57 protein-coding genes and 2 pseudogenes (1 of these 59 running past the window's edge) are annotated in these 54,581 nt (G+C 72.8%); 26 read left to right on the forward strand and 33 right to left on the reverse strand.

Annotated elements, in window-relative coordinates:
• Positions 1-726 (reverse strand): maltotransferase domain-containing protein (locus ACZ7DL_RS18210; RefSeq protein WP_470775171.1); only part of this gene is annotated, 726 nt, incomplete at its 3' end.
• A 110-nt stretch (positions 727-836) separates the two neighbouring features.
• Positions 837-1,136, reverse strand: a complete 300-nt coding sequence (locus tag ACZ7DL_RS18215; protein ID WP_030641557.1) for a DUF5133 domain-containing protein — start codon at positions 1,134-1,136, stop codon at positions 837-839.
• Between the two features lie 303 nt (positions 1,137-1,439).
• Between ACZ7DL_RS18215 and ACZ7DL_RS18220 the strand changes: the two genes are divergently transcribed.
• Complete coding sequence (locus ACZ7DL_RS18220) at positions 1,440-1,952, forward strand: pep a2 (RefSeq protein WP_470775172.1); 513 nt, start codon at positions 1,440-1,442, stop codon at positions 1,950-1,952.
• Positions 1,949-4,147: a glycogen debranching protein GlgX gene (gene glgX / locus ACZ7DL_RS18225; protein ID WP_470775173.1), complete on the forward strand. Its 2,199-nt coding sequence runs from the start codon at positions 1,949-1,951 to the stop codon at positions 4,145-4,147. The genes ACZ7DL_RS18220 and glgX overlap by 4 nt, the downstream gene beginning before the upstream one ends.
• A gap of 12 nt (positions 4,148-4,159) precedes the next feature.
• Here the strand turns inward: glgX and ACZ7DL_RS18230 are convergent, their stop codons facing one another.
• A complete protein-coding gene (locus ACZ7DL_RS18230; protein ID WP_470775174.1) occupies positions 4,160-4,969 on the reverse strand; it encodes a VOC family protein in 810 nt (269 codons plus the stop codon).
• A gap of 128 nt (positions 4,970-5,097) precedes the next feature.
• Here ACZ7DL_RS18230 and ACZ7DL_RS18235 point away from each other — a divergent pair, with 128 nt between their 5' ends.
• Positions 5,098-5,418 (forward strand): ANTAR domain-containing protein, encoded by a 321-nt coding sequence (locus ACZ7DL_RS18235; protein ID WP_470775175.1) that lies wholly within the window; start codon positions 5,098-5,100, stop codon positions 5,416-5,418.
• Between the two features lie 2 nt (positions 5,419-5,420).
• On the opposite strand, the gene ACZ7DL_RS18240 is transcribed toward ACZ7DL_RS18235, so the two are convergent.
• Positions 5,421-6,212: an RNA polymerase sigma factor SigF gene (locus tag ACZ7DL_RS18240; RefSeq protein WP_470775176.1), complete on the reverse strand. Its 792-nt coding sequence runs from the start codon at positions 6,210-6,212 to the stop codon at positions 5,421-5,423.
• Positions 6,213-6,433: 221 nt separating this feature from the next.
• On the opposite strand from ACZ7DL_RS18240, the gene ACZ7DL_RS18245 reads away from it, so the two are divergent.
• From ACZ7DL_RS18245 to ACZ7DL_RS18255, 3 genes are all read left to right on the forward strand, one after another.
• Positions 6,434-6,772 carry a hypothetical protein gene (locus ACZ7DL_RS18245; protein ID WP_470775177.1) on the forward strand — a complete coding sequence of 113 codons (339 nt, stop codon included), beginning with the start codon at positions 6,434-6,436 and terminating at the stop codon, positions 6,770-6,772.
• A gap of 81 nt (positions 6,773-6,853) precedes the next feature.
• Complete coding sequence (locus tag ACZ7DL_RS18250; protein ID WP_470775178.1) at positions 6,854-7,015, forward strand: hypothetical protein; 162 nt, start codon at positions 6,854-6,856, stop codon at positions 7,013-7,015.
• Positions 7,016-7,102: 87 nt separating this feature from the next.
• Positions 7,103-7,627: a hypothetical protein gene (locus ACZ7DL_RS18255; protein WP_470775179.1), complete on the forward strand. Its 525-nt coding sequence runs from the start codon at positions 7,103-7,105 to the stop codon at positions 7,625-7,627.
• Positions 7,628-7,680: 53 nt separating this feature from the next.
• Here the strand turns inward: ACZ7DL_RS18255 and hemC are convergent, their stop codons facing one another.
• The 6 genes from hemC to ACZ7DL_RS18285 form a co-directional block, all read right to left on the reverse strand.
• Entirely contained in the window at positions 7,681-8,616 is a 936-nt protein-coding gene (hemC, locus tag ACZ7DL_RS18260) for a hydroxymethylbilane synthase (RefSeq protein ID WP_470775180.1), read from the reverse strand.
• A gap of 135 nt (positions 8,617-8,751) precedes the next feature.
• Positions 8,752-9,528, reverse strand: a complete 777-nt coding sequence (locus ACZ7DL_RS18265) for an NPP1 family protein (protein ID WP_470775181.1) — start codon at positions 9,526-9,528, stop codon at positions 8,752-8,754.
• Between the two features lie 183 nt (positions 9,529-9,711).
• On the reverse strand, positions 9,712-10,692 hold the full coding sequence (locus ACZ7DL_RS18270; protein WP_470775389.1) for an ATP-dependent DNA ligase: 981 nt from the start codon (positions 10,690-10,692) through the stop codon (positions 9,712-9,714).
• 83 nt (positions 10,693-10,775) lie between these two features.
• Complete coding sequence (locus ACZ7DL_RS18275; RefSeq protein WP_470775182.1) at positions 10,776-10,988, reverse strand: hypothetical protein; 213 nt, start codon at positions 10,986-10,988, stop codon at positions 10,776-10,778.
• 233 nt (positions 10,989-11,221) lie between these two features.
• Entirely contained in the window at positions 11,222-12,736 is a 1,515-nt protein-coding gene (gene glpK, locus ACZ7DL_RS18280) for a glycerol kinase GlpK (RefSeq protein ID WP_470775183.1), read from the reverse strand.
• Between the two features lie 44 nt (positions 12,737-12,780).
• The gene (locus ACZ7DL_RS18285; RefSeq protein ID WP_470775184.1) at positions 12,781-13,536 is read right to left on the reverse strand and encodes an IclR family transcriptional regulator; all 756 of its coding nucleotides are present in this window, start codon (positions 13,534-13,536) and stop codon (positions 12,781-12,783) included.
• A gap of 185 nt (positions 13,537-13,721) precedes the next feature.
• On the opposite strand from ACZ7DL_RS18285, the gene ACZ7DL_RS18290 reads away from it, so the two are divergent.
• Positions 13,722-14,141, forward strand: coding sequence for an ATP-binding protein (locus ACZ7DL_RS18290; RefSeq protein ID WP_470775185.1), 420 nt, complete (start codon positions 13,722-13,724; stop codon positions 14,139-14,141).
• 4 nt (positions 14,142-14,145) lie between these two features.
• Here ACZ7DL_RS18290 and ACZ7DL_RS18295 read toward each other — a convergent pair whose 3' ends face one another.
• Together ACZ7DL_RS18295 and ACZ7DL_RS18300 are read right to left on the reverse strand one after the other, a co-directional pair.
• Positions 14,146-15,369: a PP2C family protein-serine/threonine phosphatase gene (locus ACZ7DL_RS18295; RefSeq protein ID WP_470775186.1), complete on the reverse strand. Its 1,224-nt coding sequence runs from the start codon at positions 15,367-15,369 to the stop codon at positions 14,146-14,148.
• A 97-nt stretch (positions 15,370-15,466) separates the two neighbouring features.
• Entirely contained in the window at positions 15,467-16,225 is a 759-nt protein-coding gene (locus tag ACZ7DL_RS18300; RefSeq protein WP_470775187.1) for an IclR family transcriptional regulator, read from the reverse strand.
• 64 nt (positions 16,226-16,289) lie between these two features.
• Here ACZ7DL_RS18300 and ACZ7DL_RS18305 point away from each other — a divergent pair.
• The 5 genes and pseudogenes from ACZ7DL_RS18305 to ACZ7DL_RS18325 all read left to right on the forward strand — a co-directional run.
• A pseudogene (locus tag ACZ7DL_RS18305) lies at positions 16,290-16,696 on the forward strand (GntR family transcriptional regulator); the annotation flags it as partial.
• A gap of 65 nt (positions 16,697-16,761) precedes the next feature.
• Positions 16,762-16,968 carry a hypothetical protein gene (locus ACZ7DL_RS18310; protein WP_470775188.1) on the forward strand — a complete coding sequence of 69 codons (207 nt, stop codon included), beginning with the start codon at positions 16,762-16,764 and terminating at the stop codon, positions 16,966-16,968.
• A gap of 31 nt (positions 16,969-16,999) precedes the next feature.
• Positions 17,000-17,380: a DoxX family protein gene (locus ACZ7DL_RS18315; RefSeq protein WP_470775189.1), complete on the forward strand. Its 381-nt coding sequence runs from the start codon at positions 17,000-17,002 to the stop codon at positions 17,378-17,380.
• Between the two features lie 46 nt (positions 17,381-17,426).
• Complete coding sequence (locus ACZ7DL_RS18320; RefSeq protein ID WP_470775190.1) at positions 17,427-17,894, forward strand: peroxiredoxin; 468 nt, start codon at positions 17,427-17,429, stop codon at positions 17,892-17,894.
• A gap of 56 nt (positions 17,895-17,950) precedes the next feature.
• Positions 17,951-20,281 carry a SpoIIE family protein phosphatase gene (locus tag ACZ7DL_RS18325; protein ID WP_470775191.1) on the forward strand — a complete coding sequence of 777 codons (2,331 nt, stop codon included), beginning with the start codon at positions 17,951-17,953 and terminating at the stop codon, positions 20,279-20,281.
• Between the two features lie 219 nt (positions 20,282-20,500).
• Here ACZ7DL_RS18325 and ACZ7DL_RS18330 read toward each other — a convergent pair whose 3' ends face one another.
• From ACZ7DL_RS18330 to ACZ7DL_RS18340, 3 genes are all read right to left on the reverse strand, one after another.
• Positions 20,501-21,109, reverse strand: coding sequence for a DNA polymerase ligase N-terminal domain-containing protein (locus ACZ7DL_RS18330; RefSeq protein WP_470775192.1), 609 nt, complete (start codon positions 21,107-21,109; stop codon positions 20,501-20,503).
• A 57-nt stretch (positions 21,110-21,166) separates the two neighbouring features.
• Positions 21,167-22,204, reverse strand: coding sequence for an LLM class flavin-dependent oxidoreductase (locus ACZ7DL_RS18335; protein WP_470775193.1), 1,038 nt, complete (start codon positions 22,202-22,204; stop codon positions 21,167-21,169).
• Between the two features lie 67 nt (positions 22,205-22,271).
• On the reverse strand, positions 22,272-23,789 hold the full coding sequence (locus ACZ7DL_RS18340; protein WP_470775194.1) for a metallophosphoesterase family protein: 1,518 nt from the start codon (positions 23,787-23,789) through the stop codon (positions 22,272-22,274).
• 118 nt (positions 23,790-23,907) lie between these two features.
• Between ACZ7DL_RS18340 and ACZ7DL_RS18345 the strand changes: the two are divergent.
• A pseudogene (locus ACZ7DL_RS18345) lies at positions 23,908-24,012 on the forward strand (DUF1905 domain-containing protein); the annotation flags it as partial.
• Between the two features lie 99 nt (positions 24,013-24,111).
• Here ACZ7DL_RS18345 and ACZ7DL_RS18350 read toward each other — a convergent pair.
• The gene (locus tag ACZ7DL_RS18350) at positions 24,112-24,909 is read right to left on the reverse strand and encodes an SAM-dependent methyltransferase (protein ID WP_470775195.1); all 798 of its coding nucleotides are present in this window, start codon (positions 24,907-24,909) and stop codon (positions 24,112-24,114) included.
• A 276-nt stretch (positions 24,910-25,185) separates the two neighbouring features.
• Here ACZ7DL_RS18350 and ACZ7DL_RS18355 point away from each other — a divergent pair, with 276 nt between their 5' ends.
• Complete coding sequence (locus ACZ7DL_RS18355) at positions 25,186-27,585, forward strand: M4 family metallopeptidase (RefSeq protein ID WP_470775196.1); 2,400 nt, start codon at positions 25,186-25,188, stop codon at positions 27,583-27,585.
• A 56-nt stretch (positions 27,586-27,641) separates the two neighbouring features.
• On the opposite strand, the gene ACZ7DL_RS18360 is transcribed toward ACZ7DL_RS18355, so the two are convergent.
• The 5 genes from ACZ7DL_RS18360 to ACZ7DL_RS18380 all read right to left on the reverse strand — a co-directional run bounded on the left by ACZ7DL_RS18360 (position 27,642) and on the right by ACZ7DL_RS18380 (position 33,401).
• Positions 27,642-28,826, reverse strand: a complete 1,185-nt coding sequence (locus ACZ7DL_RS18360) for a glycoside hydrolase family 64 protein (RefSeq protein WP_470775390.1) — start codon at positions 28,824-28,826, stop codon at positions 27,642-27,644.
• Positions 28,827-28,987: 161 nt separating this feature from the next.
• Positions 28,988-29,743 (reverse strand): dienelactone hydrolase family protein, encoded by a 756-nt coding sequence (locus ACZ7DL_RS18365; protein WP_470775197.1) that lies wholly within the window; start codon positions 29,741-29,743, stop codon positions 28,988-28,990.
• A gap of 116 nt (positions 29,744-29,859) precedes the next feature.
• The gene (locus ACZ7DL_RS18370) at positions 29,860-30,480 is read right to left on the reverse strand and encodes an L-threonylcarbamoyladenylate synthase (protein WP_470775198.1); all 621 of its coding nucleotides are present in this window, start codon (positions 30,478-30,480) and stop codon (positions 29,860-29,862) included.
• A 334-nt stretch (positions 30,481-30,814) separates the two neighbouring features.
• Positions 30,815-32,047: a cytochrome P450 family protein gene (locus ACZ7DL_RS18375; RefSeq protein WP_470775199.1), complete on the reverse strand. Its 1,233-nt coding sequence runs from the start codon at positions 32,045-32,047 to the stop codon at positions 30,815-30,817.
• Between the two features lie 112 nt (positions 32,048-32,159).
• Positions 32,160-33,401, reverse strand: coding sequence for a serine hydrolase domain-containing protein (locus tag ACZ7DL_RS18380; RefSeq protein ID WP_470775200.1), 1,242 nt, complete (start codon positions 33,399-33,401; stop codon positions 32,160-32,162).
• Positions 33,402-33,664: 263 nt separating this feature from the next.
• On the opposite strand from ACZ7DL_RS18380, the gene ACZ7DL_RS18385 reads away from it, so the two are divergent.
• Positions 33,665-33,895 carry a hypothetical protein gene (locus tag ACZ7DL_RS18385; protein WP_470775201.1) on the forward strand — a complete coding sequence of 77 codons (231 nt, stop codon included), beginning with the start codon at positions 33,665-33,667 and terminating at the stop codon, positions 33,893-33,895.
• Positions 33,896-33,943: 48 nt separating this feature from the next.
• Here the strand turns inward: ACZ7DL_RS18385 and ACZ7DL_RS18390 are convergent, their stop codons facing one another.
• Positions 33,944-34,414, reverse strand: a complete 471-nt coding sequence (locus ACZ7DL_RS18390) for a hypothetical protein (RefSeq protein ID WP_470775202.1) — start codon at positions 34,412-34,414, stop codon at positions 33,944-33,946.
• 656 nt (positions 34,415-35,070) lie between these two features.
• Between ACZ7DL_RS18390 and ACZ7DL_RS18395 the strand changes: the two genes are divergently transcribed.
• Positions 35,071-35,403 carry a hypothetical protein gene (locus ACZ7DL_RS18395; RefSeq protein ID WP_470775203.1) on the forward strand — a complete coding sequence of 111 codons (333 nt, stop codon included), beginning with the start codon at positions 35,071-35,073 and terminating at the stop codon, positions 35,401-35,403.
• A 17-nt stretch (positions 35,404-35,420) separates the two neighbouring features.
• Positions 35,421-35,861 (forward strand): Lrp/AsnC family transcriptional regulator, encoded by a 441-nt coding sequence (locus ACZ7DL_RS18400; protein WP_470775204.1) that lies wholly within the window; start codon positions 35,421-35,423, stop codon positions 35,859-35,861.
• Between the two features lie 88 nt (positions 35,862-35,949).
• Here ACZ7DL_RS18400 and ACZ7DL_RS18405 read toward each other — a convergent pair whose 3' ends face one another.
• Positions 35,950-37,056, reverse strand: coding sequence for a PP2C family protein-serine/threonine phosphatase (locus ACZ7DL_RS18405; RefSeq protein WP_470775205.1), 1,107 nt, complete (start codon positions 37,054-37,056; stop codon positions 35,950-35,952).
• A gap of 232 nt (positions 37,057-37,288) precedes the next feature.
• On the opposite strand from ACZ7DL_RS18405, the gene ACZ7DL_RS18410 reads away from it, so the two are divergent.
• Both ACZ7DL_RS18410 and ACZ7DL_RS18415 read left to right on the forward strand, forming a co-directional pair.
• A complete protein-coding gene (locus tag ACZ7DL_RS18410; RefSeq protein ID WP_470775206.1) occupies positions 37,289-38,197 on the forward strand; it encodes a GNAT family N-acetyltransferase in 909 nt (302 codons plus the stop codon).
• Positions 38,198-38,461: 264 nt separating this feature from the next.
• Positions 38,462-39,103, forward strand: a complete 642-nt coding sequence (locus ACZ7DL_RS18415) for a cysteine hydrolase family protein (RefSeq protein ID WP_470775207.1) — start codon at positions 38,462-38,464, stop codon at positions 39,101-39,103.
• 85 nt (positions 39,104-39,188) lie between these two features.
• Here the strand turns inward: ACZ7DL_RS18415 and ACZ7DL_RS18420 are convergent, their stop codons facing one another.
• The 4 genes from ACZ7DL_RS18420 to ACZ7DL_RS18435 all read right to left on the reverse strand — a co-directional run bounded on the left by ACZ7DL_RS18420 (position 39,189) and on the right by ACZ7DL_RS18435 (position 42,288).
• Positions 39,189-40,076 carry a Gfo/Idh/MocA family protein gene (locus tag ACZ7DL_RS18420; protein ID WP_470775208.1) on the reverse strand — a complete coding sequence of 296 codons (888 nt, stop codon included), beginning with the start codon at positions 40,074-40,076 and terminating at the stop codon, positions 39,189-39,191.
• Positions 40,077-40,111: 35 nt separating this feature from the next.
• Positions 40,112-41,095, reverse strand: coding sequence for an ATP-grasp ribosomal peptide maturase (tgmB, locus tag ACZ7DL_RS18425; RefSeq protein ID WP_470775209.1), 984 nt, complete (start codon positions 41,093-41,095; stop codon positions 40,112-40,114).
• 19 nt (positions 41,096-41,114) lie between these two features.
• On the reverse strand, positions 41,115-41,306 hold the full coding sequence (tgmA, locus tag ACZ7DL_RS18430) for a putative ATP-grasp-modified RiPP (protein WP_020938095.1): 192 nt from the start codon (positions 41,304-41,306) through the stop codon (positions 41,115-41,117).
• A 145-nt stretch (positions 41,307-41,451) separates the two neighbouring features.
• Positions 41,452-42,288, reverse strand: a complete 837-nt coding sequence (locus ACZ7DL_RS18435; protein ID WP_470775391.1) for a fructosamine kinase family protein — start codon at positions 42,286-42,288, stop codon at positions 41,452-41,454.
• A 218-nt stretch (positions 42,289-42,506) separates the two neighbouring features.
• On the opposite strand from ACZ7DL_RS18435, the gene ACZ7DL_RS18440 reads away from it, so the two are divergent.
• Together ACZ7DL_RS18440 and ACZ7DL_RS18445 are read left to right on the forward strand one after the other, a co-directional pair.
• Complete coding sequence (locus ACZ7DL_RS18440) at positions 42,507-43,217, forward strand: cyclodityrosine synthase (protein ID WP_470775210.1); 711 nt, start codon at positions 42,507-42,509, stop codon at positions 43,215-43,217.
• Positions 43,214-44,425 carry a cytochrome P450 gene (locus ACZ7DL_RS18445; RefSeq protein ID WP_470775211.1) on the forward strand — a complete coding sequence of 404 codons (1,212 nt, stop codon included), beginning with the start codon at positions 43,214-43,216 and terminating at the stop codon, positions 44,423-44,425. The genes ACZ7DL_RS18440 and ACZ7DL_RS18445 overlap by 4 nt, the downstream gene beginning before the upstream one ends.
• Positions 44,426-44,497: 72 nt before the next feature.
• On the opposite strand, the gene ACZ7DL_RS18450 is transcribed toward ACZ7DL_RS18445, so the two are convergent.
• Both ACZ7DL_RS18450 and ACZ7DL_RS18455 read right to left on the reverse strand, forming a co-directional pair.
• Positions 44,498-45,379 (reverse strand): SCO6745 family protein, encoded by an 882-nt coding sequence (locus tag ACZ7DL_RS18450; protein WP_470775212.1) that lies wholly within the window; start codon positions 45,377-45,379, stop codon positions 44,498-44,500.
• 82 nt (positions 45,380-45,461) lie between these two features.
• Positions 45,462-46,460 (reverse strand): Vgb family protein, encoded by a 999-nt coding sequence (locus ACZ7DL_RS18455; protein ID WP_470775213.1) that lies wholly within the window; start codon positions 46,458-46,460, stop codon positions 45,462-45,464.
• 301 nt (positions 46,461-46,761) lie between these two features.
• Here ACZ7DL_RS18455 and ACZ7DL_RS18460 point away from each other — a divergent pair, with 301 nt between their 5' ends.
• Entirely contained in the window at positions 46,762-47,286 is a 525-nt protein-coding gene (locus ACZ7DL_RS18460; RefSeq protein WP_470775214.1) for a hypothetical protein, read from the forward strand.
• A gap of 154 nt (positions 47,287-47,440) precedes the next feature.
• A complete protein-coding gene (locus ACZ7DL_RS18465; RefSeq protein ID WP_470775215.1) occupies positions 47,441-48,109 on the forward strand; it encodes a class F sortase in 669 nt (222 codons plus the stop codon).
• Here ACZ7DL_RS18465 and ACZ7DL_RS18470 read toward each other — a convergent pair.
• The 4 genes from ACZ7DL_RS18470 to ACZ7DL_RS18485 form a co-directional block, all read right to left on the reverse strand.
• Positions 48,070-49,287, reverse strand: a complete 1,218-nt coding sequence (locus ACZ7DL_RS18470; RefSeq protein ID WP_470775216.1) for a GDSL-type esterase/lipase family protein — start codon at positions 49,285-49,287, stop codon at positions 48,070-48,072. The two genes, ACZ7DL_RS18465 and ACZ7DL_RS18470, sit on opposite strands and share 40 nt — an antisense overlap.
• Positions 49,288-49,305: 18 nt before the next feature.
• Positions 49,306-49,881 carry a TetR/AcrR family transcriptional regulator gene (locus ACZ7DL_RS18475; RefSeq protein WP_470775217.1) on the reverse strand — a complete coding sequence of 192 codons (576 nt, stop codon included), beginning with the start codon at positions 49,879-49,881 and terminating at the stop codon, positions 49,306-49,308.
• A gap of 47 nt (positions 49,882-49,928) precedes the next feature.
• Positions 49,929-50,195, reverse strand: coding sequence for a hypothetical protein (locus ACZ7DL_RS18480; RefSeq protein ID WP_470775218.1), 267 nt, complete (start codon positions 50,193-50,195; stop codon positions 49,929-49,931).
• A gap of 298 nt (positions 50,196-50,493) precedes the next feature.
• The gene (locus ACZ7DL_RS18485) at positions 50,494-50,889 is read right to left on the reverse strand and encodes a winged helix-turn-helix transcriptional regulator (RefSeq protein WP_470775219.1); all 396 of its coding nucleotides are present in this window, start codon (positions 50,887-50,889) and stop codon (positions 50,494-50,496) included.
• 66 nt (positions 50,890-50,955) lie between these two features.
• Between ACZ7DL_RS18485 and ACZ7DL_RS18490 the strand changes: the two genes are divergently transcribed.
• The 3 genes from ACZ7DL_RS18490 to ACZ7DL_RS18500 form a co-directional block, all read left to right on the forward strand.
• Positions 50,956-51,843 carry an NAD(P)-dependent oxidoreductase gene (locus tag ACZ7DL_RS18490; RefSeq protein WP_470775220.1) on the forward strand — a complete coding sequence of 296 codons (888 nt, stop codon included), beginning with the start codon at positions 50,956-50,958 and terminating at the stop codon, positions 51,841-51,843.
• A gap of 245 nt (positions 51,844-52,088) precedes the next feature.
• Positions 52,089-53,042, forward strand: a complete 954-nt coding sequence (locus ACZ7DL_RS18495) for a LysR family transcriptional regulator (protein ID WP_470775221.1) — start codon at positions 52,089-52,091, stop codon at positions 53,040-53,042.
• A 148-nt stretch (positions 53,043-53,190) separates the two neighbouring features.
• Positions 53,191-54,581, forward strand: partial view of a collagenase gene (locus ACZ7DL_RS18500; protein WP_470775222.1) — the 5' portion only. The gene runs 559 nt beyond the window's last position; only the first 1,391 of its 1,950 coding nucleotides appear in the window; it begins with the start codon at positions 53,191-53,193; the stop codon falls past the right edge of the window.

Genomic DNA, 54,581 nt, shown 5'->3' on the forward strand with positions numbered 1-54,581 from the left:
CGGCAGGTAGACCACGTCGAAGCCCATCTCCGCGATCGGCTTCAGCCGGCGGGCGGCCGTGCGGAACGTGCCGTGCGGCTGCCCGGCGGTGCCCTGCGAGCGCGGGAAGAACTCGTACCAGGAGCCGTACAGGGCGCGTTCGCGCTCCACCAGCAACGGCATCGGGTCGGAAGCCGTCACCAGCTCCCGCAGCGGATACCGGGCCAGCAGCGCCTCCACCTCCGGAGCCAGGGCCGCCTTCAGCCGGTCGTGCACCGACAGAGAGTCGTCGCCGAGGGCGCGCGCGGCGGCCAGGACCAGGGTGCGCTCGGGGCCCTTGGGCACCCCGGCGGCGGCGCGCTCGTACAGCTCGGCGCCCTCCTCCAGGACCAGGCCGGTGTCGATCCCGGCCGGCACCTTCACGGACGCGATGTGCCGCCAGGTCGCCAGCGGGTGACTCCACGCCTCCACCCGGAACGTCCAACGGCCCGTCGTGTCCGGGGTGATGTCCGCGCCCCAGCGGTCGGTGCCCGGGGCGAGTTCCCGCATCGGCGTCCACGGGCCGCGACGGCCCTTCGGATCGCGCAGGACCACATTCGCACCCACAGCGTCGTGCCCTTCGCGGAACACGGTGGCCGTGACCTGGAAGGTCTCCCCGGCCACCGCTTTCGCCGGGCGCCTGCCGCATTCCACGGCCGGCCGGACGTCGCGTACCGGTACACGGCCGATGGCCGGGGTCCTGCGCATGTATCTCACCTCCGCCGTGCGCGAAGCCGGGCACCCGGCCCGGCTTCGCGATCCGATAGTCGGGGCCGGCGCGTGCCGGTCCCGAGAGGAACGCCTTGTACGGTGCCAGCTCAGGGGCTTGGCGCCGTGGAACGCCGCTCCGGTGGCGGCGCTCTTCTGGCCGCCCGGCGTGGCTGCGGCCGTCCGTCCTGCTCGCGCAGGTAGGTGACCAGGTTCGTGCGCAGATAGCGCTCGGCGGCGTCCGCGGCCTCGCGGGCGCAGCGTTTGCCCATCAGGACGCACAGCGTGTACCCCGAGTCCTCGAAGGTGGCCCGGACCGTGCGGTCGTGGGGCGAGGCGAGCATGACGCGCTCCCACGCCCGGTAACGCCGCAACTGCCGGGCCACTTCGGCCTTGGCGGGTAGCAGCATGGCCCTCTTCACCTTCCACGCTCTCGACTGGGCGCGTTCCCGACGGTCGGGTGGTGGCCGCGCAGGGGTGGGCGCGGCACCGTTACGGCGATCGAGGCTTTCACTTATGGTGCACGCACCACGACGCAGCGTCTTGTTGGAGCTTCAACGAACGCCGGTGTGGCGTGCTCGTGTTGCACGAATGGCGTAGTGCCCGCACCGTGGAGGTGACTCAGAAGCGATCAACGCTCACGCTTTGTGTCCGGGATCCCTCCCGGACGGGGCGAGGGAAGCGAGAGCTTCGCCGGTGAGGAGCAAGCGACGATGAAGACCGCAGTGCCCTGCTACTACCACCTCGACGTGGAAGTCAGCCCGGAACGGGTGGGACAGGTCAGCCGCATCCTGGCCGCCCATCTCCGCTACTGGGACCTCGAGAACCTCGTGGACCCCGTCTGCCGCGGCGCCGAACTGCTGCTGCGGGCGATCGACGCGCATGCGACGAACAAGCACACCTCGATCGAGATGTGGTGGAACGGCCAGCACCTCATCACCGCCTTCGGTGACGACGACCCGGACCTGCGCCCGGACCAGGACCTGCGGTCCTGCCTGGCGGACATCGCCGCCATGAGCGACGGCTGGGGCTGCTGCGCCTCGGACACCGGCAGCAAGATCATCTGGTTCTCGCAGCGCGCCCGCGCCGGCCAGCGCGTCCCGCTGGTGCCCACCGCCCCCGCGCCCACCCTGCGGGAGGGCCTCACGGTGCCGCGCGAGGAGCGCATGGCCGTGCTGGCCGGGCCGGCGCCCGCCGGTGACGACACCCTGGAGGGCAGCCGGTGACCGCCCGCAGGACCCGGAAAGGGGTGCCCGTCTGGAGCGGGCACCCTTACCCGTTGGGTGCCGCGTTCGACGGCCAGGGCACCAACTTCGCCTTGTTCAGCGAGGTCGCCGAGCGCGTCGAGCTGATCCTGGTGGACGAGGCCGGCACCGAGACCCCCGTCCCGCTGCACGAGGTCGACGGATTCGTGTGGCACGCCTACCTGCCCGGCGTCGGCCCCGGCCAGCGCTACGGCTACCGCGTGCACGGCCCCTGGCAGCCGGCGCTCGGCCACCGCTGCAACCGGGCGAAGCTGCTGCTCGACCCGTACGCGCGCGCCGTGGACGGTCAGATCGACAACCACGCCTCCCTGTACGAGCGCGCCCCGGACGGGCCGGCTCCGGCGGACAGCGCCGGGCACTCGATGCTGGGCGTGGTCACCGACCCGTTCTTCGACTGGGGCGACGACCGCCCGCCCAGGACGCCGTACGCGGACTCGGTGATCTACGAGGCCCATGTCCGCGGCCTCACCCGTGCCCACCCCGACGTCCCGGAACGGCTGCGCGGCACCTACGCCGGCCTCGCGCACCCCGCCGTGCTCGAACACCTGACCTCGCTCGGCGTCACCGCGGTGGAGCTGATGCCGGTGCACCAGTTCGTGCACGACGGCGTGCTCCAGGACCGCGGTCTGTCCAACTACTGGGGCTACAACACCATCGGCTTCTTCGCCCCGCACAACGCCTACGCCGCCTTCGGCACCCGCGGTGAGCAGGTCAACGAGTTCAAGGCCATGGTGAAGGCGCTGCACGCGGCCGGCCTGGAAGTCATCCTCGACGTGGTCTACAACCACACCGCCGAGGGCAACGAGAGGGGCCCCACGCTGTCCTTCCGGGGCATCGACAACGCCTCCTACTACCGCTTGGTCGACGGTGACTGGGCGCACTACTACGACACCACCGGCACCGGCAACAGCCTGCTGATGCGGCACCCTTACGTACTCCAGCTGATCATGGACTCGCTGCGGTACTGGGTCACCGAGATGCACGTCGACGGGTTCCGGTTCGACCTCGCGGCCACGCTGGCCCGGCAGTTCCACGAGGTGGACCGGCTGTCGGCGTTCTTCGACCTGATCCAGCAGGACCCGGTGATCAGCAGGGTCAAGCTGATCGCCGAGCCCTGGGACGTGGGGGAGGGCGGCTACCAGGTGGGCAACTTCCCGCCGCTGTGGTCGGAGTGGAACGGCAAGTACCGTGACGCCGTACGGGACTTCTGGCGCGCCGAGCCCGGCTCGCTCGGCGAGTTCGCCTCCCGGCTCACCGGCTCCTCCGACATCTACCAGCACAGCCGGCGCCGGCCGCGCGCGAGCGTCAACTTCGTCACCGCGCACGACGGTTTCACGCTGCGCGACCTGGTGTCGTACAACGACAAGCACAACGAGGCCAACGGCGAGGACAACCGGGACGGCGAGAGCCACAACCGGTCCTGGAACTGCGGGGCGGAGGGCGACACCGACGACCCCGCCGTCCTCGAACTCCGCGCCCGCCAGCAGCGCAACCTGCTCGCCACGCTGCTCCTCTCGCAGGGCATCCCGATGCTCTGTCACGGCGACGAACTCGGCCGCACCCAGCGCGGCAACAACAACGCCTACTGCCAGGACAACGAGATCTCCTGGGTGGGCTGGGACCTGACCGGGGAGCAGCGCGCTCTCGCCGACTTCACCCGCCGTCTGATCGCCCTGCGCGCCGGGCACCCGGTGCTGCGCCGGCGCCGCTTCTTCCGCGGCGAGACCGTGACCCACGCCGAGCAGCCGCTGCCCGACCTGATGTGGCTGCGGCCCGACGCCCGTGAGATGACCGGCCGGGACTGGCAGCGCGGCGACGCGCACTCGGTCGGCGTGTTCCTCAACGGCGACGCCATCGCCGAGCGTGACCCCTACGGCCGCCGCATGGTCGACGACTCCTTCCTGCTGCTCGTCAACGGCTACTGGGAGCCGGTCGACTTCCGCCTGCCCGACGCCTCCTTCGGCGAGCGCTGGACGACCCTGATCGACACCGCCGACCCCGACGGCCTCCCCGACGAACGCGAACGCAAGGCCGCCACGCGGCTCCGCGTGGAGGCGCGGAGCCTGGTGCTGCTGTCACGTCCGTCGCGGGACGCATCCCGGGGGCGCGAGAAGCGGCGCGTCCAGCCCCGACCCAGCCGCGGGCGCAGACAATGAGTGCCGCCCCCGTCAGCGGCTGCCGCGCGCCGTCACCGTGAACTGCGCACCGTCCGGATCGCGCAGGATCGCCTCGGTCTCCTCCTCGCGCAGCACGCTGCCGCCGTGCTTCTCCGCCGTGCGGGCGCAGCCCGCCACGTCACTCACCGCGAAGTGCACCTGCCAGTGCGGACGCACCGAGGGGTCCGGAGCCGCCTCCACCGCCCCCGAGTCGATGCGCGCCACCACGTCACCCCGGCTGCGCAGCACCACCTCGCCGCCCTCGTACTGGACCTCGCAGCAGCCCGGCAGCCCCGTCGCCCAGTCCAGGATCTCGCCGTAGAAGATCGCGGAGTCGAAGGCGTCCCGGGTGTGCAGCCGTATGAACGTCGGGGCCGCCTGCCGCCACGCCTCCCAGTTGGTGACGAGCTCACCCTGCCAGATCCCGAACGTGGCCCCGTCCCGGTCGGCGAGCAGCGCCGCCCGGCCCGGCGGGAACGACAGCGGCCCGACCGCCGCCGTACCGCCGCGCTCCCGGGCCCGGGCCACGGCCACGTCCGCGTCCGGCACGGCGAAGTACGGTGTCCAGGCCACCGCCATCTGCCACATGGAGGCGACGGCGGCGATCCCCGCCACCGGCACCCCGTTCGCCAGGGCGATCCGGAAGTGCTCGCCGAGTTTGGCGCCGCGCCAGCGCCAGCCCAGGACGGCCGCGTAGAAGTCCTGGGTGGTCTGGAGATCGCGGCTCGTCAGACTCACCCAGCACGGCGCCCCGAAGACGGAGTGGGTGGACATGACGTCTTTCCTGCGCGGTCCGTCGCCGGCGGGGGTGTCGTGATTCATGGCAGTCGCGTCCTGCTCTCGGGGCCGGGTGGCCACCGGTCTGGCACCAGTGTCCGACCGGACGGGGGTGGATTGCCTGTCGAGTACCCCGGTTGGCAGCGGGGCAGGCCCCTGCGCAGCATGGAGCCATGGCAGAGAGCGAGCCGGACCAGGACCGTGTGGCGGCACTCCAGGCGGAGGTCGAGCAGCTGAAGGAAGCCGTGACCTCGCACGCGGTCGTGGACCAGGCGATCGGGATGGTCGTGGCGCTCGGCCGGGTCTCCCCGGACCAGGGCTATCAGGTGCTGCGAGAGGTCTCCCAGCACACCAACATCAAATTGCGCAACATCGCGGAGCTGATCCTCATCTGGGGGCGCCGCGGTGACATCCCGCCCGAGATCCGCGCCGAGCTGGAGGACGCCCTGGACCGGTACGGCCCCACGCAGCTGCCCGGGGCCGAGGAGACGTAGGGTCAGCGGACCTCCGCGAGGAGTTCCTCGCGCAGCCGGTCGAAGCAGCCGCTGAGCAGCCGTGAGACGTGCATCTGCGAGATGCCCAGCTGCTGGGCGATCCGGCTCTGCGTCATACCGCCGAAGAACCGCAGGTAGAGGATGGTGCGTTCGCGCTCGGGCAGGGCTGCGAGGCATGGCTTGACCGCGGCGCGGTCCACCACGAGGTCGTAGCCCGGGTCCGGTACGCCCAGGGAGTCCCCGAGGGCGTAGCCGTCCGTGCCGGCCACCTCCGCGTCCAGGGACAGCGCCGAGAAGCATTCCAGCGCCTCCATGCCGGTGCGGACCTCGTCCTCGCTGAGCCGCGTGTACGCGGCGATCTCGGCCACGGTGGGCGGCCGGCCGGACGTCGTCTGCGCCAGCTCCTTCGCGGCGGCGCGGACCCGGTTGCGCAGGTCCTGCACCCGGCGCGGTACGTGCAGAGTCCACATGTGATCCCGGAAATGGCGCTTGATCTCGCCGGTGATGGTGGGGACCGCGTACGCCTCGAAGGCGCGGCCACGGGAGGGGTCGTAGTGGTCGACGGCCTTGACCAGGCCCAGCGCGGCCACCTGGTAGAGGTCCTCCAGGGCCTCCCCCCGGCCGCGGAACCGCACAGCGATCCGCTCCGCCATGGGAAGCCAGAGCCGGACCAGCTCGTCCCTGAGCGCCTGGCGCTCGGGACCGTCGGGCAGCTGCGCGAGCCGCTCGAAGGACTCGCCCGTATCCGGGGCGTCGTCGTGAGGATGGGACCTGATGCTGCCCGTGACACGCATGGCGCGCACCTCTCTCAGCAGGTGCTGATGGGACAGACACCGTGGGAGGTGCGCTCGGATCATGGAAGGACACCGGGGCGCCCGGCCCAGCCGGCTCCCACGGACGTGCCTCCTGTCCGAAGCACTGTGGTTCGCTTTCCCGCTGGGGGAGATCTCGAAACAAATAAGTACATAGCGTCTCTAAAGGGGCAACGCTTCTGCAACAGACATAGTCGTTCGGAGTGGGACGCGAGACCTTCCCGGAGGAGCCGGCCGACGCGCTCGTGCGCATCCAGCGGCTGATCCGGCGCCGGCTGCGCGGCCGGCTCACCGGCCCCCGGCTGCGCGGCGCCGAGATCGAACTGCTGCGGCTGGTCGAGTCCCCGCCCGGCATCGGCGTCTCGGACGCGGCCGGAGAGCTGCACGTGGCGAGCAACTCCGTGCCGACCTTGGTCAAGCCGACCGGGAGGCACTGCGCGCGGCCCCGCCCGCCCGGCGCAGGCCGGCGGTGGCGCTGCAGGAGGAGGCCGAGGAACCTTGAGCGGGGTCCGGGTCGCCCTGTGGTCGCCGATCTCCGGTAGAGCTCCTGTTCAAGTCGACGCTCTGCGGGGCCCGCTGATCGCTACGCCCGCGCGTCTCGCCGCCGGCTTCCCGTGCCGGCGGTGGCCGCCGCGCTCGGCGTCATCGCCGCCTCGGCACTGCTCGGCCGCCGGCTCGGTGATCTTGCTGCGGACGTGATGTGCGGCACGCGCGCGTACCCGGCCGGAACGTGCCGTGCGCGAGTTCTTCCTGGGCAGCGCTTGATCACCGATCAAAGCGGGTGAATCCCCTGGCCACAGCGCATTCTGCTCATTTGACAGTGCGCTCAGCGCACAGATAGACAGCAGCTCTCGAAGGTCGAGAGGGGCACTGTGTACGAGCCGAACGTGGTCGGTGACTGGCAGGAGTACGAAGAGCATGCCGGTCTGCGGGTCCGCGTCCACCGCCTGGAGGCGGCCGAGCCGCCGCGCGGACGGGACGACGCCGCCGCCGGCCTGACGTACTTCAGTGTCCGGGTGACCGTGGAGAACCGTGGCGCACGGCACCTCGGCATCCATCTGGAGGACGGTCAGATCGACGTCCGGGTCGGTCCCGACGGCGAGGGGGCCTTCATCGACTGGCGCAACTCCCAGTTCATCGAGGGCTTCGACGTCTATCCGCTGCGCCGGGCCACCGCCGTCCTCTACGCCGCCGCCCCCGAGGCCGCGCTCACGCACGTGGATGTCCAGGTGCAGCTGCGGGTGGACGACGAGTGGGCCGACCGCCGGCTGTGGGCGGGCGGAATCGGCGCCCTGGAACCGACCGCGGCGGCCACCTCCGCGGGCACCGGGCAGGGCAGCCTGGCCCACCAGGTCAGCGCCTTCCTGAGGGACCAGACGGAGCCGGGCACGGCCTGAGCCGGGCGGGGCCGGCCGGCCTCACGCGGGCGGCCCCGGGCGCCGTACGCGGCTCAGTGCGGAATGCCGTCGATGATCTCCCGCGCGCCCTGCCGGAGCAGCGCGACCGCGACCGAGGTGCCGAGGGTGGCCGGATCGAGCCGGCCCGCCCACTCGTGGGCGTTCAGCCGCGTCTTGCCGTCCGGCGTGAAGACGCAGGCCCGCAGGGAGAGTTCCCCGCTGCGGTCCACGCGCGCGTACCCGGCGATGGGGCTGTTGCAGTGCCCCTGGAGGACGTGCAGGAACATCCGTTCCGCCGTCGCCTCGCGGTGGGTGGCCGGGTCGCCGAGCCCGCTGACCGCGTCGATCAGAGCGGTGTCGTCCTCCCGGCACTGGAGGGCGAGGATGCCCGCACCGATCGGCGGCATCATCGTCTCCGGGGACAGCACCTCGCTGATCACGTCCGTGCGGCCGATGCGCTCCAGGCCGGACACCGCAAGCAGCAGTGCGTCCGCCTCTTCGGCGGCCAGCTTCTCCAGCCGCCGGTTGGCGTTGCCGCGGAACGGCACACACTCCAGATGCGGGTGGGTGGCGGCCAGCTGGGCGACCCGGCGCACCGATGAGGTGCCGATCCGGGTGCCGGCCGGCAGCTCGTCGAGGGTGAGCCCGCCCGGGTGCACCAGCGCGTCCCGGATGTCGTCCCGCTCGAGGAACGCGGCGAACACCGTCCCGGCGGGCAGCGGCCGGTCGGCAGGCACGTCCTTGACGCAGTGCACGGCGAGGTCCGCCTCCCCGGCGAGCAGGGCCGCGTCCACCTCCTTGGTGAACGCCCCCTTCCCCTCGACCTGGGAAAGATCGCCCATCCACCTGTCACCGGTCGTCTTCACCGGGACGACTTCCGTCCGCACACCCGGGTGCAGTACGGCCAGTTCGGCGCGGACCCGCTCGACCTGGGCCAGGGCCATGGGCGAGTCGCGGGAGACGATACGGATCAGTTCCGGCACAGACATGAGGACACGATAGACCCTCGGATCACCCGCCCGTCACGGGATGACGTGCTCGACCCGGTGTGGCCGGGCAGGCCGGTGAGCGACGGAGCGCCGCCGGCCGAGTGATCCCGGCCGGCGGGCCCGAGTACGGGCGGCTCAGGCATTGGGGTCGAACGCGATCCCGGACGGTTTCGCCGAAGCGAGGTGGGAGGCGAAACTGCCGTCCTTCAGGCCGAAGTGGGCGCTGCCGAAGTCGTAGGCGCTCAACTTCTCGCGTACGCCCGCAGGATAGCCGTTCCAGCCGACGAGGGCCGGGTACTGCCAGGTGTGCTTGTGGTTCTCCGGCGGCTCGTCGTTGGCGTTGGCGAACCGGAAGCAGTGCGTGCTGATGCCGTCCTTGTGGTACACGACCTTGGCGTGCGTGCCCTCGAAGCGGACCTCGGAGGCAGGGCGCACGGTGAACGAGCCGTGGTTGGACGTCGACACGTACCGGACCTGCCCGTCCTGCACCCACACCACCACGTGCTCCCAGTCGTGGCGGTGCCCGCCGATGCTGCTGCCGGGCAGCGCCTGGTCCTTCTCGAAGTAGAGGCCGTAGAGGTAGGCGCACCAGCCGTTGTTGCACGTGGAGCGGGAGTAGCTGTTGGTGTTGTCGAGGTCGGAGGCGTCGTGGCAGCTGCCGTTCAGGGACCCCGTCGGCTTCAGGCCCCCGTTGACCGTGCCGTCGGGGCCGATGGCGGGCGTCGGGTAGCAGCCGTCCGTGTCGTAGTCGAAGGCCGGCTGGTACGTCAGGTCGGCGGCGTCGGCGTTCTTCGGCAGCGCCGGGGGAGGGGCGGCGAAGGCCGCGGCGGGGAAGGCGACGACCAGGGCGGCGGCACCGGCCAGCACGGCGGACCATCTGCCGCGCCGGACACGCAGGGCGGACGAGGACACGGATGTTCCTCCAACGGTGGTGGGGAGCAGGGCAGTTCAGCATCCCGGGTGCACACCGCGCTGCCAAGGGGTCACACGCGTCGCAGGACAGAACACGGCCCAACCCCCGTCGACCCACCAGCAGATGGGTACGTCATCGGCCAACTTCACCGCATGACGGCCCCGTCGGGATGGATCCCGTGCCTACCCGAGGCCCTCAGGCAGGTCCGCCGCCGCGTCCTTTGGGGCGAGGTCCGGGCGCAGGCGCAGCCAGGACGGCTGGCGCAGCATGCCGTTGCGGGTCCGGGTGCTGTAACTGACCTCGCCCACCAGCCGGGGCGCCACCCAGCGGGCCTCGGCGATCCGCGGCGCCGGATCGAAGGGGCACCGGTCGCTCGCCGCGTCCCGGAGCAGTTCCGCCAGCCGGGTGCGTTCCGCCTCGCTCCAGCCGGTGCCCACCCCGCCGACATATCTGAGCCGCCCGTCCGCATCACGCTGGCCGACCAGGACCGCGCCGGGCAGGCCGGTCAGTCGGCCCTTGCCGGGCAGCCAGCCGCCGACGATCACGTCCTCCGCCCGCATGTTCCGGATCTTGATCCAGGCACGCGAGCGCACCCCGGGCTCGTACACCGAGTCCAGCCGCTTGCACACCAGGCCCTCCAGTCCGTGCTCCCGGGTGGCGCGCAGCGCCTCGGCGCCGTGCCCGGTCACGGCGGCCGGCGTCGACCAGTACGGCCCGGCCAGACCCAGCTCCGCCAGCCGCGCCCGCCGCCGTACATAGGTCAGCCGCACCAGCGGCTCCGCCAGGTACGGCACGTCGAACAGCACCAGGTGCACCGGCACCTGGGCGGCCCGGCGCGCCGCCCGCGCAGGGGCGTGCGCGAGCCCCATCCGGCTCTGGAGCAGCTGGAAGTCGGCCCGGCCCTGCGCGTCCAGGGCCAGTACCTCGCCGTCCAGCACGGCGGGCGTGGCGCCCAGGGCCGTGCCCAGCGGCCGGAGTTCGGGGTAGGCGCCGGTGATGTCCTCGCCCGAGCGGGCGCGCAGCAGCACACTGCCGTCCCCGGGCAGATAGACCATCACCCGCTGGCCGTCCTGCTTGGTCTCGTACGCCCACCGCGCGTCCTGGGCGGCCGGCGGCAGGGTGCCCGGGGTGGCGAGCATCGGCGGGATGAGCGGCAGGGTCACGGCGGTCACGGCAGAAGATCTCGACCGAGGACCGCGCCCTCACGCGCCTTTGCCCGCCGGTTCCCCTGAACGGGTCCGCCGGCTCAGGCGACCTGTTCGGCCGGCGGCTCGGGGCTCGCCGCCGCCGGGACCGGGCCGGCGGGGCGGTGACGGGGGAGGAAGGAGGCGAAGGTGAGGGCCGCCGCGCCCGCGCCGAGCGCCATGACGGCCTTGAAGCCGTTCTCGGAGGGCAGCGCGTGGCCGCCGAGGCTGGTCGTCACCTGCACCAGGAACACGCCCGCGACCGCGCTGGCCACCGATGTACCGATGGACCGCATGGCCACCGCGGGGCTCGCCCACGCGATCGTCGGCCGGTGGCTGGCACCGGTCCGCCCCGACCGCTGACGCCTGCCCGCCGGGCTCCGGTCAGCCCCGGCCTCTTACGCCCCGCCGGGCTCGCCGACCGTCTCCGGTTCGTCTGACCGTCTGGTCGTCCGGTCTCTGGTCGTCCGGTGGCCCGTGGTCCGGTGACCGGTGGCATTGTGGCGGGTCAGGAAGAGCGCGGCGGCCGGACCCAGCCCAGGGACCGTTCCACGGCCCGCAGCCAGTTGTCGTACTCCCACTCCCGGCGCTCGGGGTCCATGTCGGGCAGCCACTGAGCGGCCCGGTGCCAGTTGCGGCGCAGCACCTCCAGGTCGGACCAGTAGCCGGCGGCGAGACCGGCCGCGTAGGCGGCGCCCAGCGAGACCGTCTCGGCGACCATGGGCCGCACCACGGGCACGTCCAGCACGTCGGCCACGAACTGCATGAGCAGGTTGTCCGCGGTCATGCCCCCGTCCACCTTGAGCTGCTGGAGCGAGACCGAGGAGTCGGCGTTCATGGCGTCCACGACCTCCCGGGTCTGCCATCCCGTGGCCTCCAGGACGGCACGCGCCAGGTGGCCCTTGGTGATGTACGAGGTGAGGCCGACGATGACCCCGCGGGCGTCGCTGCGCCAGCGGGGGGCGAACAGGCCCGAGAAGGCGGGGACGATGTAGCAGCCGCCGTTGTCCTCGACCGTCCGCGCGAGGGTTTCGATCTCCGGGGCGCTGCTGATCAGGCCCAGGCGGTCACGGAACCACTGGACGAGCGCGCCGGTGATGGCGATCGACCCTTCCAGGGCGTAGACGGGCCGCTGGTCACCGATCTTGTAGGCGACCGTCGTGAGCAGCCCGTGCCGGGAGCACACGAGGTCGCTGCCGGTGTTGAGCAGCAGGAAGCTGCCCGTTCCGTAGGTGCACTTGGCCTCGCCGGGGGAGAAGCAGGTCTGGCCGAAGAGGGCGGCCTGCTGGTCGCCGAGGGCCGCCGTGATGGCGACACCCGGCAGCAGCGAGTGGGCCTCGCCGTACGTCTCGGCGGACGACCTGATCTCGGGGAGCATCGAGCGGGGCACCCCGAAGAAGTCCAGCAGTTCGTCGTCCCAGGCGAGGGTGCGGATGTTCATGAGCATCGTGCGGCTTGCGTTGGTGGCGTCGGTGATGTGCAGGCCGTTGTCGGCGCCTCCGGTGAGATTCCAGATCAGCCAGCTCTCCATCGTGCCGAACAGCACCTCGCCGTTCCTGGCGCGCTGCTCGACACCCTTGACGTGGTCGAACAGCCACCGGATCCGCAGCGCCGAGAAGTAGGTCGACGGCGGCAGAGCGCACCGTTCCAGGAAGAACGCCTCTCCGGGGTGCCGGCAGAGCTCCTCGACGAGCGGCGCGGTGCGGGTGTCCTGCCAGACGATCGCCCGGCCCAGCGGGGTGCCGGTCCGCCGGTCCCACAACACCGTCGTCTCGCGCTGGTTGGCCAGGCCGATGGCGGCGACCTGCTCCTTGGCGACCCCCGCGTCGGACAGCGCCTCGGGGACGACGCGGCGCAGGTTCTGCCAGATCTCCACGGCGTCGTGCTCGACCCATCCCGGTCGGGGGAAGTGCTGCTGGTGCTCCTTCTGCGCGACCGAGACCAGCCGCCCACGGTGGTCGAACAGGATGCAGCGGGTGGAGTTGGTGCCCTGATCAATGGACATTACGTACCGTTCAGCCATGATCGGGTCTGCCTTCCGACGGGTCGAGGGGCGGCTGTCCTGGGCTACCAGCGGGCGGCTCCCAGGTCTCTGGAGATCGCCCGCGCGGCCTCCCGGATCAGGTTGATCAGACTGGGGCGGGGGTGACCCTGGCTGTCGCAGATCCGCTCGACCGGTCCGGACAGCCCGATGGCGCCGACGACCAGGCCGCCGTGCCCCCGGATCGGCGCCGACAGCCCGGCCTCGCCCATGCTCATCTCCTGGATCTCGGCGGCCCAGCCGAGCTCCCTGACCGAGGCGAGCGCCCGGGCGAGCCGCTCGGAATCGACCAGGGTGTGCCGGGTGTACGCCTCCGGCTGCCCTTCGACTGCCGCGGTCCCGAAGGCCAGCAGCACCTTGCCGAGCGAGGAGGCGTGCAGGGGCAGCAGCGAGCCCACGTCCAGGGTCTGGAAGGTGTCGTCCGGCCGGAACACGTGGTGGACGATGAGGACCTTGCCCTCCAGGGGGGTGCCCAGACGTACCGCCTCCCCGCTGCGGGCGGCCAGCGCGTCGGCCCAGTTGAGGGAGCGCGAGCGCAGCTCGTTGACGTCCAGGTAGCTGGTGCCGAGATGCAGCAGGGCGGCTCCGAGCTGGTATTTCCCGGTCGCCGCGTCCTGCTCCACGAAGTCCACGTGCTGGAGCGTGCGCAGAATGCCGTGGGCGGTGCCCTTCGCCAGTCCGAGCGAGGCCGCCACCTCGCCGAGCCCGAGTCGGCGGGGCCCTCCGGCGAGCAGACGCAGGATCGCCGCCGCCCGTTCGATCGACTGGACTGGGCCGGCCATGAGGCGAGCCTATTACCGCGACGGGCGCTTCGCTTCGCGGGCCGGCGGACGTCCCGGCACAGCGGCGTTCGGTAATGCCGACCGATGTTCATTGACCGGCCCGATTTGTCTCCATAGCTTGGGTGAAGTCCGGCATGCGCTGAGACAAAGCGCCGCACCGGCAGCACTGACCAGCGGGAGAGAACATGGTGGCACAGCTCAACACGCTGCTTCGGGCGGCATGCGAACACGTGTGTCCGGTTCCGCCCGTCGCCGGCGCCGTCTCGGCCGTACGCCGGAGTGTGGCGGCCGTCCTCGCCGACTGGAGCCTGTGTCCGGAGCTCGTCGAGGACACGCTGCTGGTGGTGTCGGAGCTGGTCACCAATGCGATCATCCACGCCCGGCCCCCGGCGGAGCTGCGGATGTCGTGGGTGCGGGGCGAGGCCGGCGACACCCTGCGGGTCGCCGTCACCGACGCGGGACCCGCGCTCACGGCGGGTCGGTCCGGGCTCGACCCGGACGAGCACGGCCGGGGCGAGGCGATCGTGCACGCCCTGGCGTCGCGTCACGGCATACGGTTTCACCCCGGCGGCGTGACGCGCTGGGCCGAACTCGCCGCGGTCTGAAAGCTCACCCCGGCGGGGTGACCCGCTGGGCCGAACCCGCCGCGGTCTGAAACGCCGCCTGCGACCCTGACGACACGAGGACCGGCTCCTCCGCGGCCGTTCGCCGGAGCAGCAGCAGGGCGGCGTCGTCGTGCAGCCGCCCACCCACATGCGCCAGCAGCTCGTCATGGAGCGCGGTGAGCGTGCGCGCCGGCTCCTCGCAGACATGGCGGGCCACGCCTTCGGCCAGCGGATAGAACCGGCGCGCGTGATCGCGGGCCTCGATGACCCCGTCGGTGTAGAGCAGCAGCTGGTCTCCCACCGCCAGGGGCAGACGCTGGAGGCCGGGGGACTGGCCCGAGAGGGCGCGCAGACCGAGGGGCGGCGCGGGATGGACGGGTTCCACCGCCGTCACCGGTCCGGACCCGGATATCAGCAGCGGCGGCGCGTGCCCGCAGTTGACGATCTCCAGGTGTCCGGGCCGGGGGTATCCGGCGACCACGGCGGTGACGAAGTCGTCCGAGCCGAGATTGCGCGCCAGGCTCCGCTCGATCCTGCCGACGACGGCGAGCAGGTCGGGCTCGTCGTAGGCGGCCTCCCGGAACACCCCGAGCACGAGAGCGGCGGTTCCCACGGCGGGCAGTCCCTTGCCGCGCACGTCACCGACGATCAACCGGATCCCGTGCGGCGTGGGCACGAGGGCGTAGAGGTCCCCGCCGATCCGGGCCTCGGCCGCCGCCGCGCTGTACCGGACGGCCACCTGGAACGGGCCGACGGTCTCCGGGACGGGCTGGAGCAGTGCCTGCTGGGCGGCCTCGGCGACCGAGCGGACGGCCGCGAGGACCCGTTCCCGGCGGCCGCGCAACGCGCTGGCCAGGCCGCTCGCCGCGGTGACGGCCAGCAGGGCGCACAGGACGGCCGCCAGCTCGCGTGCCGGAACCCCGCGCCCGACGCCCAGCCCCACGCCCGTCGCCGCGGCCAGGAGCCCGGCGCAGAGCACACCACGCGGCCCGTTGGTGGTGGCCGCCAGGGCCGGTCCGGCCGCCAGCAGCGGCAGCCAGGTGGTCCCCGCCCCGCCGGCCAGGGCGACGAGCACGACGAGGGCGAGGACCAGCGCCGGCAGCACTGGCGTTCCCGCGGCCCGCTGCCCGGCGGTGCGCCGGGGGGCCGGTCGCTCGGCGTCGGCCGCACGGTTCCGGAACAGCCGCGTCGGCGCGTCGCCGCCGCCATGGTGTCGAGCCTGGCTCATGTCTCGTCCGCAATCCTCGCTTGTAGGGGGTGTACACCCGGAATGTCTGTTTCTCCAAGGAAACGGGCCGGGCGAGGCAGCCACAAGGCGCGGATTTTCAGATAGTGAGCGAGAGGCCTCTGGTCACCCGGCTCGCGATCGTGAGCAGTCGCGCCCGGATCTCCCCCAGCTGGGCCTGCCGCTCCACCGGCAGGGAGACGCCGAGGGCGCCGAGCGTGGTCCCGCGGTAGACGGGCACGGCCACGCACACGGTCCCGAGCGCGTACTCCTCCAGGTCCGTGACGGCCGGTGCCAGCGGGGGCGAATCGATCCGGCGGATCAGCTCCGCAAGGCTGGTGATCGTCCGTGGCGTGAGATCGGCGAGCTGGTGCCTGGAGAGGTAGTCCCGGCGGGCCTCCTCGTCCATTCCGCGCAGCACCGACTTGCCCAGCGCGGTGGCGTGCCCGGCGTCCTCGAACCCCACCCAGAGATCCGCCCGGGGCGTGCGGGGGCCGTCGACGATCTCGGCGATTCTGATCTCGCCGTCCTCGTAGAAGGTCAGATAGGCGGCGCTGGACAGCTCGTCCCGCAGCGCGGCGAGCGTCGGGCGGACACGGCTGAGCAGCGTCTGCCCGCGGCCGGCCGAGTGCAGGGAGCTCAGCCTGTCGCCGAGGACGAAGCCGCCGTCGTCCAGTTTCAGCAGGTATCCGTCGTGCACCAGGGTGCGCAGCAGGTGATAGGCGGTGGCCAGGGGCAGGTCCGCCTCGCGCGCCAGCTGTTTCGCCGGCGCGCCGTTCTCGTGCGCGCTCACCGCCTCCAGCAGCCGGAAGGCTCGCTGCACGGATGTGATGAGCGTGGGGCCGTCCTGCGCGCCCATAGCACCAGGTTGCCCCGGGCGCCTGCCCAGGGCAAGGCAGGCCCCCGCGGCGGGCGGCGCCGCGGAAGCGGTCGCCATCACGGAGTGCCGCATGGTCCTGGAAGGGCTGTGCGCGGCCAAGCGGCCGTCGCGGCCGGCGACGAGCAGCCGGCGGAGCTGGCCGACCTCGGCGCGGCGATGGAGAAGGCCGTCGCCGCCGGGGAGCCGGTGACGTACTCCGAGCTCAACCACCGGCTCCACGACCGGATCCGGGAGATCTCCGGGCGGCGGACCGCGGTCGAGCTGCTGGAGCGGCTGAACGCCCGACTGATGCGCCACCGCTTCCAGCTGGCGCTCCGGCCGGGGCGTCCCCAGCAATCCCTGAACGAGCACCTGGCGATGATCGACGCGATCAGGGCCAGGGACCCGCAGGCGGCCGAAGCGGCCGTCCGCGCCCACCTCACCAGCGTGATCGCGGCACTGCGCGACTGATCGCCGCACCGGCGCATCGACCAGGGTGAGGCGGGCGCACCCTGTCGACCAAGGAGAACCGAGCCATGAACCACGGCAACGCGCCCGCCGCCCCCGAGCCCTCGGCCACGCCCGAGCAGGGGCGACCGCCCTCCCCCCGGTCCACTCTCGTCGTCACCGCGCACGCCGGGGACTTCCCTCGCCGTCGTACGGACGCCGGTGCCCCACACGTGCGGACCGCGGCGCACGGGTGTCCGTGGATCACGGCCACGCCGGTGCGTACCGTCCAGTAATATCCGGCGGCAGGCCATCAGAGGAGGAACCGTGTCCCGGTCCGAACGCTCACCCCTGCTGCTCGCCGGCCTGCTGGCAGCCGCCGGGGTCGCCCACTTCGCCGCACCGCGGCAGTTCGACGCGATCGTCCCGCGGCTGCTGCCCGGCTCGCCCCGGACCTGGACGCACGTCAGCGGAGCCGTCGAGCTGGCCCTCGCGGCCGGGATCGCGGCGCCCCGGACGCGCGCCGCGGCCGGGAAGGCCGCGGCCGCCTTCTTCGTCGGCGTCTTCCCGGCGAACGTCCAGATGGCCGTGGACTGGCGCGACCGGCCCGCACCGCTGCGGGCGGCGTCCCTCGCCCGGCTGCCCCTCCAGGTGCCCCTCGTGCTGTGGGCCCGCGCGGTGGCCCGGAACGGGGAGGGGCGGCCGTGACCGAACACAGGGACACCGGGCCGGCCGGCGCCGGGGAGGGACAGCGATGAGCGAACACCTGAAGGTCGGGGACAAGGCCGAGGACTTCGCCCTGCCCGACGAGACCGGGACCACCCGCCGGCTCACCGAACTGCTGGCCGACGGCCCGGTCGTGCTCTTCTTCTACCCCGCCGCCCTCACCCCCGGCTGCACCGCCGAGGCCTGTCACTTCCGGGACCTCGCCGCCGAATTCGCCGCCGTGGGCGCCCGGCCCGTCGGCATCAGCGGGGACGGCGTGGACAAGCAGCAGGAGTTCGCCGGCCGGCACGGCCTCGGCATGCCGCTGCTCTCCGACCCCGACGGCACGATCCGCGAGAGCTTCGGCGTCAAACGGGGCTTCTCCCTCGCCCCGACCAAGCGCGTCACCTTCGTGATCGCCCAGGACCGTACGGTCCTGGAGATCGTCCGCAGCGAACTGCGCATGAACACCCACGCCGACCGGGCCCTCGTGGCCCTGCGCGCCCACCAGGGCTGAACGCCCGGCGGTCCCCGCGCTTGATGCGCCGGAATTATCGGAACATCCTGGGGCGTATGAAGCATGTCGCCCCCATGGCGATCATCGATGCTCGGGGCACGGTGACCGGGTGGAGCGAGGGCGCAAGGCTGCTCACCGGCCACCCGGCCGAGGAGGTCGTGGGCCGGCCGGCGGCGGATCTGCTCGCCGAGGACGTCCCGGACGGCATCCTCGCCGCCCGGGAGGGAACCGTCGCCCTGCGGCACCGCGACGGGCACCGCATCGACCTGCCCCTGACCGCCTGCCCGCTCGCCGGCGCCGAGGGGCAGCGCGCGGGGTTCGTCCTCACCGCCCCGCCGGCCGGCCTCACCCTGGCCGCCCAGGCCTTCCAGCAGGCGTCCGTGTCCATGTCGGTCTTCGACCTCGGGCAGCGCTATCTGCGCGTCAACGACGCCGCGTGTGAGGTGATGGGCGTACCCGAGGAGGCACTGCTCGGCCGGTTCTTCCCGGACACCGTGGACGACGCCGAGCCGCACCGGGGCTTCCTGGAGCACTTGCGCCAGGTCGCCGAGACCGGCCTGCCGGTCCGCTACGAAAGCTTCACCGACGCGCCCAACCTGCACCGGGAACACGCCTGGAGCATCGAGATGTGGCCGCTGCGCGACGGCTCCGGCGCACCGACCGCGGTCGCGCTCGCCGCGTTCGACAGCAGCGAGCAGTACTGGGCCCGGCGCCGCCTGGCCCTGCTGAACGAGGCCGCGACCGGCATCGGCACCACCCTGGACGTGGTGGGCACCGCCGAGGAGGTGATCCGGCTCCTGATCCCGCAGTACGCCGACTTCGCCAGCGTCGACCTGCTCGACTGGGTGCTCGGCGCGGACGAACCGCCGACCGTCCCGGACGGCCGCGTCGCCCTGCGCCGCGTCGCCCACGGATCCGCCTGCCCCGGCAACCCCGGGGCCGCCCTGCGCATCGGCGAGACGGAGGTCTACCAGCCGACCTCCCCGCCCGCCCGGGCGCTGCACGAGGGCCGCGCGGTGCTCGGCCAGGCCGACGAGCCGGAGTTCGTCCAGTGGCTCGCCCACCGCAACGCACGCTCGCCCCAGGGCCGCCCGTACCGGCAGGGCGTCCACTCCGTGATCGCGGTGCCCCTCCGGGCCCGCGGCACCACGCTGGGCGTCGCGGTCTTCGTCCGCAGGGCCCACCCGGACGCCTACGGCCCCGACGACGCCGTCTTCGCGGAGGAACTCGCCAGCCGCGCCGCCGTCTGCATCGACAACGCCCGCCGCTTCGCCCGCGAACGCGACACCGCTCTGGCCCTCCAGCACAGCCTGCTCCCGCGCGGCCTGCCCGGACAGGCCGCCGTCGAGGTCGCCCACCGCTATCTGCCCTGCGGATCGCTGGCCGGCGTCGGCGGCGACTGGTTCGACGTCATCCCGCTCTCCGGCGGCCGGGTCGCCCTGGTCGTGGGCGATGTGGTGGGCCACGGCATCCAGTCCTCGGCCACCATGGGCCGGCTGCGGACCGCCGTCCGCACCCTCGCCGACGTCGACCTGCCTCCTGACGAACTCCTCACCCACCTCGACGACCTGGTCACCCACCTCGCCGCCGACGGCACCGGCGAGGAGGTCGCCGAACTCGGCGCGACCTGCCTCTACGCCGTCTACGATCCCGTCTCCCGGCGCCTCGCCCTGGCCGCCGCCGGCCACCCGGCCCCGGCCGTCGTCCTGCCCGGCGGCACCGCGGAGTTCCTGCCCCTGACCGCCGGGCCGCCGCTCGGCGTCGGCGGACTGCCCTTCGAGGCGACGGAGCGGGAACTGCCCGAGGGCTCGGTCGTCGCGCTCTTCACCGACGGCCTGCTGGAGTACCGCGACCGGGACCTGGACGGCGCCACCGACGAACTGCGCCGGGCCCTCACCGGACCGGCCGACTCCCTCGAAGCCCTGTGCGACAACGTCCTGAAGTCCGTCCTGCCCGACCAGCCCTGCGACGACGTCGCCCTGCTGCTCGTGCGCACCCGGGCCCTCGGCACCGACCGGGTCGCCACCTGGACCGTCCCGCCCGACCCCGCCCAGGTCGCGGTCGCCCGCCAGGCGGCCACCGAGCAACTGACCGCCTGGGGGCTCGAAGAGACCGCCTTCGTCACCGAACTCGTCGTCAGCGAACTCGTCACCAACGCCATCCGCTACGGCGACCCCCCCATCCAGCTCCGCCTGATCCGCGACCGCGCCCTCATCTGCGAGGTCTCCGACGCCAGTTCCACCTCCCCGCACCTGCGCCGGGCGCACGCCTACGACGAGGGCGGCCGGGGACTGCTGCTCGTCGCCCAGCTCACCCAGCGCTGGGGCAGCCGGCAGACCGGCACGGGCAAGACCATCTGGGCCGAACAGCCGCTGCCCGACGCCTGACCGCGCCCGCTCACTCGAAGGAGCAGCCCGGGTTCGGCACCGACTCCGCGTACGGCGAGCCGTGCGGCAGGCCGTATCAGTACGTCCGGCGGCCACCGCCCCGAAGATCGGGGTACCGAGCACGGTGCGCAGGGGAAGCCGCCCGAACCCGGTACGGCGCTCGGCCCGCCGTGGACCCGGGGCGGCGACAGGCCGGTCGGGGCCGGAATGTGGTGCCGGCTACGGGCCCGCCCCGTCGGCCGCCGCCACCTGGGCCAGTGTGCGGCCGGTCCGGACCGAGCGGGCCCGCCGGGGGTCGGGGGTGCCGTGTCCGTCCGAGCGTGCCGGGCCCTTGCGTACCAGCAGCCAGGCCTCCTCCCCGTCGTCACCGCCACGGAAGCGGGTGAGGGCGTACTCGCCGTGCAGCTTGGTGCCGTGCAGCCGGAAGGTGGCGTGCCCGCGCTCCAGGGACTCCGCGAAGTCCACCGGGCGGCCCCTGCGGTCGTGACTGAGCGGCTCGTACGTCCCGCGGTCCCACACGATCACCGTGCCGCCGCCGTACTCGCCCCGGGGGATGACACCCTCGAAGTCCTCGTACTCCAGCGGATGATCCTCGGTCGGCACCGCCAGCCGCTTGTCCGCGGGGTCGGTGGACGGGCCCTTCGGGACGGACCAGGACTTCAGGACGTCCGCCACCTGGAGCCGGAAGTCGAAGTGCATCCGGCGCGCGTCGTGGATCTGCACCACGAAACGCAGCTCGCCGCCCCCGGCCGCCCGGCCCGACGGCTCCCGGGTCCGCTCGAAGTCACGCTTGCCGCGGTACGTCCGCAGCCGGTCCTCCGCTGCCACGTGCGGCTCCTTCCCCGCGTCCGCCTCGACGCCCCCGAGTACCCCGCCCCCGGCCGTTCAGCCCGCGGGCCGCCACCCGAGTGCGGGGCCCAGCCCGGTGGCCATGTCCGTCAGGATCTGCACGTAGTCCTCGGGCTCGAAGGTGAACGGCAGTGCGAACGCCACCTCGTCGACCTCGCGGAACGCGGCGTGTGCGTGCAGCCGTTCGGCTATCTCCGCCGAGGTGCCCACCAGGTCCGGCGCGAACAGCAGCCGCGCCGGGCCCTGCGGACAGGCCGTGCGGGGCAGCCGCCGGGCCGCGTACTCCTCGTACCTGGCGCGCTGCTTTGGTGTCGCCGAGTCGGTGGGGATCACCACCAGGCCCTGGGAGACGCGGGCCGCCTCGCCGTCGGGGTGGTGGGCGCGGAACTCCCGGATGTGGGACAGCTGGATCGCGGCGAAGTCCGGCGACCCGTCCGTGCCCTCGGCACCCTCCGCCTTGACGACACTGCTGGTCAGCAAGTTCATGCCGTGCTCGCCCGCCCAGCGCGCCGAGCCGAGGCTGCCGCCGCCGTACCACATCCGGCGCCCGAGCCCGGGGGAGTGCGGCTGGACGACGTCACTGAAGACCTCGAACCCCTCCACCCCGCTGAAGTCCGTGGCGGGCGTGCCGCGCACCAGGTCCAGCAGCCGCCGCACCCGCTCGTGGCCGAAGTCCTCCGCGTCCGCCGTGTCCGGGTAGAGGGCGCCCTTGACGTGTTCGTAGTGCATCGGCGGGCCCACACTGACGCCCGCGTTCAACCGGCCGCCGGACAGCACGTCCACGGTCGCCAGGTCCTCGGCGAGCCGCAGCGGGTTCTCCCAGCCGAGCGGGATCACCGCGGTGCCCAGCTCGATCCGGCGGGTGCGCTGCGATGCGGCGGCGAGGACGGCGACCGGGGACGAGATGCCGTACTGAAGGTGCCGGTGGCGGACCCAGGCGCTGTCGAAGCCGAGCCGCTCGCCCAGCTCGATGATCTCCAGCGTGGCCTCGTGGCCCCGGCCCGGGTCCGCGGCGTCGAACAGGCCGATGGTGAGGAAGCCGAGCCTGCGCAGGGGGCGAGGGATGGACGGCACGGGCTCCTCCAGCGGTCGTACGTCGGCTCTGCCCCGAGTCTGGCAGGCGAGTGTGACAACCGTGTGATCAGTTCGCGCGGGCCGCGGGCAGCGGGATGACCACCTCGTCCTCGACCGGCGGCTCGACCTCCTGCGCCCGCTTGCCGGTCGCGGCGAAACAGCGCAGCCGGACCGCGTCCGGTGCGACGTCCAGCCGCAGGAAGCACTTGAAGAACGGTGGGTTGTAGGTGGCCGACGAGGGCGAGAACAACTGGGTGTAGATCTTCCGGACGGGCAGCCGGAGCCGGGCGGGGCGGTCGGGGCGGCGGCCGGTCCCGAGGAGGCCCGCGACCAGACGGGTACGGCGGGTGATCCGGGCGTCCGGGCCCGGGGCGCGGCCGGGCTCGATGCCGAGCCGTTCGGCGACCACGGCCGTCGCGTCCGTCGCGGTCAGGCTGAAGAAGCGGCGCAGCCTGAGCCGGCGGCCGTACAGGCGGCTGTAGAAGGCGAGCGAGTCGCCGCGCAGCGGATAGCAGCGGAACTCGTTCTCGGTGACGCCTCCGACCGAGACGCGCGGGATGGTGTGCGTGGCGTGCATGAACGCCCCGCCGCCGCCCGCGACGAGGTACTGGATCGTGCGGCCGTCCACCGTCACCGGGTACCGCTGGTAGTTGTGGATGTCGCCGCCGATCGCGGCCACGTAGTGGTGCTCGGGGTCCCGGACGATGTCGTCCACCGTGCCGCCGCCCTCGATCGGGCACGGGTGGTGCTCGCCGTCGACGTACAACGGCGATCCGGTGATGAGGATCTTCGGCTTCGGTCCCCGGGACACCTCCCGCAGCCAGGCGCCCTGCTCGGCGTCGACCGTGCCCAGCAGTCCGGTGTCGAGGCCGACGATCCGCACCGGGCCCGCGTCGATCGCCCAGTACGGGCCGGGCTGGTCGGCCTGCTGCTCCGGTGCCGACCGCAGGCTCCGTGCCTTGGCGAACCGGTCCTCGTCGGTGGGGCGCGGCCGGTGCCACAGCAGGGAGCGCCACCAGGCGCCGGTCAGCGGGCGCGGCCGGGGCTCGGGGTCGAGCGGCGGGGTGTCGGCGCAGAAGACCCGCATGAAGGCGCCCAAGTCCTCGTACCAGTCGTGGTTGCCCGGGATGGCGTAGATCGGCGCGGGATAGTCCTGGTACGGCTGGAAGAACTTGCCGCCGTAGCCGTCGGCGCCGCCGACCGGGTAGATGACATCGCTGGCGATCACGGCGAACTCGGTGCCCTGACTCGCCTTCAGGAAGCCCGGCACGACGGCGTACTGGGAGGCGTCCCCCTCGCCGGTGTCCCCGATGACCATGAAGGAGAACCGTTCCGGTACGTCCCGCCGGATCACCTTGTCGGCGGGCGCGCCCGCCGCGGCCCGCCGGGCCACCCAGCGGCTGCGGGTACGGCCGGTCGGATCCCCGAACCAGGAGGCCAGTACGCCGTTGCGGGCGGCCCACAGTATCCGGGGGTCGAGCCACGACAGCTTCTCGACCTGGGGCGGCATCAGCCGGTCGTAGGTGCCGAGCTCGGCGGCGCCCCAGCCGGCGCCCTGTGCGGTATCGCGTGAGGAGTCAGACACGCGATGCACCGTAACAACGCGCCGGTCAAGGGCCCTGTGCCGGGGTCGGGTCGCACACCCATACGGGTCTTGTCCGATACGCTGAGCGGACGATCCTGCCCCGAACGGAACGGATCGCATGGAACTCACCTTCGCCGGCCGGGTGATCGAGTGGCGGGGTCCGTCGCCGTACTGCTTCGTCGCCGTGCCGGGGCAGGAATCGGCGGACATCCGCGAGGTGGCCGTGGAGCTGACCGTGCGGCTGTGACCGGCGCCGGGGGCACCGGTCTTGCCTTCCCACGGCATGCCTTGTGGCGGGCGGCCTCGGCGAAGGCCGCGCCGGTCACGGCTTCCGGGCGAGCCCGCCGTGCTCGGCGATGACCTCGGGGGCGGGTGAACCGGGCTCCGGGCGCCACTGGGTGACGGAGACGACGCCGGGCTCCACGAGCTCCAGGCCGTCGAAGAACGAGGTGATCGCCTCGACCGTGCGCAGGTTGTACGGCACGGCGCCGCTGCTGTTGTAGGACTCCTGGGCCTGCTCGAAGACCGGGTCGATGCCGAGGGACCCGTCGTTGATCGAGAGGTAACTGCCCGACGGCAGGGCGCCCATCAGCCGGTCCACGAGGGAGCGGGCCCGGTGGTGGTCGGCGACGTGCCCCAGGATGTTGCTGAGGATGAGCGCGGTGGGCCGGCTCAGGTCCAGCGTCTCCGCGGCGGCCGCGAGGATGCGGTCCGTGTCCGTGACGTCGGCATCGATGTAGGCGGTCGCGCCCTCGGGGGAGGAGTAGAGCAGGGCGCGGGCATGGGCCAGGACCATCGGATCGTTGTCGACGTAGACGATCCGCGCCTCCGGCGCGAGCCGCTGGGCGACCTCATGGGTGTTCTCGGCGGTCGGAAGGCCGGTGCCGACGTCCAGGAACTGCCGGATGCCCGCCTCGGAGACCAGATACGTGATGTTGCGGCGCAGGAAGGCACGGCTGCTGCGGGCGATGGTGACGATGCCGGGGAAGACGGCCGTGTACGCGTCGCCGGCCGCCTCGTCGACGGGGTAGTTGTCCTTGCCGCCGAGCCAGTAGTTCCAGATACGGGCGGAGTGCGGCACCGACGTGTCGATCTTCTGGTGCGCCGCCGGATCGGTCATGAGTCGTGTCCTTCTTTCAGCCAAGGTGTGGATCAGCCAAGGCCAACCTACGTCCGAACACCCGCCTTCCACCTCTCGGTTCGGGTAGGGAAAACCCTCGATTGACCCGCTCTGAGGTGACATGACTCGGTCAATCCTGTCATTCTCCCTCCGCACGCTGATCCACCCCACCATGCACGGATCACGGCCCCGCACAGCTCAGCTCACCCCGGGCAGCGGACCCGTCTGCCCGTCTGTCACCGGCCGCCAACCACGGCCGCAGCAGGAGGAGTACGAGTGAGACCCCACAGACCCCTTCCCCACAAGCGGGCCACGGTCGGAGCCGCCCTGGTCTCCACCGCGGCCTTCCTCGCCGTCGGCCTCCAGGCGGTTCCGGCGACCGCCGCACCGGCCGCTCCCCATCCCAGCCCGCTGCGCAGCGGTGGTCTGGAGGCGAAGCTCAGCCCGGCACAGCACCAGGCGCTGATCAAGAACGCCCGGCAGAAGACCACCGCGACCGCCCGCAGCCTCGGGCTCGGCGTGCAGGAGAAGCTGGTCGTCAGGGACGTCGTCAAGGACAACGACGGCACCCTGCACACGCGCTACGAGCGCACCTACGCCGGCCTCCCCGTCCTCGGCGGCGACCTCGTCGTGCACACCCCGCCCGCCTCGGTGGCCAAGGGGACCGTGAGCACCACCTTCAACAACAAGCGCACGATACAGGTGCGCTCCACCACGGCGACCTTCGGCAAGTCGGCCGCCGAGACCAAGGCGCTGAAGGCCGCGAAGGCCCTGGACGCCGAGAAGCCCACCACCGACAGCGCCCGCAAGGTGATCTGGGCCGGCCACGGCACCCCGAAGCTCGCCTGGGAGACGGTGATCGGCGGCTTCCAGGACGACGGCACGCCCAGCCAGCTGCACGTCATCACCGACGCCACCACCGGCAAGGAGCTGTACCGGTACCAGGCGGTCGACACCGGTGTCGGCAAGACCCGGTACAGCGGCCAGGTGACGCTGACGACGACCCAGTCGGGCTCGACCTACACGCTGACCGACGGGGCCCGCGGGGGCCACAAGACGTACAACCTGAACCACGGCACCTCCGGCACCGGAACGCTGTTCTCGCAGACCAGCGACACCTGGGGCGACGGCACCAACTCCAACGCCGCCACCGCGGGCGCCGACGCGCACTACGGCGCCGCGATGACCTGGGACTTCTACAAGAACACCTTCGGCCGCAGCGGCATCCGCAACGACGGCGTCGCCGCCTACTCCCGCGTCCACTACGGCAACGCGTACGTCAACGCCTTCTGGGACGACGACTGCTTCTGCATGACCTACGGCGACGGCTCGGGCAACAACGACCCGCTCACCTCGCTGGACGTGGCCGGCCACGAGATGACCCACGGCGTCACCTCCAACACCGCCGGCCTGGAGTACAGCGGCGAGTCGGGCGGTCTGAACGAGGCCACCTCCGACATCTTCGGTACCGGCGTGGAGTTCTACGCGAACAACTCCAGCGACGTCGGCGACTACCTCATCGGCGAGAAGATCGACATCAACGGTGACGGCTCGCCGCTGCGTTACATGGACAAGCCGAGCAAGGACGGCGGCTCCAAGGACAGTTGGTACTCCGGGATCGGCAACCTGGACGTGCACTACTCCTCGGGCCCGGCGAACCACATGTTCTACCTGCTGTCCGAGGGCAGCGGCACCAAGGTCATCAACGGCGTGACCTACAACAGCCCGACCTCCGACGGCGTCGCCGTCACCGGCATCGGCCGCGACGCCGCCCTGAAGATCTGGTACAAGGCGCTGACGACGTACATGACGTCCAGCACCAACTACGCCGGCGCCCGCACCGCCGCCCTGAACGCCGCCGCCGCGCTGTACGGCACCAACTCCACGCAGTACGCCGGAGTGGGCAACGCCTTCGCCGGCATCAACGTCGGCAGCCACATCAACCCGCCGAGCAGCGGGGTGACGGTCACCAACCCGGGCAGCCAGTCCGCCACCGTCGGCATCGCCGTCAGCCTCCAGATCCAGGCGAGCAGCACCAACAGCGGCGCCCTCAGCTACAGCGCCTCCGGTCTTCCGTCCGGTCTGTCGATCAACAGCTCGACGGGCCTGATCTCCGGCACGCCCACCACCGCGGGCACGTACAACACCACCGTCACGGTGACCGACTCCACCGGCGCGACCGGCACCGCCACCTTCGGCTGGACGGTCAGCACGACCGGCGGCGGCTGCTCCTCGACCCAGCTGCTGAGCAACCCGGGCTTCGAGTCCGGCAGCACCGGCTGGACCGCGACCAGCGGCGTCATCACCACCGACAGCGGCGAGGCGTCCCACAGCGGCTCGTACAAGGCGTGGCTGGACGGCTACGGCTCCTCGCACACCGACACGCTGTCCCAGTCGGTGACGATCCCCGCGGGCTGCAAGGCGACCCTGACCTTCTACCTGCACATCGACACCGCGGAGACCGGCAGCACCCAGTACGACAAGCTGACGGTGACCGCAGGTTCGAAGACCCTCGCGACCTACTCGAACGTCAACGCGGCCTCCGGATACAGCCAGAAGTCCTTCGACCTGTCCTCGCTGGCGGGCTCGACGGTGACGTTGAAGTTCAACGGCGTGGAGGACTCCTCGCTCCAGACCAGCTTCGTCGTGGACGACACCGCCCTGACGACCGGCTGACCCTCGGCACGACCGCGGTCCCGCACCCCGTTCCCCGGGTGCGGGACCGCGTCTTGTCAGCTCAGCGGATCCAGCGTGAGATACGCCTGCTGCGGACCGCCGTCGTGCACCAGCGACTCCTGGTGGCCGACGTCGTCGAAGGCGAACGCGTACGCCTTGCCGTCCGCCATCTGCCCGTGGATCTTGCGCGCGTAGTGGTTGGTCACCGCGTCCTGGTAGAAGTTCGCCGTCGTGGTGTCCGGCTGGTTCGGGTTGACCAGCAGCGTCGACCGGTTGAAGCCGGCGCACAGGGTGCGGGAGATGGGGCCGCGGACGGTGTCGTTGGGCGCGTCCAGCAGCTTGTGGCAGCCGAAGATGCTGGCCGCGTCCGGCTTCTGGAAGCTGGTGACGACCGTTCCGGAGGAGTTGGTGAAGTTCATGACGTTGCCCGAGACCCGGCCGTAGTACTTGGTGTTCGGCTGGTCCACGAACGGCGTCACGGTCAGCGTCGACGTCGTGTACTTCTGCCAGACCCGGCCCACGTAGTCGTCCATCACGTTCGCCGGAAGCGCGCCGGTCTCCACGCCGTACAGCGGGGACAGTGCGCGCAGCACGGTGCCGTCGGAGCGGGTCTGGATCAGGTTGGCCCAGCCGCCCGGCTGTCCGCGCAGGGCGTTGAAGAAGCCGGTCCAGCCACCGGACTTCAGATGCCCGGTGCTGCTGACGCTGCCGTCGGCCCGCTGCACGCCGACCGCGTACGGCGCCGAGAACATGTCCACCTGGGTGCTGTTGAGCCACAGCCCGGAGTCGTTGAGCGTGTACTCCGACCAGTTGAAGAGAATGTTGCGGTTGGGGTCGGAGGGGTTCTGCACGGCCGGCTGCACCAGTCCGCCGGTGGTGAGCCGGAAGTCGAGCTTCTGGCCGTAGGAGAAGTAGATCCGGCCGGAGAACTTCGGGATGCGGATGGTCGTGGACTGGCCCGCGGCCGGGCCTGGAATCGCCGCGTCCGGCGCCGGAGTCGGCGGGTTCCCGCCGGCCGGCCAGGCGTGGAAGCCGCCGTTCGCATCGGCCCAGCCCTGCCGTCCCGAGGACAGCTGGGTGCCGAGGTCGTAGATGTAGACCGGGTCGGAGCGCCCCGAGTTGTTGGTGATCTTGAGCGGGATGGTGTCCGGGACGGCGGCGTCGGCGCGGTCCGGTGCGCCGAGCGCGAGCAGTCCGCCGATCAGCGCCGCGGCGGCGGTCAGGGGCAGCGCGCGGTGCATGAGCGTGTGAGGCACTCTCCACCTCCGTGTGGGGTCGGGGTGCACGGAATTGGTCCGTACCTGTTGAGAGCGCTCTCAGATTCGCCGTGAGACGAGTTCATGTCAATGAGTTGGACGGGAATCGGCCCGGCGCCCGCCGACTCGGGGGCGCCGGGCCGCCGTCAGAACGTGCGCTTGAGCAGGTCGAGCAGCGCCGCCCAGTGCCGCTCGTCGGCCTCCCGGTCGTAGGCGGAGGTGTCCGCCTGGGTGTAGCCGTGGTGGGCGCCGTCGTACACCTCGCAGGTGTGCCGTACGCCGGCGGCGGTCAGGGCCTCCGCGAAGCGGGCCGCCTGGTCCGGCGGGAGCGACGGGTCCTCGTCGGCGTGGCCGAAGTACAGCTCCGCGGTGATGCGCGGGGCCTCCAGGTGCGGGCTGCCCGGATCGTCGGTGGCGAGGCGTCCGCCGTGGAAACCGGCCGCCGCGGCGACCCGGTCCGGGTGGGCGCCCGCGGTCCACAGCGCGAGCCGGGCGCCCATGCAGTAACCCGTCAGCGCGACCGGGCCGGCGTCCGCGACCGGGCTGTCGGCCAGCCAGCGCAGGTAGGCGCCCGCGTCCCGCTTGACCAGATCCGGCGTCAGCGCGGCCAGGACCGGGCCGAGCCGCTCCCAGATGGACGGGTCGGCGCCGGGGTCGATGAACTCGGGCAGCTCGACGACCGGAGCCCGGCCGAGCCGGTGGAACACGTTCGGCACCAGGACCGTGTAGCCGGCGGCGGCGAGCCGGTCGGCCATCGACCGCAGGTGCGGGCGCAGCCCGTAGGCGTCCTGGTAGAAGAGCACGGCCGGGCGGGGTCGGCCGTCGGCCGGATGGGCGAGGTAGGCGTCGGCGACACCGTCCTCGGTAGGGATGTCGACGGCGGTCGCCCGGACAGCGGTCATGGTGAGAAGGCCCTCCCTCGGGGATGGGCGGCGGGCGGCGGATGCCTGCCCGGCGCCGCGGCTACGGTCATGCTGTCACGCGCCGCGCACGCCACCGCACCCGGCGCCCGTCGCGTTCACTCGAAGCGGCTGGTGTCCCCGGCACCCCGCCGGACGATCTCCGCCTCCCCGCCGGAGAAGTCGACCACCGTCGTCGGCTCGGTGCCGCAGTCCCCGGAGTCCACCACCGCGTCCACCACGTGGTCGAGCCGGTCCTTGATCTCCCAGCCCTGGGTCAGCGGCTCCTCCTCGTCCGGCAGCAGCAGGGTGCTGGACAGCAGCGGCTCGCCCAGCTCCGCCAGCAGCGTCTGGGTGACCACATGGTCGGGGATGCGCACGCCCACCGTCTTCTTCTTCGGGTGCTGGAGCATGCGCGGCACCTCGCGGGTGGCCGGCAGGATGAACGTGTAGCTGCCGGGCGTCGACGCCTTCACGGCCCGGAACACGTCGTTGTCCACCCGGACGAACTGGCCGAGCTGCGCGAAGTCCCGGCACATCAGCGTGAAGTGGTGCCGGTCGTCCAGCCGGCGGATGGAGCGGATCCGGTCGATGCCGTCCCGGCTGCCCAGCCGGCATCCGAGCGCGTAACAGGAGTCGGTCGGGTATGCGATGAGTGCCCCCGAACGGACCGCGTCGGCGATCTGGGCGATGCTGCGCGGCTGCGGGTTGTCGGGGTGCACGTCGAAGTACTTCGCCATCTGCCGAGCTTATGCCGTCCCCGGACGCCGGGCGTGCAGCGGCGGCGGCGTCGTGCGCACCGCCGGGTCGCAGCGCACCACCGACGCCGGTCCGCCCCCGCCTCGCCGCCGGTTCCGTTCGCCCTCGCCGCCGGGGCGGGGTGCCGGCCGCGATCTTCGATCGTCCGGAATTCGTCGGTGTACGCGGGGGATTCCCGGGCATCCGACCTCTGAGCCGCCCGGGGCCGTCCCCCCGCCCCGGGCGCGGCGTCTCCGCCGGCGGCCTACCCCCCCAGGCCGCCGGCGGAGCCTTCTCCGGCTGCTGGGGCCGCTGCCGGCCCGCCGCCCGCCGGTGTCAGAAACCCAGCCGGACCGGGATCTCCCGCCAGCCGTGGGCGATGAACGACGGCACCTGGCGCAGCGCGTCGGGCGCGACGGCCAGGCGCATGGCAGGGAAGCGGGAGAACAGGGCGGGCAGCGCGGTCAGCGCCTCCAGCCGGGCCAGCGGAGCCCCGATGCAGCGGTGCACGCCGATGCCGAACGCCAGATGATCCTCCGCCGCCCGGGCCGCGTCGAAGACGCCCGCGTCGGGGCCGTAGTGCGCCGGATCCAGGCCCGCTGCGGCGAACGTCGTGATGATCGCGTCCCCGGCCGGTATCGTCACGTCCCCGACCGTCAGCTCCTCCACGGCGAACCGCAACGGCAGCGCGGCGATGGACGGATGCGCCCGGAGCGTCTCGTCGACCACCGAGCCCCAGCCGACCGTCCCCGCGCGCACCGCCGCCCACTGCACGGGGTCGGTCAGCAGTGCGACCACCGCGTTGCCGATGAGATCGACGGTGGTCTCGAAGCCGGCACCGACCACGAGCAGCAGCGTGTGCAGCAACTCCTCGTCCGAGAGCCGGTCGCCGCCCTCGTCCCGGACCCGGATCAGCTCCGTGGTGATGTCGTCGCCCGGGTGTGTGCGCCGGTGTTCGATCAGTGCGCCGAGCACCGAGCCGATGCGCTCCTGCACGGACGCGGCGTACGCGGGGTTCGGGTCGGAGGTGTCCATGAAGTCGGCGATGAGGCGTGCGGCGTCCGGCCGCAACTCCTCCGGCACCCCCAGCAGTTCGCAGATCATCCGCATCGGCAGCGGATGCGCGAGCCCGGCCCGCAGGTCGACCACGCGGCCGTCGGCCCGCTCGGCCGCCAGCGCGTCCAGCAGTTCGGCCGTCAGGGCGGCCACCCGGGGCCGCATCGCCTCGGTGCGCCGGTGCGTGAAGCTCGGCGCCACCAGCCTGCGCAGCCGGGCGTGATCGGTGCCGTAGGTGGAGAGCATGCTGACCACACCGACCCAGTTGGCCATCCAGCCCCAGGACGGGTGCTCGCCCAGCTCGGGCCACAGCCGCCAGTGCAGGCGTGCGTCCTTGCTGACCCGGGCGTCGAGGATCAGCTCCCTGAGGGTGTCGTAGCCGGTGGGCGCCCAGGCGGGGATGCCACCGGGCAGCTCCACGGGGACGACGGGGCCGAGGGCGCGGAGCCGGGCGCTCTCCGCCACGATGTCGGAGCCGAAGGGGTCGAGGACGATACGGTCGGTGACGGTCACGGCGGTCTCCAGACGGGTCGGCCGGTCACGAGGCGGTCCCCGTCCAGTACACCGCGTCACGGCCCGCACGCACAGCGTGCGGGCCTGGAGGACGAGGAATCGGCCGGATCGCTCACCTGGCCGCGGGCGCGGCGGGCAGGTTGAAGACGTGCCGCGGAGAAATGATCTTCGTGATGGCCTCGCCGAACAGGGTGCTGGGTTCGTCCTGGCCGACGTTGATGTCGGTGTTGAGCACCACCACGACGGTCGTCCGGGTCTCCGGGAGGTAAATGGTCAGCGACTCGTAGCCGGGCAGGGAGCCGTTGTGGCCGATCCACCCCTGCGCTTTGAAGATGCCCAGCCCGTAGCCGACGTCCGGGATCGGTGTCGCCGGGGTGATGAGGCGCTGCTTCTGCGTGGCGGCGCTGACCATCCGCGTGCCGTCGGGCAGTACGCCGGTGGCGACCGTGCGCGCCCAGACGTGCAGGTCGTCCAGAGTGGACACCATCGCTCCGGCCGCCCAGGCCCAGGACGGGTTCCAGCCGGCCGTCTCCTCGACCTTGCCGGTCGCCGTCTGGTCGGTGTAGCCCTGCGCGTGCGGCGAGGGGAACTCGCCGCCCTGCGGCAGGGACGTGTCCTTCATGCCCGCCGGGCCGAGGATGTGCTGCTCGAGATAGTCGTGGAGGGGCCGACCGGTCTGCTTCTCCACGACCAGGCCGAGCAGGATCAGGTTGGTGTTGCAGTAGGAGAACTTCCGGCCCGGCTGGAACAGCACCGGATGTTTGAAGGCGTAGTCGAGCAACTGCTGGGGGGTGAAGGGCCGTTGGGGATCGGTCGTGAGCGCCTTGAAGAAGTCGTCGTCCTCGGAGTAGTTGAACAGCCCGCTGCGCATGCCGGCCAGCTGGCGCAGGGTGATTTTGTCGCCGTTCGGTACGCCGTCGATGTACCTGCCGATCGGATCGTCCAGGCCGACCTTGCCCTGGTCCACCAGCTGGAGCAGCGCGGTCACGGTGAAGGTCTTCGTCTCGCTGCCGATCCGCGTGTACAGGTCCGGTGTCATCTTCCGGCCGGTCGCCTTGTCGGCGAGGCCGAACGAGCGGACGTAACTCTCCTGTCCCGGCGTCCAGATGCCGACGGCTGCGCCCGGGACGTTCGCCTCGCGCATCACGTGCCGTATGGCCGCGTCGAGCCGGTGTGCCACGGCGGGGGAGAGGGTGCGGACGCCCGGCCCCGAGGCCGACGGACCGGGCTCGTCGGCGGTGACCCCGGCCGGTACGGCGGGCGGTGCCGCCCCCGGCGTGAGCGGTGCGAGCAGGGTTCCCGCCAGCACGGCGACCACGGCCCCCCGGCGCAGGCGAACGGACGTAGGCGACATGGTGCCTCCAGCACGTGAGAAGCGACCGTGCGATGGGCCAGACGTCGGAGCCCGGACCTCTCAGCATAGAAGTGCCCACCGCACTGCGCGCGCCGGGCGGGGGTGCGGCAGGGGCGTGCGTCGGGCTGGAGGCCCGCCCTTCCCGCGCCGGGCAGGATGCTTGTCCGACGGGTGGACGGCCCCGTTCGGGGGATGGCCTCACCCGACCCGGTGAGTGGGCGGAGCGGGGCGTACCAGCGGCGGGCGCCGGGCGTTGCCCCGGCATGAACCGCTTGGACTGGATGGACCGGATGGAGCGCCTGGACCGGATGCGCCGGCTGGCCCGGGTGGACCGCACCCGGGAGCCGATCTACGCCCTGCTGGTCGCGGAGTGGCGGGCGCAGGGGAGGACCGTCCCCGCGGAGCCCGACGTCCTGTGGGCCATGCTCTCCGGTCTCGCCTTCGGCGCACGGCCCGAGCCCGAGCACCTGTACCCGGCTCCCGAGCCCCTCTGAGCCGCGCCACCGCCTTCACCACGTCCGCGCCACCACCCCCGCCTCCCCCTACTGCCGCCCACGCAGCGGCGGGAGGACCGTGAGGGTGCCGTTGGCCTCCCGTAGCGCCTCCTCGAGGGGGCCGGGCGCGTGGAGCGAGCCGGTGCCGTCGGGCGGGACCAGCCACTCCAGGGAACGGGCCGGCCGGTACGGCGGCGGCACGGCGACCCAGGACCCCTTCGTCGCGTACCGCAGCCCGGCGCCCACCCAGCCCCCGTGTGGGTCGGGCGGCAGGAAGAACCCGACCCGCCCCGCCGCCGTGTCCACCAGCGTGGGCCCCGGCACGGGCAGCGCCGGGCGCCACAGCAGGTCGAGCGTGAGCAGTCCCAGCCGGTCCGGGACGCTCAGCACGTCCCAGAAGCGGCCCGCCTCCAGCAGTGCGATGCCCTCGCCGTGGTCCCACTCCCATTTGCACGAGCGCGGGTCGGCCGACGCCGCGGCCAGCCATTCCACGCCCCGCATCCACATCGTGTTCGTCATCCACTGCTCCGGTTGTCCTCGCTCACCTGCCCGAGCGCAGGGAACGACCATGACCGGGCACTTCGTGCGTCCGCACGCCAACCCGGCATATGCATGGTTGTAGATATTTCTACGTGGCGGAAGGGGTGGCGTGGCCTGGCGTTTGAGGCGGGACGTTCGAGCTCCGCGCGTCGGTTCGTCAGTTGCGTCACGGGGATGCGTCACCCTTTCGGTGATCACCCGGCCCCTCGGGCAATTGATTCCGGCGCTCATGCAATCGAATCGAGCGTACGGTCTTGAGTTCATCGATGTTTCAGTCGTATGCTCACGAGATTGCGCTGCCCTGCCGCCGAGGTGTTCCATGGACCGCACGCGACTGCCCGTCCTCCTGGCCCGCGAGAGCGCCGAGGCCGAACGTCAAAACCCGCGCTCCCGGGCGGCCTACGCCCGCGCCGACCACCTCTTCGGCCGGGTGCCGATGACCTGGATGAACAAGACCGCCGGCGGCTTCCCCCGCTATCTGGCCGGAGCGCGCGGTGCCCGGGTCACCGACATCGACGGCCACGAGTACGTCGACTTCTGCCTCGGCGACACGGGTGCGATGGCCGGCCACTCACCGCAGCCCGTGACCGAGGCGGTGCGGCGGCGGTACACCGAACTGGGCGGAGCCACCCGCCATGCTGCCCACCGAGGACGCCGAGTGGGTCGGCGCCGAGCTGACCCGCCGTTTCGGCCTGGCCCGCTGGAGCTTCTCGCTCACCGCGACCGACGCCAACCGCTGGGCGATCCGGCTCGCCCGGGCCGTCACCCCGGCCCCGCGCACCGGCACCGAGTCCGCGGCCGCCGCCGACCCCGAGCTGGAGGACTTCCTGCACCTCTACCTCGCCAACCGGGGCATCCTGCTCACCCCGTTCCACACCATGGTGCTCATGTGCCCGGACACCACCGAGCGGGACGTCGACACCCACACCGAGGTCTTCGCCGCCGCGCTGACCGAACTGACGGGCTGAGAAGGGGAGCCGGGACCATGGACGACATCGACCGCGCCATCCTGCGGGAGCTGCAGACCGACGGCCGTATCGCCTACGCCGATCTCGGACCCAGGGTGGGCCTGTCGGCCTCGGCGGCCCGGCAGCGGCTTCAGCGCCTGCTGGACTCCAAGGCGGTCCAGGTGGTCGGCGTCACCGACCCGATGGCCATGGGCGGGCAGGCCATGGCCCTGCTCGGCATCGGTGTCGACGGCGACCCCCGGACCGTCGCCGACGCCCTCGCCGAGCGCCCCGAGGTCGTCTACTCGGTCCTCACCTCGGGCGGCTTCGACCTCTTCGCCGAGGTCGTCGCGCCCGGCCCGAAGGCGCTGCTGGACTTCGTCAACGACGTCGTGCGCCCCGTCGAGGGCGTCCGGGAGATCCAGTCGTTCCCGTACTTCGGCATCCACACCCACCGCTTCCTGTGGGACGTGGGCTGACCGGCCGGGACCACGGCGGCCCGGGATCACGGCGGCCCGGGATCACCCCGGCACCGGACGGGCGGCTCCCGGGACGCCACGGCCGGGGTCAGGTGACCGGAGGCTCGGGTGCCAGCACCAGCATCGTGGCGTCGTCGCGGACCTCGTAGCGCAGCCGTAGCAGGTCCGCCCAGACCGCGCCGGGCAGCTCGGGGGACGGGGTGCCGGCCAGCGCGGCCAGCCGCTCGGGCAGCGGATAGAAGCCGTCGGTGGCGTCCCGGGACTCCCACACGCCGTCGGAGGCCAGGAACAGCCGGTCGCCCGGGCCGAGTGCCACGGTGACCTCCTTCGGCGGCTCGATGCCCATGAGCCCGATGCCCAGCGGAGGAGCGGACGCGACGGAGACCTCCCTGGCCTGCCCCTCGTGCAGCAGAACCGGTGCCGGATGACCGCAGGCCAGCACCCGCACCGCGGCCGTGCCGGGGGCGAACTCCAGCAGCAGGGCCGTGGCGAACAGCTCCGCGTGCCGCACGTCCCCCGAGTCCACCGTGAGCCGGCGATCCATCCGGGCCGCCACCGACTCCAGATCCGGCTGGTCGAGGGCCGCCTCCCGGAACGCCCCGAGGAGCGACACCACCGTGGCGACCGCCCTCAGCCCGTGCCCCTGCACATCACCCATCACCGCGCGGACGCCGTACGGCCCCTCCCGCACGTCGAAGAAGTCCCCGCCCACCAGCGTCCCGTCCTGCGCGGCCCGGTGGAAGGCCGAGCAGCCGACCCGGCCGACCCGCTCCGGCAGCGGCGGCAGCACGGCCCGCTGCACCGCCTCGCCGATCGCCCGCTCCGTGTCGAGCTGGGCGTCCCGGTGGCTGCGCACATAGGACACGAACACACTCAGCGCGGCCACGAACACGATGGTGAGCAGGTCCGTGTCGCCGGGGCGGTTCAGATGCGCGGCCGGCACGTTCAGCACCACGACCACGCCCACCCCGAGCAGGCCGGTCATCAGCGGCCCGTACGACAGGACCGCCAGCGGCGGAATCGCGCCCAGCAGGAAACCGAGATCACGCGCGTGAGCCGTGACCAGCGTCGCCGAGCCGACGGCCGTGAGCAGCAGTACCGGCAGCACCCGTATCCACCACGGCGGCGGCGCGCCCCGCAGCCAGCCGCGGCCCTCCCGGTCCCTGCGCGACGACCGGCCGCGTACCGATCCCACATCCCCAAGCTACGCCGCCGCGGGCGTACCGCGCCCGGGGGGGGAAAAGCGGTGGACGCCCGCACGGCCGCCCGTCTAGCCTCTGGTCACCACGCCAGAGCCGCATGGAAGAAGGAGGCGAGCGTCATGCAGATCACCACCATCCAGCGCTCCCCCCTCCCCGTGCCGCGGGCGTGTGACGTCTGACATCCGACCGGGAGCGCTGCACACCACACGCATCCCGGAGGATTCCTTGACCGACCTGGTCATCCGCACGCTCGACGAGAGCAGTGCCCACGTTTTCCGCACCATGCCCGACCCGCTCGCCATGGCCGAGAAGCACCGCAACACCCGCTTCCGCCCCGACTGGCAGCGCATCGCCCAGCGCGACGGCCGCACCGTGGCGCGCGCCGCCTGGTGGGGGCGCCCCGAGGACCCCGAGCCGCTGGTGATCAACTGGCTCGACGTCGCCGAGGGCGAGGAGGAGGCAGCCGCCGAGCTGCTGCGGACGGCACCCTGGCGGACGCCCGAGATCGATCTCGACCTGCCCCCAGGCTGGCGCGACGACCCGCACCTGCGGGCAGCGGTCGGCGCCCGTGACAGCGCCGCACGCCGGGCCGGCTACACACCGCTGGTGGAGCGCTTCATCTACCGCTGGACCCGGGACCTCGGCCTGCCCGAGCGGCCCGGACGGCTCGTCCACACCGCGGAACCGGACGACGCCGTCTTCTACGACCTCCTGCGCCGCATCAGCTCCGTGACCCTGGACGCCCACGCCCGCCGGGCCATCGCGCAGGGCGGCGTCGACCAGGCGGCGAAGGAGGACCTCGACATCTTCCACTGGTTCCCCTCACCGAGGGCCTGGTGGCGGGTCGCCCGCACACCCGCGGGCGATCCGGTCGGCATCCACATCCCGGCGCGCAATCCGTCCGGGCCGTGCATCGGCTTCGTCGGTGTCGTGCCGGAACACCGCGGCCACGGCTACGCCTACGACCTGCTCGCCGAGTGCACCCACTTCCTGGTGGAACAGGGTGCCGAGTCCATCGTCGCCGCGACCGACCAGGGCAACCACCCCATGGCCGCGCACTTCACCACGGCCGGCTATCCGGTCGTACGGGAACGCGTCAACTACTGGGCCGACGGCGGTGCCGGCACCGGGTGACCCGCTGACCGCGCGCCGGCCGTCGCTTTCCGGGAACACCGGGTTTCATGCGCCGACCAGCGGATTCCGTCCGTTTGTGTGCATGGCCCGGTGTTTCCGGGCGGGGCGCCGGGGGCCGGTCCGATAGTGGAGTCGGCGCCGGCACACGGGCCCCGGGCGCCCTACCGGAAAGCAGAGGTGCGTCCCCATGCCCACCCCCGAGGCGACCGACCGCGTCCAGCCGGTCTCCGGCGAGCAGGGCGTCCGCACCCCGGTTCTCGGATCATGACCGGCGTCGACGGCACGGCGCTGGTCGTCGTGGACCTCCAGAACGACTTCTGCGCCTCTCCGGCGGCCCGCGCCCGCTTCGGCCGCGACCCCGCCGTCCTGGACGCCGTCGTCACCGGCAGCGTCCGGGCGGTGGCGGCGGCGCGCACGCGGGGCGTGGAGGTCGTCTTCGTCCGCTTCGTCGGCGACCCCGAGCACCAGGGCGCCAGCTGGCGGCTGCGCGACCGCATGCGGGGCAAGCGGCCGAAGTGCCTGGAGGGCTCATGGGGTGCCCGGTTCCACGGGGTCGCGCCGGCACCGGGCGAACGGATCTTCACCAAGCGGGCCTGCTTCGACGCCTTCCTCGGCGAGGGCTTCGCGGAGCACCTCGCCGAGCGGGACATCCGGCACCTGGTGCTCGCCGGGCTGTACGCCGACGTGTGCGTGGACTCCACCGCCCGCACGGCCTTCCAGAAGGGCTTGCACGTGACCGTCCTGACGGACTGCACCGCCGCGCTGCATCTGCCGTACGACGCCGTACTCGGGTTCATGCGCGTCGTCTACGGCGCCCGGACCACCACCACCGACGACCCGGACGCATGGACGGCACCCACCCCCGACCACCGGAACACGACACCGCACCCGGTGCCCCGGGACTGAACGAGGGCCGGGCACTCCCGCGCCCGCACCCTCGCTCCCGCCGCCGAGCACACGCTGCCCTCGGCCCCCCCCGTTCGCAGGCCGGTTACTCCGCGCTGCTCGCCAAGCGGGTCTCCGCCATGGAGAGGATCTCGGTGACCCGGAGGCCGAACGCGGCGTCGCAGGAGTGGGGCCGGCCGGTGCGGGCGGCCCGTACCAGGGCGTCGGCGGCTCGGGTGAGCGCGGGGACCGCTCCCTCGGAGCTGCCCGGCAGGACCGACGCGCCTGCCTCGCCGCGCAGCTCCACGTCGGCCCCGGCCGCCGCGCGCGGCGCCGACAGACTCAGCGTGAGGCTGCTCGACGCACCGGTTGCGTGGTCGAGCACCAGGTGCACGGTGTCCGCCGGAGCGTGCGCCGCCGCCACGACCTGCCGTACGTCGCCGAGGACCGGCAGCAGCACCGACAGGGCGTGCGGGCCCACGTCCCACAGGGCGCCCTTCTCCCGCCGCCACGGCGAGGCCGCGAACGGGCTGTCCGTCGTGAACACCGCACCCAGCCACTGCGCCCGCGCCGTGAACCAGCCCGCCAGCGCGGCCTGTTCCTCGATCCAGGCCTCCGGCTCCTTCTGGAAGCGCGCGGTGAAGAACACCACCGACGCCACCCCGGCCCGCTCGACCGCCGCCGCGACGGCGCGCCCCTCGGCGACCGACACCGCCAACGGCTTGTCCAGCAGCAGATGACGGCCCGCCCGGGCCGCCCGCACCGCCAGCTCGGCCTGCACGGACGGCGGCAGGGCCACCGCCACCGCGTCCACGTCGGCCAGCAGCGCGTCCACGTCGGCGTACGCGGCGACCCCGTACTGCTCCGCGAGCGCCGTGGCCGCCTCCGGCCGGCGCCCCCACACCCCGGCGAACTCAAGGCCGGTGTGCCCGGCGAGGGCGGGAGCGTACGCCGCCCGCGCCCACGGGCCGGTTCCCAGCAGTCCGATACGCATGTGGCGTTCCTTTCTCCGAGCCGATCCCCGCACCCTCAAGATGCTGCGCTCCGGTCGCCCTCCGCACACCTGTGGCCCGGTTCCCCGTCCCCGGCGAGCCAGTTCGCGATCGTGGCGGCGATCGGCTGGCCCGTGTCCATCTCGACGAACCCGAACTGGCCGGACTGGTTGCACTCCAGGAACCACCAGATCCCGTCGGCGTCCTCCGCGAAGTCGAAGGCACCGTAGGCCAGTTCCGCGCCCGCCATGTAGCGCAGCACGCCCTCGGCGACGCGTGGCGGCACGTCCGCGGGCAGCCAGGGGGAGACCGAGGGGGCGAAGCGGACGTCCACGTCGTCCGGGTGGGCGTCCGGGTCGGCGGGCTTGCGCGCGGCCAGCAGGGTGCCGCCGACGACCGTGAGCCGGATGTCGGCCCGCTTGGCGATCCGCCGCTGCAGCAGGGTCGGCCCGAAGGCGACCGCGGTGAAGTCGGCGTCCGGTGCGACCCGGCTCGTCGGCACCGCGCGCGGCGGTTCCTGCGGATGCGCCCCGGAGACCGGCTTGACCACCAGGTCCGGGAAGCGTTCCGCGAACTCCCGCGCCGCCTGCGGGAACGTCGTGATGAGGGTGGCCGGCACCGCGAGGCCGCTGCGCTGCGCGAGGTGCAGCTGCCAGGGCTTGTGGCGGGCGCGGCGTGCGGCGTCCGGATGGTTCATCCAGCGGGCGTCGCTGCATCGCAGCATGCCGTACAGCGCCTGCGACGACTCCTCGGTCAGCCAGGCGGACGGCTGGGCGGCGCGGGCGGCCGGGGCTCCCGGCCTGCGCACCCAGATGGAGCGCAGGCCGTTCATGCTCACCAGGCGCCCGCCGACGGACAGATGTCCGTGGCGGGCGCCCTGCACGTACTCGCCCGACAGCGCCACCCCGTTGGTCAGATCGGCGGGGTCGAGCCGGACGACGGGCACACCGGCCTCGCCCAGCCGGAGGACCACCATGTCCGCCGTCACGTCTTCTTCACTGGTCAGGATGAGCACGGTCATGTTTCGAGAAGTCCGCGGTTCAGTCGTCGAAGTGCGTCTTGGAACCGGCGGTCGACGTCGTGGTTCCGAGTGCTCTCAGGGTCGCGTGGTCGGTGGCGGCGATCCGCCCGTCCGGGAGGACGTTCAACTGCAGTCCGGAGTCGTACGCATACGGAGTGGTGACGTCCAACTGCACAGCGGGCCGCGCGTAGTTGAGCGTGAACGGTTGCATGGTCTCTCCCTGATTCGGCTTTCACGTCCTTATACGAATCGAACGGGTGGTTGGTTTCCTTACGCTGCGTAACCGCAGCGCGGGAGGGGGTCGTGTCGGTATCGGAACGAGGGAACGCACAACGGTGTTCCTCGTTCCGCCCGGTTCACTCCGCGAGTGCTTCCCGCGCCGCCGACAGTGCTTGTTCCGCGTAGCTCCGCCCGAACAGGACGGCGTGCACCAGTAGCGGAAAGAGCTGGTGGAGCCCCACCCGGGCGCGCCAGCCGTCGGCCGGCTGCGCGGCCTCGTGATAGCCGGCGAGCACCCGGTCGAGGTGGGGGCAGCCGAACAGCCGGAGCATCGCCAGGTCGGTCTCCCGGTGCCCGCCGTGTGCGGCCGGGTCGATGAGACGTACGTCACCGTCGACGCCCCACAGCACGTTGCCGTTCCACAGGTCGCCGTGCAGCCGGGCGGGCGGCTCGGCGGGGCCCGCCAGCTCCGGCAGCCGTGCGCAGACCCGCTCGAACACGGCGGCCTCGGCCGGCTGGAGTGTGCCGCGGTCGACCGCGGCGCGCACATAGGGCAGCACGCGGTGCTCGGCGTACCAGCGGGGCCAGTCGGTGCCCGGCGCGTTGCGCATGGGCGCGAGCCCGATGTAGGCGTCCTCCGGTCCGCCGGGCGGCGCCGCCCCGAAGTGGGGCGCGCCGGCCGCGTGCAGCGCGGCCAGCTGGTGGCCGAAACGCAGCGCCGCCTCGGGGTCGGGGGAGTCGGTCGGCACGCGCTCGGTCACCATCCAGTGCTCGTCGTGGCCGAGCACCGCGGGCACCCGGACCGCGTCCGCCGCGGCCAGCCAGCGCAGTCCCGCCACCTCCGCACGTACCGCCCCGGGACCGTCACCACGCTTGACCATCACCGCCGTCCCGCCGTCCAGCAGTACCTCGGCGGGCGAGCCCGACGACATCCGGGCCGCACTCACCGGACGCCCGGTGAGCCGGGCCGCCACCTGTCCTGGATCCTCGTCTCGGTTGACCACGGCCCCAGATTACGACCCGCAATCAAGGCCGCCCGCCGGGCACTTCAACCATTGATACGACTGTTTTCAGCCAAACCCAGGTGGTAACTACCCGTGCTGATCTCGTACCGCTAGCGTGAGGGCGCCGCGTCGCCACACCTGGGGCACAGGGCCCCGCAGGGACTAGCGCGCGGCGGAGGATTTCCCCCGTGACCACAGCATCCGTGCTGATGGCCGACGTCTTCGAAGTCCAGCCGTACACGTCCCACTGCGAGGTCATCCTCGGCGAGGGTGCGCACGCCGTGATCGGTGTGTCCCCGGGCAACAGCTACTTTTCCGCCCGACGCCTGCACGACCTCGCCCGCTGGGGACTGGACCACTTCGACCGGGTCGACTTCGTCTACACCGACCTGTACGTCGCCGAGATGTTCGAGGCCTCCGGCTATCCGCCGGACGAGGCCCGCCGCAAGGCCGTGAAGAACCTGCGCGGGGTGCGCGCCAAGGTCCGTGACGCGGTCTCGGCGGCCGACCCGGGAGGCATCCGGCTGGACTGGCACCCGATGTCGGCGTTCCGCACCAACCCCGCCTACCAGGAGATCCATCGGCACCTGAAGTCGCGGCTGGTCTCCGACGGCGCGTTCCGGGCCGTCTGCGAAGCCCTGGTGAATCGTTTCCTCACCGCCCGTGGCGAGGAGCCGACCGAGCGCCAGCGCGCCGTGTGCCTGGAGTACGTGTGCGCCGAGGCCCCGCTGTTCCTGGACACCCCGGCCATCCTCAAAGTGCCCTCGTCACTCAACTGCTACCACCAACTCCTGCCGATGGCCGAGCTGTTGTACTCCCGCGGCGCCGGCCTGCGGGCCTCCCGCAACCAGGGCCACGCCATCGTCACCCCCGCCGCCCTGGAAGGAGCCGCGGTATGACCACCGCCCCCGACATCCGCACCGACCACCCGCCCTTGCTCGACTTCCCGTTCTCCTGGGACGGCACCCAGGTGCCCGCCGAGGTCGCAGAGCTGCGCGCCGCCACCCCCGTGCGGCGGGTGCGGACCATCGCCGGCGACGAGGCCTGGCTGGTGTCGTCGTACGAGCTGTGCGCGCAGGTGCTCAAGGACGACCGGTTCTCCCTCAAGGACACCTCCGCACCCGGCGTGCCCCGGCAGTACGCGTTGACGATCCCGCCCGAGGTCGTGAACAACATGGGCAACATCACCGGGGCGGGACTGCGCCGTGCGGTGATGAAGGCGCTCAACCCCAAGACGCCGGGCCTGACGGAGTGGCTGCGTACCGAGGCCCACCGCCTGGTGGACCTCATCGTCGCCGACGGTCCGACGGCCGACCTGCGCGGGGCGTTCTGCGAGCCGTACTCGGCCGGTATGCACTGCCGGATCCTCGGCATCCCGCAGGCGGAGGCCCCGGCCTTCCTGCGCAGCCTGGACATCGCCTTCATGAACTCCCCGTGCCCGATCAAGGGGGCGCGGCTCAACTGGGACCGGGACATCGCCCGGATGACGGCCCTGCTCGACGACCCCGCGACGCACGGCCTGATGGCCGAACTCGCCGCCCTGCGCGACGACCCCGACTACGCGCACCTCGGCGACGAGATGCTGGCCACCGTCGGTGTCACCCTGTTCGGCGCCGGTGTGATCTCCACCTCCGGCTTCCTCGCCATGGCCCTGGTCCACCTGCTCACCCACCCCGTCGCCCGCGACCTGCTCAGGGACCGGCCCGACCTGATCGGCCCGGGCGTGGAGGAACTGCTGCGGGTGAACCTCTCCATCGGCGACGCCCTGCCCCGCCTCGCCCTGGAGGACGTCCGGCTCGGCGACGTCGACATCCGCGCGGGCGAACTCGTCCTCGTCCTGGTGGAGGGCGCCAACCTCGATCCGGAGAAGTTCCCGGACCCGCACCGCTTCGACGTCCACCGCGACAACACAGCCGACCACCTCTCCTTCGGCGGCGGCGCCCACTACTGCCCCGCGACCGCGCTCGGCCGCGCGCATGCCCGCATCGCCCTGGAGGTCCTGCTCGACCGGCTTCCGGACCTCGCCCTCGCCGTCCCGCCGAGCCAACTGGTCTGGCGCACCGGCTTCATGAAGCGGATCCCCGAACGGCTGCCGGTGTCCTGGTAACCGCGCCACCCCGCCACCCGCACGGCGTCCCCGGCCCGGCACCCCGGGCCGGGGGACGCCGGCGGCCGCAGCTCAGCGGCCCCCGGGGTACGACCCCCGGGTCAGCCCCACCGGATTCCCGGGCGGCAGCAGCCCCGACTCCTCGACCGCGCGGGCCAGCGGCTCCAGCAGCGCGGCCAGACGCGCGCTCCGCTCCGCGCCCAGCACGGTCCACGGTCCCTCGGCCGCCGCGTCGGTGAGCGCCTCGGCCTCCGCCCGTACGGCCGCCCCCGCGGGGGTGAGCGAGCCGTCCGCCGCGAGCCGGCCGTCCGCCCGCAGCCGGGCCGCGGCCGCCTCCCAGTCCGCCTCCGGCCACTTGCGCGTCTCGCGCAGGAAGGCCCCGTCGGACTCGCCGGCCGCCGTCTTCAGCACCATGGCCTCGACCGGCCCGATCCCCAGGGTCACCAGGGCCGCCACATGGGAGTCGCCCCGGTGCTCGCGCAGGGTCGTCACGGCCTGCCACAGGCGTGCGGCGGGCCGCTCCGGGCGCTCCAGCGCCTGGTTGGCGCCGGCCAGCACCCTGCCCGTGGTGTCCGCGGCCGCGGCGGCCTCCCAGGCGAGGTCCGCGGTCTCGGTGAACTCGGCGGAGCCGGCGACGTCCGCCCCGAACAGGCGGGTCAGCGCCGCGTCCATCGCCTCCTGACGGGCCGCCAGCACCTCCGCCGGAGCCGCGTACGACCAGGCGTCCGGCAGCGCCCGGGCCACCCGGGAGGGGTGGAAGACGTAGAAACAGCTCGTCACCACGGACGCCGGTGCCGCGCCGAGCGGAGCCGCGCGCAGCGCGAAGTAGCCCATCCAGTAGCCGCGCATGCCGAGCCCGTCCGCCGCCGCCCGGTGCGCCTCCGGTGCGAAGTACACCAGGTCGTGCACCGGCTCGTACCGCTCCCACAGGGCCCGCGCCATCCCGTCCGCCACTGCTTCCTCCCACCGCGTTCGGCCTGCCGTGCTGTCGGCACCAGCCTGCGTTATGACAGTGGTCATAACAAGAGGGGACGTGTCATCCGGCGTCGGCCCGCACCCGGCCGACGGCGTTGCCGAGCAGCTCCGTGAACCACACGGCACTGTCCGGGCCCACGGTCAGGTGCAGGGGCAGTTTGTCGGCGCCGCCCGGCACCGGGAAGACGGTGACCGCGCCGGTCGCGCTGATCCGGCCGATACGGCCCGCCTGGTCGGCGTACCAGACCCGGCCGTCGAGCCCGCGTGTGATGCCGCCCGGCAGGCTGTCCGCGCCGGGCAGCGGGAACCGGGTGACGTGCCCGGTGTAGCCGATCCGGACGACGTCGTGCGTGCCGGACGCGGTGAGCCACATGCCGCCCGGCCCGGCGACGATGCCGGCCGGGAAGGCCGCCGGCCCGGGCAGCGCGAACTCGGTGATCCGCCCGGAGGTGGTGATCCGCCCGACCTTGCCGGCGTTCAGCTCGGTGAACCACAGGGCGCCGTCACCGCCCGCCGCGATGGAGTGGGGAGAGGCATCCGGGGTGGGCACCGGGTACTCGGTGATCCGGCCCGCGGCCGTGATGCGGCCGATCCGGTTCCCGGCGGACTCGGTGAACCACAGGGCCTGGTCCGGGCCGGGCGCGATCCCGGCCGGGCCGCCGCCGGCCGCCGGCAGTGGGAACTCGGTGAGCCGGCCGGAGGCCGTGATGCGGCCGATCCGCCCGGCGGTGGACTCGGTGAACCACAGCGCCCGGTCCGGCCCCTGGGTGATGTCGGCCGGACCGGTGTCCGGGCCGGAGGTCGGGAAGTCGGTGACCGTGCCGTCGGCCGCCATCCGCCCGATCCGTCCGGCGCCGTGCTCCGCGAACCACAGCGCGCCGTCCGGGCCGCCGGTGATGCCGGCGGGCGCGGCACCGGCCGCGGTGGTGACCGGATACTCCGTCACCGTCTCCGCGCCGGCCCGCGCCGGGGCGGCGACGACGGCGACGGCGACCAGGGCCCCCGCCCACGTGGTGAGGAGCCGCCGGGCTCCGCGGGCCCCCAGGGTGTTCACGGGCATGGGACGCCCCTTCTCGGCGCGGCGGCACCGCCGGACCGCGGTGGCTGGTCGGACAGGACGGCCGGGGCGCCCCGGCTGTCGCGGCACCCGGTCACCCGCGAGGGCGTACGACGGCTTCGGCGGTTGACCCGGACGAGGGGGCGCGGAGCGGGCGCGCTGGGGCAGACGGGTGGCGTGGTGACCCGGCTGGGCGGCTCGGATGGTGGGAGCCAGGGGCCTCACTGACGGTGGTTCATGTCGGGGCCGGGTCCATCCAGCTGATGAGGTATTGGCTGCCCGGTCACGGCGGAAGGACATCACTATGCGCTCTGCCCGCATGCTCCTGGCCCCTGCGGCTGCCGCGGCCGCCCTCGCTCTCGGCACGCCCGGCGCCGCGTTCGCCGTCCCGGCCGACCACGACGACTCCTCGTACAGCAAGGAGCACGACAGCGGCTCCGACCGTGACCACGACAAGGGTTCCGACAGCGATCACGACAAGGACTATGGCAAGAAGCGCGACGGCGGAGGTGAACACGACGAGCCGCGCGGCGGAATGCACACGGGTGGCGGAGCTCTCACCGCGGTGGGTGGCGACGACTGGGGTTCCGGCGGCGACAGCCGCGACAGCAAGTTCGACCCCGAGAGCTACCGCGACAAGGGCCACGACAGCGGCCGTGACAAGGACGAGTGGGGCGACGACCACGACAAGCCGCGCGGTGGCATGCACACCGGTGGCGGTGCGCTCGCCACGCCCGGCGTCACCGCGGGCGGCCTCGCCGTGCTGGGCGTAGCCGCCGCCGGTGCGTACGCGCTGCGCCGCAAGAAGGCCGCCCAGCCGGCCTCCTGACGCGCCGGCACCTCCCAGGGGCTGCGGAGGCCGCCGACCCGCCCGCCGTGTCGGCGGCCCGCACTCCCCGCGCTCCGCCCCGGACGGTGGCTCCCGCGCCGTCTCCCTCCTGCCCCGATCCCCGCGCTGCCGCGCCCGAGTGAGGTGGTGTCCGATGGCAGCAGATCCCTCCGCCCAGCCCCCCTCAGGACCCGCGCCGGACGAGCGGCACTCCGGCCGGGGCGGGCGGCTGACGCTGTGGGGCGTGGCGGCCGTCTTCCTCGCCGTCAGCATGTTCGGCGGTCATCAGCAGCCGGACGACACGCCGCAGGCGCGCGCCTCGGGCGCCGGTGCCGCGAGGTCGGCCGATCCGGGCCGGCCCGGGGAGACGCTGCCCCGGTCCGCACCGACCCGCCTGCGCATCCCGAAGATCTCCGTGGACGCCCCCTTCACCACGCTGGCCATCGCCGCCTCGGGCCAGCTCCAGCCCCCGCCCGCCGGCGACACCAATCTCGTCGGCTGGTACGCCGACGGCGTCTCACCCGGCGAGCAGGGCACCGCGATCATCGCCGGGCACGTCGACACGGTGACCTCCGCGGCCGTCTTCGCCGACCTCGACGAGCTGGCGCCCGGCGACCGGTTCTCCGTGGAGCGGGCCGACGGGCGCACCGCGGAGTTCGTCGTGGACAGCGCCGAGACCTTCGCGAAGGACGACTTCCCCAGCCAGCGGGTGTACGCCGACGCCTCGCGCCCCGAGGTCCGGCTCATCACCTGTGCCGGGGACTACGACCGCACGGTCCGCGACTACACCGACAACCTGGTCGTCTTCGCCCACCTGGTGTGAGCCGGCCGGGGGCGGCCCACGCGGTCCGCGAAGGGGCCGTCCGCGGCGAAGGCCAGCGCCGCGTACCGTTCACCGATCCGGCGGTGGCCCGCGGCGTCCGGGTGGAGGCCGTCGGGCAGCGGCAGCTCGGCGGCGTCGGCCTCGCCGTACAGCTCCCGGCCGTCCAGGTAGTGCAGCGCCGGGTCCTCGGCCGCCCGCTCGCGCACGATCCGGGCCAGCTCCGCCCGGACCACGGCCAGGGTGAGCTTCCCGGCCGCCCGCTCGGCCGGATCCCCGGTGGCCCGGTACCGCACGCGTCCCTCGCTCAGGGCGGCCGGGTCCATGGCGGTGGGGCCGGGCGTGTCCTCGTGCATCGGGCACAGGACCGGCGCGACGACGAGCAGCGGGGTGCCGGGGTGTCCCTCGCGGACGGTGTCGAGGAACCCGTGCACGGCGGGGCCGAAGCCGCGCAGCCGCATCAGGTCGGTGTTGACCACGTTGATGCCGAGCTTGACGCTGATCAGATCGGCGGGCGTGTCGCGCAGGGCGCGGGCGGTGAACGGGTCGAGCAGCGCGCTGCCGCCCAGGCCGAGGTTGATCAGCTCCACCCCGCCCAGGGACGCGGCCACCGCCGGCCAGGTGGTGGTGGGGCTCGCGGCGTCGGAGCCGTGACTGATCGAACTGCCGTGGTGCAGCCACACCCTGCGGCCCCGGTCGGGTACGGGCTCGACGGGGGCGTCGGCGCGCAGCGCGACCAGTTCCGTCGTCTCGTTGTGCGGCAGCCAGATCTCCACGTCCTTGTCGGTGTCCGGCAGGCCGGTGAAGCGCACGGTGCCGACCGGCCCGGGCCGGTGCTCGGCGGAGCCCGTGCCCAGGTCGATGGTGAGGGTGCTGCCGTCGGTGAGTGAGGCGCTGCCGGCCGGGCGCCCGTCCACGAGCAGGTCGTACACGCCGTCCGGACGGGGCGGTACGCCGAGGTAGACCCGCTTGGTCGGCAGCGTGTCCAGCTCGACGGCGGTGGCGCGGGTGCGGAAGGCGAGTCGTACCCCGGAGGGCTGGGACTCCACCAGGGCCAGCTGCGGGTCGGCGCACTGGGCGCGGGCCCGGGCGGGCAGCCGGTGCGGCAGCAGACCGTGCGCGGTGCGCTCCAGTTCGAGGGCGCCGCGTATCAGGCCGGGGGTGAGGGGAATGGTGTGCATCGGTGTCTGCCTGCTTCGTCAGGGTCGGGCGGTGGGCCAGTCGCGCAGCAGGGAGTCGAGGGCGTCCAGGATCCGCGTCCACGACTCCTGTGAGTCGGGCGCGCTGTGGCTGAAGCCGCCGGCCGCCTCCAGGCTGACGTAGCCGTGGAACACGCTGCCGAGGAGGCGGACCGCGTGGGTCTGGTCCGGCTCGCTCAGGTCGTAGCCGCGCAAGGTGGCCCGGGTCAGCTGCGCGATCCGGACCCCCGCGCTGCCGGCCGCCGTCTCGGGGTCCAGCGGGTGACGGGCCGCCGTGTAGCGGCCCGGGTGGGTGCGGGCGTAGTCGCGGTAGACGTTGGCGAAGGCGCCCAGGGCGTCCTTCCCGGACCGGCCGGCGAGCGCCTCCGCGGCGCGGTCGGCCAGCTCCTCCAGAGCGAGCAGCGCGATCCGTGTCCTCAAATCCTGGGAGTTGCGCAGATGCGAGTACAGGCTCGCGACCTTGACGTCGAACCGCCGGGCCAGCGCGGACACCGTCACCTGGTCGAAGCCGACCTCGTCGGCCAGCTCCGCGCCGGCGCGGACCAGGCGCTCGGTGGACAAGCCCGCACGCACCATCGTTCCTCTCCTTCTGCCGTAAGGGATTATGGAGTTTCCTAAAGGCTTTAGGCAAATGGGAGAGGGGATCCGGCCAGGCGATAGAGAGCGGCGCCGTGGGCGGGCAGGCGGACGGTGAGGTGCCGGCCGTCGTGCGTGACGTCGGCGCGGGTCCACAGTGCGCGGATCCGGTCGGCGGGGCGGGCGCCGACCGAGCCGAGCGGCACGTCGTACCGGCGCGGCTCGCCGGCGAGGGAGAAGACGGCGGCGTAACGGGTACGGCCGTCGGTGTCCCGGGCCGTCCACAGCACCAGGCCGCCCGCGCGGAGCTCCAAGGGTTGTAGCCGTGGGCGCGGGCCGTGGGCTCGTACCACCGGATGTCCACCACCACGGTGTCCCAGCCGTACGCGAGCAGGTGGTCCCGTATGGACTCGGCGTTGGCGAGGACCTCCTCCTCGGTGACGGTCGTGCCGTAGCAGTCCCGGCTGTTCCAGCCCATCGGCGGCCGCAGCCGGCGGTCGGGGAGGGGGCGGTCCACGGTCGTCGTCCTCTCGGTGGGAGCGTGTGTGCGTACGCACTTTTTTGTGGGTACTTGGCAGCGCCCGACCATCCGGGAGAGGCTGTTTGCCGAGGTCAGGGGCTGCCGGACAAGGAAGGGGAGGTGACCTCCGCAGGTCGTCGGGACGCCGCTTCGCGCTCGCGGAGCCGCTCCAGGCGGCGATGGCCCCACTCCGCCAGAGGATCCAGTGCCGCGGCCAGATCGCGGCCGAACGCGGTCAGCGAGTACACGGTCTTCGGCGGGAGCACGTCGTGCACCTCCCGGTGCACCAGGCCGTCCTCCACCATCTCGCGCAGTGCCTGGGTCAGCACCTTCTCGCTCAACCCGGGCAGCCGGCGCCGCAGTTCGCCCGGCCGCTGCGGGCCGGACTCCAGCAGCCACAGCAGCGACGTCTTCCACTTGCCGTCGATCACGGCGATCGCGGCGGTCACTCCGCAGACGTTCGGATCCTGGGCACGGCTGCGCGTCATCGTCGTCCTCTTCGGCTCTCCATGGCCTCTCGGCCGCTTTTCCTCACCACGAACGGGAGTTGCAACATGTCCACCGCCCTGAATCTTCCTGCCGTCACCGTGCTCGGCCTCGGTCCCATGGGCCGTTCGCTGGCGGGCGCGTTCCTCGCGGCCGGCCTGCGGACCACGGTCTTCAACCGCACGCCCGGGAAGGACCGGGAGCTGACCGAGCGCGGCGCGACCGGTGCCGGCACGGCCGAGGAGGCCGTGTCCGCGGCCGAGTTGATCGTCGTCTGCGTGGTGAACCACGACGCCTCCGACGCGATCCTGCGCCGTGACGACGTCACCCGCGCGCTGAAGGGCCGTACCGTCGTGAACCTGACCGCGGACACCCCGGACCGCGCCCGGGACACCGCGCAGTGGGCGGCGGCCCACGGCATCGGCTACCTGGACGGCGCGATCATGACGCCGGCCCCCAGCATCGGCACCCCGGAGGCCGTCTTCCTGCACAGCGGTCCGCGCGACCTCTACGACCGGCACCGGGCGGTGCTGGAGCTGCTCGGCGGCACGCACACCCACCTGGGCGAGGAGATCGGGCGCGCCGCCGCCTTCGACATCGCGCTGCTCGACCTCTTCTGGACCGCGATGGCCGGATACGCGCACGCCGTGGCGATCGCCCGGGCGGAGGGCGTCACGGCCCGGGAACTCGCCCCCTTCGCCCAGGGCATCGGCGCGATCCTGCCGCCGCTGTTCGAGGAGTTCGCCGAGGACGCCGACAGCGGCACCTACTCCGGGAAGATCAACCCCATCACCTCGGCCGTCTCCTCCATGGCCCATGTCGTCCAGGTCTCCGAGTCCCACGGCATCGACGCGGGCGTCATGCGGTCCGTCGAGGGCATGGCCCGCCGGGTGATCGGCCTCGGCCACGGCACGGACGGTTTCATCCGGGTGGCGGAGGTGCTGGCGCGCCACTGAGGCCCCGGGAGGCGGCGTCCGGCCCCCCGCACGCCTCCCGGCCACCCGGCCCGGCCCCCCGCAGGCAGGCCGAGTGTGATCGGTCGCACCCTGGCGGACCTGCGACTTGTGCCGCGGAGGGCGGCATGGAACGCTTCGGTCCGCCGGTCGGGGCCACGGCCGGCGCGGGCGGTGGGCGCCCCCCGCGCCCGGCGGCGCGGAACAGGGCGTCGGACCGGCCCTGGGGACGAACGGGGAGTGGACCGATGGAGCTGGAGCTGCGGCATCTGCGGGTGCTGTGCGCGATCGCGGACGCGGGCAGTGTCGGCCGGGCCGCCGCGCAGCTGGGCTACTCGCAGCCCGCCGTGAGCACCCAGCTGCGGCGCATCGAACGCCACCTGGGCGAGCCGCTCTTCGAGCGCGGGCCGAGCGGGGTCCGGCCGACCCGGTACGGCGCCGAGGTCGTCGAACAGGCCCGGGACGTCCTCGTGCGGGCCGCCGCGATCGGACACCGCCCGGCCTCGGCCCGCCCCCGCCGCACCCTGCGGGTCGCCGCCACCAACTCGCCCATGCTGTCCGGCACGGTCTCCCGGGTCCGCGCCCGGCTGCCGGAACTCACCCTCGCGGTCACCAGCGTCTACGCGTCCTCGCGGATCGTGGAACTGCTGGAGGAGGGCGCGGTGGACGCGGCCATCGCCGCCGACTACCCGGGCATGGAACTCGGGCACTCGACCGCCGTACGGCACCGCGGGATCGTCACCGAGCCCACGTTCGTCGCCCTCCCCGCCCGCCACCGGCTCCGGCAGAGCGCCCAGGTCCAGCTCGCCGACCTGGCCGAGGACGCCTGGTTCGTGACCCCGGACGACGGCGCCGGCTGGCCCGGGGTCTTCTACGACGCCTGCGCGGCGGCCGGGTTCACGCCGGTCGCCGTGCACGAGTTCCTCGGCGACCAGACCCAGCTGCAGAGCATGATCGCCGACGGTCTCGGGGTGTCCCTCGTGCAGCCGACGCTGCGGCCGATCCCGCACGTCGTGGTGAAGCCGCTGGCCGGCTCCCCGCTGTGGTGCCGCTATGTGCTGGCCTGGCGGCCGGACACGGTCACCGACGACGTCGTGGAGACGGTGTTCCAGTCCGCCATGGACGCGTACCGCGACCTGGTCGCCCAGGCACCGCACCTGCGTACCTGGGCCTCCCGCACCTGGAGCGTCACCGGGGCCTAGGAGCGCGTCACGGGTGCGCCGCGATGTTATGAGCGGCCAGTGCCATGTGCTATGTCACACGCCATTGTTGGGGCGGTCGGTGCGCTGAGACAGTGCCTCACACGCCTCAACACCCCACAGAGGCGCATCCCTTCGTGGAGGAATCCCGATGCGCTATCGCTTCGCGCTGCCCGGACGTGTGCCGAGAGGCACGGCCGGGCGCACAGCCGGCGTCGCCGCCGTCTGCGCCACCCTGGCCGGCCTGCTGTCCGCACCGGCGCTGGCGGCACCGCAGCCGCACACCGGCACCGCCGGCGCGCCCCACCGTACGCACCTCCCCGTGCCGTCGCCCGCGGCCGCGCCCACCGCCGCCACCGAGCTCCCCGCGGCCCAGGCCAAGCAACTCAGCCCGGCCCAACTCCCGCCGCAACGGCCGACCTTCACCCGACCGGCCGTCCGTGCGGCGAAGGCGGCCTCCTGCACACCGGCCGACTTCGGCAGCCGGACCGGCTCCGCCCTCGTCTCCTACGTCAAGGCCGCGACCCCGGACTGCGTGGGCACGCTCTTCTCGGTCAGCGGCACGAACGCGCGTGACGTCTTCCGCCAGGCCCAGATGCTGACCGTGGCGAACGCGTTCACGCGCACCGCCGGGCAGTACCGCGGCGACAACGCCGGCAGCCTGCTTCAACTGGTCCTCTTCCTGCGCGCCGGCTACTACGTGCAGTTCAACCACCCCGACGACGTGGGCCCGTACACCTCCCGCCTCACCACCGCCGTCACGAGCGGCATGGACACCTTCTTCGCACGCTCCCACTCCCGTGACGTCACGGCGGCCAACGGCGCCATCCTCGGCGAGACCGTCATCCTCACCGACAGCGCCGACCAGCAGGGCCGCTACCTGTACGTCTACCGGCGGCTGCTGAACGACTACGACAGCACGTACGACTCGATCGACAGCATGATCAGGGCCGTCAACGACGTCTACACGCCGCTGTGGCGCGGCAACTGGAACCCCCGGTACGTGCAGGCGGTCGAGGCGGACCCGCGCATCATCGACACGCTGTACGACTTCGCGCTGGCCAACACCGACCAGCTCGGCACCGAGCTGGCCTTCCTGGACTCCAACGCCGGGATGAACCTGGCCCGTTACGTCGAGCACCCGGAACTGCGGGAAACCGTCCGGCCGTTGGCCAAGGACCTGCTGGACCGGACCGAGATCACCGGTCCGACGGCCGGGCTGTGGGTGGCGGTCGCCACGCAGGCCGACTCCTACGACAAGGCCGACTGCGCCTACTACGACGTGTGCGACCTGCCCGACAAGCTCACCAAGGCCGTCCTGCCCGTCACGCACCACTGCGACGCGAAGGTCACCGTCCGCGCCCAGGGCCTGACCGCCGCCGACCTCGGCGCAGCCTGCGCCAGTGTGCTCGGCCAGGACGCCTACTTCCGCTCGGTCGTGCGGGCCGGCGGACCGATACCCGGCCAGTACGCCTCGACCCTCCAGCTCGTGGTCTTCACCAGCCGCGCCGACTACCAGACGTACGCCGGCGCGATGTACGG

The organism is Streptomyces sp. NPDC036984 (assembly GCF_055607665.1).

What these genes read in the sequence shown, in the direction of transcription:
- ACZ7DL_RS18215 (WP_030641557.1), bottom strand. Translation starts at nt 1,136, where the DNA reads ATGCTGCTACCCGCCAAGGCCGAAGTGGCCCGGCAGTTGCGGCGTTAC.
- ACZ7DL_RS18220 (WP_470775172.1), top strand. Translation starts at nt 1,440, where the DNA reads ATGAAGACCGCAGTGCCCTGCTACTACCACCTCGACGTGGAAGTCAGC.
- ACZ7DL_RS18230 (WP_470775174.1), bottom strand. Translation starts at nt 4,969, where the DNA reads ATGAATCACGACACCCCCGCCGGCGACGGACCGCGCAGGAAAGACGTC.
- ACZ7DL_RS18235 (WP_470775175.1), top strand. Translation starts at nt 5,098, where the DNA reads ATGGCAGAGAGCGAGCCGGACCAGGACCGTGTGGCGGCACTCCAGGCG.
- ACZ7DL_RS18240 (WP_470775176.1), bottom strand. Translation starts at nt 6,212, where the DNA reads ATGCGTGTCACGGGCAGCATCAGGTCCCATCCTCACGACGACGCCCCG.
- hemC (WP_470775180.1), bottom strand. Translation starts at nt 8,616, where the DNA reads ATGTCTGTGCCGGAACTGATCCGTATCGTCTCCCGCGACTCGCCCATG.
- glpK (WP_470775183.1), bottom strand. Translation starts at nt 12,736, where the DNA reads ATGGCTGAACGGTACGTAATGTCCATTGATCAGGGCACCAACTCCACC.
- ACZ7DL_RS18285 (WP_470775184.1), bottom strand. Translation starts at nt 13,536, where the DNA reads ATGGCCGGCCCAGTCCAGTCGATCGAACGGGCGGCGGCGATCCTGCGT.
- ACZ7DL_RS18290 (WP_470775185.1), top strand. Translation starts at nt 13,722, where the DNA reads ATGGTGGCACAGCTCAACACGCTGCTTCGGGCGGCATGCGAACACGTG.
- ACZ7DL_RS18295 (WP_470775186.1), bottom strand. Translation starts at nt 15,369, where the DNA reads ATGAGCCAGGCTCGACACCATGGCGGCGGCGACGCGCCGACGCGGCTG.
- ACZ7DL_RS18300 (WP_470775187.1), bottom strand. Translation starts at nt 16,225, where the DNA reads ATGGGCGCGCAGGACGGCCCCACGCTCATCACATCCGTGCAGCGAGCC.
- ACZ7DL_RS18310 (WP_470775188.1), top strand. Translation starts at nt 16,762, where the DNA reads ATGAACCACGGCAACGCGCCCGCCGCCCCCGAGCCCTCGGCCACGCCC.
- ACZ7DL_RS18320 (WP_470775190.1), top strand. Translation starts at nt 17,427, where the DNA reads ATGAGCGAACACCTGAAGGTCGGGGACAAGGCCGAGGACTTCGCCCTG.
- ACZ7DL_RS18325 (WP_470775191.1), top strand. Translation starts at nt 17,951, where the DNA reads ATGAAGCATGTCGCCCCCATGGCGATCATCGATGCTCGGGGCACGGTG.
- ACZ7DL_RS18350 (WP_470775195.1), bottom strand. Translation starts at nt 24,909, where the DNA reads ATGACCGATCCGGCGGCGCACCAGAAGATCGACACGTCGGTGCCGCAC.
- ACZ7DL_RS18360 (WP_470775390.1), bottom strand. Translation starts at nt 28,826, where the DNA reads ATGCACCGCGCGCTGCCCCTGACCGCCGCCGCGGCGCTGATCGGCGGA.
- ACZ7DL_RS18365 (WP_470775197.1), bottom strand. Translation starts at nt 29,743, where the DNA reads ATGACCGCTGTCCGGGCGACCGCCGTCGACATCCCTACCGAGGACGGT.
- ACZ7DL_RS18370 (WP_470775198.1), bottom strand. Translation starts at nt 30,480, where the DNA reads ATGGCGAAGTACTTCGACGTGCACCCCGACAACCCGCAGCCGCGCAGC.
- ACZ7DL_RS18380 (WP_470775200.1), bottom strand. Translation starts at nt 33,401, where the DNA reads ATGTCGCCTACGTCCGTTCGCCTGCGCCGGGGGGCCGTGGTCGCCGTG.
- ACZ7DL_RS18385 (WP_470775201.1), top strand. Translation starts at nt 33,665, where the DNA reads ATGAACCGCTTGGACTGGATGGACCGGATGGAGCGCCTGGACCGGATG.
- ACZ7DL_RS18390 (WP_470775202.1), bottom strand. Translation starts at nt 34,414, where the DNA reads ATGACGAACACGATGTGGATGCGGGGCGTGGAATGGCTGGCCGCGGCG.
- ACZ7DL_RS18395 (WP_470775203.1), top strand. Translation starts at nt 35,071, where the DNA reads ATGCTGCCCACCGAGGACGCCGAGTGGGTCGGCGCCGAGCTGACCCGC.
- ACZ7DL_RS18400 (WP_470775204.1), top strand. Translation starts at nt 35,421, where the DNA reads ATGGACGACATCGACCGCGCCATCCTGCGGGAGCTGCAGACCGACGGC.
- ACZ7DL_RS18415 (WP_470775207.1), top strand. Translation starts at nt 38,462, where the DNA reads ATGACCGGCGTCGACGGCACGGCGCTGGTCGTCGTGGACCTCCAGAAC.
- ACZ7DL_RS18420 (WP_470775208.1), bottom strand. Translation starts at nt 40,076, where the DNA reads ATGCGTATCGGACTGCTGGGAACCGGCCCGTGGGCGCGGGCGGCGTAC.
- tgmB (WP_470775209.1), bottom strand. Translation starts at nt 41,095, where the DNA reads ATGACCGTGCTCATCCTGACCAGTGAAGAAGACGTGACGGCGGACATG.
- tgmA (WP_020938095.1), bottom strand. Translation starts at nt 41,306, where the DNA reads ATGCAACCGTTCACGCTCAACTACGCGCGGCCCGCTGTGCAGTTGGAC.
- ACZ7DL_RS18445 (WP_470775211.1), top strand. Translation starts at nt 43,214, where the DNA reads ATGACCACCGCCCCCGACATCCGCACCGACCACCCGCCCTTGCTCGAC.
- ACZ7DL_RS18455 (WP_470775213.1), bottom strand. Translation starts at nt 46,460, where the DNA reads ATGCCCGTGAACACCCTGGGGGCCCGCGGAGCCCGGCGGCTCCTCACC.
- ACZ7DL_RS18460 (WP_470775214.1), top strand. Translation starts at nt 46,762, where the DNA reads ATGCGCTCTGCCCGCATGCTCCTGGCCCCTGCGGCTGCCGCGGCCGCC.
- ACZ7DL_RS18465 (WP_470775215.1), top strand. Translation starts at nt 47,441, where the DNA reads ATGGCAGCAGATCCCTCCGCCCAGCCCCCCTCAGGACCCGCGCCGGAC.
- ACZ7DL_RS18470 (WP_470775216.1), bottom strand. Translation starts at nt 49,287, where the DNA reads ATGCACACCATTCCCCTCACCCCCGGCCTGATACGCGGCGCCCTCGAA.
- ACZ7DL_RS18475 (WP_470775217.1), bottom strand. Translation starts at nt 49,881, where the DNA reads ATGGTGCGTGCGGGCTTGTCCACCGAGCGCCTGGTCCGCGCCGGCGCG.
- ACZ7DL_RS18485 (WP_470775219.1), bottom strand. Translation starts at nt 50,889, where the DNA reads ATGACGCGCAGCCGTGCCCAGGATCCGAACGTCTGCGGAGTGACCGCC.
- ACZ7DL_RS18490 (WP_470775220.1), top strand. Translation starts at nt 50,956, where the DNA reads ATGTCCACCGCCCTGAATCTTCCTGCCGTCACCGTGCTCGGCCTCGGT.
- ACZ7DL_RS18495 (WP_470775221.1), top strand. Translation starts at nt 52,089, where the DNA reads ATGGAGCTGGAGCTGCGGCATCTGCGGGTGCTGTGCGCGATCGCGGAC.